Below are 40496 nucleotides of genomic sequence, written 5' to 3' on the forward strand. Positions count from 1 at the left end.
ACCGGTAATGAATATGGTCGTTCATGAACCCACTATTAAAAAACCTACAAATCCAGTTATGATTTGAAGTACAGGGACCAATCAAAGAAAACGCATTATGTAGAAGTCAAGGCTTCAAGAAATAGTGATGTAATTTTTTCTTTGACAAATAACGAGCTCGCTTTTGCAAATGCGCATGCTTCGAATTATGAAATAATCTTTGTTTTGTTAGATGATAAAGGAAAACCTATCGGCAATCCAAAAAATCTCGGGAATCTTTTTCATTTTAAAGACGGTGAGGACCTATTGAATAATGAAAAATTTTCTATAGAAAACAAGGAATTTACCATTTATGCAAAAATCGCAGATGAAAATAACTAGAATCCTTTTTTTTCATCTCGTGAATAACTTTTTCTAGGGAGTAGATTTCTTTTCGGGTTCTTAAGGGCAACGCCCTTAGGCCCCATCGGCAAGCTCTGGGCAACGGACGGGGGGGGGGTGAGCTACAGCGCTTGCGCTGTGCGAGCCAGGGGGAGGCTTCCCCCTTTACTTTTTCTTCATCCCCTTGATTTTTTCCTTGTGCATCGCCTTGAGTCTTGCTCGGTCTGCGTTGAGCGAGGCGATTTCCCGGGCGACGGCTTCGATTTCGGTCGGGTATAGTTTTGTGGGCAGAGCCCTGTAGTATTTCTTGAAGTCCTTGTCGCGAATAGTCCCTTCGGGAATTTTGTCGCCCATCTTCGCGTTGTTTCCGAAAATCACCAGGTCAATGAACTTGTCCTTCAGTTTCGGAAACTTTTCGCACAACGCTTGGATGTGCCCGTAGTTCTGGTGGTGCGGATTCTGTTTGCCGTGTGTTTCTCGCCGATGTGCCCGACCCCACGAAGTGGGGGAACGCCCGTTAGAACGGGAGGGCTTTGACAATCCAGCGACCGTCTCTTTTTGAACCGACTCGTTCAAGCGTTCCGTACTGCTGCAACTTCGCTAGATCACGTTCAATCGTCCTTGGGGTGACGGCAAACTTTTCTGCCAATTCCTTTTCGGTAAGGAAGTTGTTCTTTTTCAGCGCTGCGATAATCTTTTCTTGACGGGCGGTCAAGTGGATGGTTTCTGCAACTGGCGTCTCGACTTCAACATTCTGAACATCCTTTAGTGCTCCCAGAATCTTGTCCAGCATGAATTCGACAAAAATACTGCAGTCGCCGGCCGTGCTTGATGCGTTAATTGCGTTGTAGTATTCCTGTTGGTTGGCGTAGACCAGGTTCTCGACGGGCAGGTGCGCAAAGACAGGATTCCACTTGCCTAGAATAAGGGATTGCCACAGGCGGCCCATTCGTCCGTTGCCATCACGGAACGGGTGGATGAACTCGAATTCATAGTGAAAGATGCAGGACCGAATCAGCCAATGCATCTTGCTCCTCTTTAGCCAAGAAAAGAGGTTCTTCATCAGGATGGGCACCATTTTCGGTGGGGGAGCGAAATGGACGCACTTTTTCCCTTTAAATACGCCTTCATTGCAATTCCTGTATTTGCCCGCGTCGGGAATCATGCCCTGCATCATTACGCCATGGGCCTTGAGCAGGTCCTTTTCAGAAAACGCGTTCAGCGAAGGGTACAGTTCGTATGTCCGCAAGGCGTTCTTCACTTCCAGGATTTCGCGTGCAGGGGCCATAATCCGCTTGCCTTCGATGATGTCGGATACCTGATCTTCGGAAAGCATGTTGCCTTCTATCGCCAGGGAACTGTGGATGCTTTGAATCTGGTTGACCCTGCGCAGGCGCAGACTATCCGGCTGTTCCAAACGGATGGCAAACCGTTCGACCTTGGCCGCAATCTCTGCTGCAAGGTTGACTATCGCCGTGTTGAGCGTAAAGGGCGGCTCATATTTATCCGACATTTTCATGGACATCTTATCCGACATTAAACCGACATTATTCCGACATTTTAAATATATATTATGCGCCGTTGCCGGTCAAGTAGAATGCTTTATTTCTTCCTCAATTTCCCGCCAGCAAATACCACCAGGAGGGCGCCAGCGGCTACGCCGCCGACCTTCTTGAGGTCGCTCCAGAATTGCCGCCGTTTTGCCTTGCATTGTTCGCAAAGCTTCTCGGTGTCTTCGGGCTTGTCGCAGCCGCACTTCTTGCATTTGTTCCAGAGTTTTTGAGTCATCGCGAGATCTCCTTGGCGTCTGGATTCTAATATACTCAATTGCGTTAGATGAAGTCCTCTACTTTCGGGACATAATTCTCGGGGCATTCCTCTTTCTTGGTTTGCCGGAGCGCCTTGCGGAGCTTTGCGGCGAGTGTCTTGGATACGGGCTGCGAGGGCGGCAGCACGTCGACTGTGGGGGGTATGTCGGTTCTGATGCAGAAGACGTCTGCGTCTAAGGGGTTGAGGATGGCAACGACATAGCGGTCGTCGAGTATGTCCGGGTAGTTGTCCGGGAATTTTTCGCCGGTTGCTCCGCCGAGTGCATCCCAGATGGGTTTCATTTGCTCCTTGGTGGCGGGCGTCTGCCAGACGATTGCGAGTTCCACGAATTCATCGTTCGCAATTTCCACGATGTCGCCTTCCTTGAAGCGGATGGTTTCGGGATCCCTGCCGTAAAAGCCGGTGTCGCCCAGTTCCATGTTCTTCCCGTCGCAACGGCATACGCCCGAGGTGCTGCTTACTTGCCAGAGGGTGCCGTCTTTCAGGTAGCGCCTGGTGGATATGTCCCTCATGCCCGAGATAATGTGGCCGAGCGGCCGTTCGCTGACGACAAAGCCGTAGAGGTCCCAGTCGCCTTGGGCGGCAATCCGCTTGATGTGCTTCTCGGCTTCGGCGAGCGTCTCGAAGTAGCCGGCGTCTGTCCCGAATATGCAGAATCCGGGCTTGTTGCGGTAATCTTTGGGGCGCCCGTCTTCGTCGAGGCGGTACTTGGGCGTTGAAAGGCCGACGATTTCGTAAACCTGCAGTTTGTAGATCGTCCTGAAGTTTTCTCTGTCCACGTGGATGACTTTTATGCCCATGATGACCTCCTTATCTATATGAAATATAATCTCCAACTGCGACAAATAATGACATATAGGGAGGAAAATTTATTCCGACATTAATCGTTCAATGAAACAGAAATGTCCAATAAAATGTCCAATAAAGAATGATGGCGGTTGGGTGATGAGTTGGGCAATAAGTTGGGTGATAACGGTCTTATTTCCTTTTCCACTTCGCAATACGCGTCTCGCATTCAGCCTTAGGCAAACGCATGTTCAAAGTCATCAGGGCTTCAAGATTCTCCGCTGCTTCCAACGCAGACAATAATCCATATTCAACGAAATTGTCAAACAGGTAGAGAACGCCAGAAACCTTCACGTTGTCTTTTTCTGCGGCGGAGCGAAGTTTGCCGTCACCCGTCAAAAGTCGCCCATCGACCTTTTTAGCATAGTACCAAACTGAACAATCCGCAATGGATGTGTTGTTTTTGCTGTTAGACTGCAGAAGCAGAATTTCGCTAAACTCGTCGAAATCAAACGAGGCGACGCCCAACTTTTTTGCCTTGATAAACTTCTGAATAATTTTCTGTTGTTCCGGTCTCTCTATTTCACTGATTACGAAGTCGGTCGTAAAAATTTCGCAGGGTAGGGCAAAGAACGCTTCCAGCAATTGAACTGAAAGTAAGTCAATTATGACGTTTGCATCACTGATGACAATCCGTTCTTCAATCATACCAGTGCGAGATCCCTACGGACTTGTTCGATGTCCAGGTGCAACAGGTTTGCCGCCTTGGATATGGTGATGAGTTCCTTGCTCAGCGCCTTATAGACCAGGCTCACGAAACGGGTGGATTCTTCGTAGTGGTACAGCGACTTTTCGATAAGTGCCCTAAATTTCGTTGCCTTGTTTTTCTGGATGCAGAAGGTGCGGTAGCGCTGTTCCGAGATGATGCCGCATTCCTTCGCCTTGTACATGATTGCATCGCAAGAGATTCCGTAGCCGAGCTGGATGGCTCTCAGTTCCTGGTACGAGATGTCCTTGCGGGCCTTGCCGAGGATCCGCTTGAGTTCGGGTTCCGGGACCAGCATTTCGCTTGCGAACAAGTGGCAGAAAGATTCTTCCTGCTTTTTGTCGATGGGCTTGGGGAAGCGAAGCACGAGGTGCCCGAGTTCGTGAAGCGCGGTAAAGCGTTTGCGCTCGACAGAGAACGTCCTGTTCAAAATGACGACGTGGAATTTTTCGTTGACCAAACTACTCATGCCGTCAAAGGATTCCGGGGCGTCAATCTCGATGACTTTCACGCCGTGGTTTTCGAGCAGGTCGATTACATTCACGATGCCTGCCAGGCCGAGCTTCCATTCCTTGCGGACTACCGCTGCGGCCATTTTAACGTCTTCGGCGGAGTTGGCCTTGATTTGGGGAATGTGGTGTTTCGCGGCAGAGCTGCTGCAGATTTCCTCGATGTTGATGTAGCGTTCCATCAGGTCGGCGATGGTTTCGCGGAGGCTGTTTTCCTTTTTCTGCGGGAGCGAGCTTTTCTTGCGGAACCTCACGGAATCTACCTGCACCGTAAAGGGCCTGAAAAAGTAGTCAATGGGCAGGCCCAGCGCCTTGGATAGTGCGATAATAATGCCACTATTCGGTGCGAGCTGGCCGTTCTCGTACTTTGAAATCGCCATCTTTGAGACGACATTCCCCATGGCCGTACAAAGTTCGTCCATAGAGAGCCCTTTCATAATTCGGGCGTTTTTGAGTCTAGCTGAGAAAATGGAAAGGTCTGCCATAAAGTCTCCCGTTGTTTACAAATATATATCTTTTTATAGATTTTGTAAACCCGACTATATATCCGACTGCAAAGGCGACAATAACACTACAATAAATGCTACAAAAAAAACGCTACAATAAAACCTATGGATATAATGCAGGCGATACTTACTTGAGGACCATTTTGTTGGTGACAACCAAATGGTCTGCTTTGTAAAATTTTTTCCTAACCCTTGCCACATCTGTCGATTTTAGGTACATTAACGCCCGACGCATCTCGCTGTTTTAAGGCGAGGTGCGTTTTTGTTTTAACCGGCTTTTCGGTTTTGCAAGAACGCCTCTAACATCAACCGGTTGCAAATTGCGGCCACTTGGAGGCTATAATGGAAAAAATAAGTCCTTTTTATAACGATGCTGTTCAGCAGATAAAGTCTGCTATTCTCGAAAGCCAGTTGGAGACGGCTCGGGCGGCCAACAAGCAGATGCTATCGCTATACTATGCGATAGGCAAGTTCGTTTCCGAAAATTCCCGCAAGGGAACCTGGGGTACAGGGGCGATAGATACAATAAGTGCTCAACTTCGGCGGGAATTGCCTGGATTGCGAGGATTTTCGGCATCTAACATCAAAAAAATGAGGATATTCTTTGAGCGATGGCTCCCTGTTTTAAATCGCCAGCCAATGGCTGACGAATTAGAAAATGTCGAAAATAGCGAAAAATCGGCAAAAATACCGATTTTTGCGCTTCTTAATCTAAATCGTTCGCCATTGGCGAACGATTTGGACTTCACCGAATTTCTAGAGCTGAGTTTTACTCACCATATGGAAATCCTTCTGAAGACCTCCACTTTGGAAGAGCGTGCTTTCTACATTCATCAGGCACTCATAAACCATTGGGACAAGTACGCTCTGCGCGATTACCTCAAGGCGGATTTGTATCACCACCAAGGGCAACTCCCCAATAATTTCGCATTAACCTTGCCCAAAACGCTCCATGCGCAAAAGGCAATCTCGATGTTCAAGGACGAATACTTGCTTGACTTTGTCAATGTGGAAGAACTTGACGAGCGTAATCCCCAGGATATTGACGAGCGCGTTGTCGAAAATTCCATTGTCCAGAATGTCAAGAACTTTATTTTGACGTTTGGAAAGGATTTCACGTACGTCGGTCATCAAATCCATATCGAAAAACTTGATCACGATATGTGGGTTGATCTGCTCTTCTATAATCGCGAGTTGCAGAGTCTTGTCGTTGTGGAATTAAAGAAGGGGGAGTTCAAGCCTGCGTATCTCGGACAGCTCTCGGCATATATGCGTGTGCTGAACGACGACGAACGGAAGGCAAACGAAAATCCGGTCATCGGCATTATTCTGTGTAAGGGTGCGGACAAGTCATTTGTTGAGTATCTGTTGCAAGATTACAACCAGCCCATGGGTGTTGCGACCTATAAGGTTATGCCGGAAAAACTGAAAGCCGTCATGCCCGACGAAAAATTGCTCTTGGAAGTTATGTAAAACCCGAAATTAAGTTTAATCATAAAAACGAGGAAAAAATGAACTATACATTTACAGAACAAGAAGTTGAAATGATGTATTACTGGGGACAATATGCTGATGGTGAAAGCGGCTTTACTGAAGAAGAACAAAAATTATACGATAAAATAGAGCGAATTTTTACGCCGTTGCAAAAAGAAAAAGATGAATCTCGCAAGATTGTAGAATTCTTTGAAGAGATATGCAGTACATATAAGGGGGTGTCATATTCTTTGCGATTCCCCGGAGGAAATTGCATAAGATTCATTGACGTAGATAAAGACCTTTGCTTCGACACGAAAAAGTCAAAGTACACGGATGTGGTGTTGGAGGTATCTAAGATTATAAACAAATTGAAGTTGAAAAAAAGGGAGGGGTAGATTACCCAATTGTGAACTGAAGGAGATTATTATGTCAATGCCTATAGATGTCGAGACCCTGTTGAACAGGCAGCGTATCGAAAGTGAGCGGATAGAATTCAAGAGAGGGTGGAACCCTGCGGGGATGTTGTAGTTATGAAATCACCTGAAGTTTCGGATGAAACAGAAATGTGGCCTAAAAAATGGCCCAAAAAGTGGCCAAAAATTCCGTGTGGATGACACAATAAAGACACAATAAATGATACAATAAAAGGCCGAAATTTTGCGGTCGAAAAGTTCGTCCGCAAATGAAATGTGATTTCGGTTGGGTGATGGGTTAGGTAATAAGTTGGGTGATAGGATAAACGACAGGATAAATGATAGGATAAGTGATAGGATAAAACGGCCTTGACCCGAACAAGTGCCTGAACATGTATTGAACGACCGTCAAAAAGAAATAGTGTCGATTATAAAAGAAAAAAAACATACCTACGCGAAGTAGTTGAAGCGCTCTGTAAAATTTCGTTAGGCCTCTTGCCAGTTTTCTGAATATTAGGTACATTACATCCCAGCGCGTCATTCCCTAGAAAGGAATGATGCGCTTTTGCTTTATTTGGCTTTGCCGTAATGCGAGGGCGTTCCTAGTTGAAACAATAAATGCAGGAGGCCCTATGGCAAGTGAAATCTTACGACAAACAGTTTCAATGAAACTTAAAAACGTTCTTGCAATCGGAGAAACTGTCGCTGTAGAATTCAAGCGCGCTGGCGGTCGTGTTGGCGACGATGTTTATGAGTCTGTGTGTGCTTTCTTAAATCGTTTCGGTGGCGATATTTATCTCGGGGTCCTTGATAATGGTAAAGTTGAGGGCGTTCCAGAAAATGCGGCTATCGATATGATCAAGAACATCATCAATGTTGCGAATAATCCGACTCTATGGAAGACGATGTGTTTAGAATAACAGTATCGCTGAATGATTATGTGGGAGAGCCTCGAAATGAAGAGGTTAACAATAGGGTTAACAATGGGGTTAACAATAGGGTTAACAGTAAATTCAGTGAGATTCAGCAAAAAATTATTAATGTATTGCGTGAAAAACCAGCAATAACGCAAAGGGAAATGTCCAAGTGCATATCCATTTCTCTTGTACATATAAATAAGAATATGAGAGCTTTGCAAAAAATGGGGGCCGTTAGCCGTGTTGGCAATAATAAACAGGGATCATGGATAGTTAATGAAGAAAAGGAGAAGTCTTAGACCTGTTGAACCCAACAAGTTGAATGGGGAGTTGGAATAACCCCTACCTCCCGACTTTCACCCGTTTCCCGTTCTTGAGCTGGTGCGTGGTGGCGTCGGGGTGGGTGTTTTTGCGGCCGACGAGGGTGCCGTCAATTCTGTAGGTTTCAACAGGGACAATTGTGGCGCGGTTTTGTGTCTGCGCCCAAATTCGCTCAACGTCGCTGGTATCGCGGACGCTTGAGTCCGCAGTGGTCGCGCTTGCCGTCACGGCGATGGAATCGGTAGATACGGTGAAGTTGTCGTAGCGTATAAAGCAGTCGTGGGTGGGGGCCCATTCGGCGCTGCTTCCGCCGTGGAATGTGGAGAGGTAGAACTTGTCGACCTTCACGGTGTCGTAGTCGCGGAGCCTGAGGGTATCCACGTCCAATACGAGTTCGCCGTCAAGCCAGGTTTGTACGCGGCCGTTCTTGTCGCCGTTGCCGGGAGAGGCGATGGTATTCATACTTACTTTGTTTACAATGCGGTGCCAGGTGCCGGTGGTGAACACCTTTTGCGGGATGGTGCCGTTCAGATTCCACTTGAAATCGTCACCGTATACGGACTCTTGCCCCATAAAGTAGATGAGTTGTACGGCGTTGCCGTCTTTGCGCCACATGATGCGTGCGCTCCAGCCGTCGCCGGTTTCGGGCATGGCGTTGCCGGTGTAGCACTTGCCGCCGCATAGGCCGGGGAGCTTTCCGCCGAGCTGGAACTCGAATCCGTCTTCGAAGAATATGTCGTAGGCGCTCCACATGGTGTCGGCGGTCTTTACAAGGGGTTGGATGATTTGCGCGGCGCAGGCGGGCGTGTCGTTGTCATTCGGGCCTACGCAGCCCTTGGGGTACTTGAGCTGCAGTACGTTGCCGTGTTCCTCGCCGTCGTAAACGATCTTGGAGTTTTCGCCATTGTTCTTGTCCATGGCGTACCACCAACTTTTGTCGTAGTCGTTGCGCTTGAAGTCTTCCTTGGCCTCTGCATTGCCGTACACGCCGACATCGCGGTTCTCGAAGTTCACGAACGAGACGGTGTCGGACGCAGTCTGCGCGAAGGCGGACGCTTGCATAAGCGCGACAGCGAGTGCCGCGACGAAGGTGTGGTGGATTTTCATACTCATGCTTTTAAAATAATCTTTTTTGGCTGGTATTAAACTATCTTTTTAATGTATGGCCGATTCACTTGACGAAAAGCACAATGAAGTGGGCGCGACTCCCGTTGCCGCGGCACCTGCTGCCCGAACTTCAGCAGACCGCGCTGCCGAAGAACGCAAGGCCCGCATTCGCAAGATGCGCGGGTGGCTTTCGCCGCGTGATTCCGAGGTAGATGATTTCGGGCCCGAAGATGCCGCGCTTTATTACGGCGAAGGGCATAACGGCTGGAATAGGTAATGTTTAAATGAAAAAATCCCTCGGCAAGTGCCGGGGGATTTTGAATTTTGTGGCGCTTGCAGCCTGCTTGCGCGCGATACCGATTAATAACGGTAGTGATCAGCCTTGTACGGGCCTTCCACAGGTACGCCGATGTAGTCGGCCTGGGCCTTGGTGAGGGTCGTCAGGTGGACGCCGAGCTTTTCGAGGTGGAGGCGTGCGACCTTTTCGTCGAGGATCTTCGGGAGCGTATAGACGACGCCGCTTTCGTACTTGATGCCGGCGACGGTCTGCTTGCCCTGCGCGTTGAGCCAGAGGTCGATCTGTGCGATGGTCTGGTTCGTGAAGGAGGCACTCATCACGAAGCTCGGGTGACCAGTAGCGCAGCCGAGGTTCAGCAAGCGGCCTTCAGCGAGGATAAGGATGCTGTGGCCGTCGGCAAAAATCCATTCGTCGTACTGCGGCTTGATTTCGTTGCGCTTGATGCCCGGAATCTTCTTGAGGCCGGCCATGTCAATTTCGTTGTCGAAGTGACCGATGTTGCCCACGATAGCGCGGTTCTTCATCTTTTCCATCTGAGCGGCGCTAATGATGCCGGTGTTACCGGTGGTGGTCACGAAGATGTCGGCGTAGCTCACGACTTCGTCGAGGGTCTTGACTTCGTAGCCTTCCATAGCAGCCTGCAGAGCGCAAATCGGGTCGATTTCGGTGATGATCACGCGAGCGCCCTGACCACGCAGGGACTGGGCGCAGCCCTTACCCACGTCGCCGTAGCCGCAAACCACAGCAATCTTACCGGCCATCATCACGTCGGTGGCGCGGTTGATGCCGTCGATCAAGGAGTGGCGGCAGCCGTAGAGGTTGTCGAACTTGGACTTGGTCACGGAATCGTTCACGTTGATTGCCGGGAACTTCAGACGGCCAGCCTGGGCCATCTGGTAAAGGCGATGCACGCCGGTAGTCGTTTCTTCGGAAACGCCCTTCAAAGCTTCGCGGGCGCGGGTCCACTGCTTCGGATCCTTTTCGAAAATCTTCTTGCAGGTGGCGAGGAACACGCCCCATTCTTCGCTGTCGGTAGCCGGGTTGAATTCAGGCACCTTGCCGGCGTCTTCGAATTCGGCGCCGCAGGTCACGAGCATGGTAGCGTCGCCACCGTCGTCCACGATCAGGTCCGGGGTCTTGCCGTCGGGCCACACGAGGGCGCGGGCGGTGTTTTCCCAGTAGTCTTCCAAGGATTCACCCTTCCAGGCGAATACAGGCACGCCCTGCGGATTTTCCACGGTGCCCTTCTTGCCCACCACCACGGCGGCGGCAGCGTTGTCCTGCGTGCTGAAGATGTTGCAGCTGACCCAGCGCACGTCGGCACCGAGGTCCACCAGCGTTTCGATGAGGATGGCGGTCTGCACGGTCATGTGGAGGCTACCCATAATGCGGGCGCCAGCGAGCGGTTTCTTGCCTGCATATTCCTTGCGGAGAGCCATCAGGCCCGGCATTTCAGTTTCGGCCAAGTCGAGTTCCTTGCGGCCTTCGATCGCAAGGTTAATGTCCTTAATTTTGTATTCCATGTTATTATATCCTTTGGCACAAATTTTGCGCCCCATGTTTCTTTTATGCATAAATATAGTTATATGCATAAAAGGCGTCAACCCTACCCGGCAATAAAAAATCCCCGACCAGGGGTCGGGGGTAAGTCTTGCGCGCTTGAACGCCTCGAATAAGCTATTCGATAGTCAGGATGTCGCAGAAACCGGTCACTTCGAAAATTTCCTTGATTTCGGAGCTAGCGTTCTTTACGACCATGGTGCCCTGCTTGTTCATGACCTTCTGTGCCATCAGCAGAATGCGCAGGCCTGCAGAAGAGATGTAGTCAAGCTTCTTGAAGTCAAACACCAACGACTTCACGCCATCGAGCTTGCCTTGGATTTCGGCATCGAGCTGCGGGGCGGTCAGAGTATCCAAGCGACCTTCGAGTGCGACGGTCAATTTATCGTTTTCGATTGTCTTGTTAATCTGCATATTTTTCCCTCTTTCTCTTAAATTTATAAAAGTTTACAAGACTTTACAAGGTCTTGGTGATAGCCAGTTCGTTCTTGTCGCCGTTTCTGCGGTAACAAACGCTGTCCATGGTCTTTTTCACAATGAATATTCCAAGACCGCCGACTTCGCGTTCTTCGGCCGGCAACGTAATGTCGGGGTCGGCCTGCTTGATCGGGTCGTAAGGTTTACCATTGTCGATAAAGGTGAGTCTTGCCGAAAGCGTCGCCTTGCGGATTTCTACAATCAATGTCACTTCGGTTGCTCCCGAGAACTTCACGATATTGCTGTAGATTTCGTCGATCGCGATGTTGATTTGCATCTGCGACTTCATGGAACCTTCCATCGGGGCCAAGATACCTTCGACGAATGCCGTCAAGATGTCTTGGTTTTCAGGAATCACGTCCACAATTTTTTCATAACGCTCCCAAGCGTCTTGCATCTGCATCTTCTTTGCTCCATCCATTGGTGTAAGGATGTCTTCGACAAACGACTTGAGTGCGTGGCTCTTGCCGTTATCGGAAACATCGATAGTTTTTTCGTAGCGCTCCCACACCGGTTCGTCGATTCCGTTGAACCTGACGGCAAGCATGGTGATGTCGTCGAATTGCGGAACGTCTTGTACAAAGTTGTCGATTTCTTTCTTGACCAGGTCGCAGGTGTCGGCGGGGCTCAGTTCGCCACCTTTACGAATGACTGCGAGGAGCCTGTCGTCTCCGAACAGTTTGTTCTCGCTGTTGGTTGCTTCGGTGACGCCGTCGGTGTAAAGGAACAGCGTGTCGCCCGGCTTGAGGTCGTAAGTCTGCTGCTTGTAAACCGTATTTTCCATGGCGGCCATGACTACGCTCGACTTGCTCGGAATAAATTCGGTAGAGCCGTCTTTGTGTCGTACCACGGGCGGGTTGTGGCCAGCCGAGGCAAAGTCGATATGGCCCGTGCGCAGGTCGATAATGCCTGCCCACACGGTTACGAACATGTTCAGGCGGTTGCGCTTGGCAAGAGCGTAGTTGGTCTTGCTGAACGCATCGCAGACCGACTTCAGGTTCTTGGTCATGGTGCGCAAGATAATGCGTGCAACCATCATGAACAAGGCGGCGGCAACGCCCTTGCCGGACACGTCGCCGATCACTACACACAAATGATCGTTGTCGATCTTGAAGAAGTCGTAGAAGTCGCCACCCACTTCCTTGGCGGGCAGCAGGAACGGTGCGAGTTCGTGGCGGTCATCGTCAGAATTTTCGTCGCGTTCTTCGCCGGGCAGCATCGAAAGCTGAATGTTTCGGGCAAGGTCGAGTTCGCGCTCGATACGCTTCATGTCCTTCTGCTTTTCGATGTTTTCCTTGATTTCGGTGAGCATGTGCGAGAACGCCCACGCGAATTCGGCCACTTCGTCATGACCCGTGATTTTCGGAATCGCCACGTCGAAGTTTCCGCGCCCGAGCTTGCGGGCCGCAATGGTCAAGTCCTTGAGCGGCTTTGCCACGCGGAACGAAATCAGCAAGATAATTACGAGTATTACGCCGTATCCGCCGAGAGCCATCATCAAGAACAGCCTGCGCATGGCGCTCTGGTCTTCCAGGTATTTCTGGATCGGCCACACGACCATGAACGTCCAGTTGGTCGAATGGATCGTGGTGTAGTAAATGGCAGATTCTTCGCCGCCGGCAACCGTACCGATAAACAGGCCGCTACTGTCACGACCCTTGCGGTCAAAATTGGTTAAGCTGTTGCCTCGTTTTTCTTTGACAATAATGTCGCGGTTTCTTTTTCCTTGGGCAAGTTCCTTGGGGTACGCCACAGCCAAGTTCTTGGCGGTGGTAACCAAGGCGTATCCGGAGTTCGAAACAGGAATCGATCCGATTTCTTCTTTCAGGAATTCGATGGACATGTCAACGGCAAGCACGCCGACTAGCACGTCTTCGCCATTCTTGTCTTTTTTGAAAAGGGGAACGGTATAGACTGCAATCGGTTCCGGGACAAATTCACCGATGAACGGTTCCTGCCAGCGGGCGGTCTTGCCGTCTCTTACGCTGTAGTACCATTCCTTGTCCTGGTAGTTCGCACCAGATACAAGCTTGGTATCAACGTGGTCAAAGCGGGCGAGTCGCATGTATTCGCCTTCTGTGTTTTCGGGGCCCATTCCCGGTTCGTAGGCGACTACCACAGCGACCACTTGGGGCACCAGGTTGCGGGCGTTAAAGAGCGACTGCAGCAAAAAGTCGTCCATGTCGCTTTTGGTCATGGGGTGATCGGTCAGTTTGTGCGACAGGTCGTCGCCAATGACCTTGCCCGCGTTAAAGAGCTTGTCGATGTAGTTCACGTTCGCACGGCTGGTTTCTTCACCATTTTCGACAGTCATCTTGTTTAGCATGTTCTGAGTCTTGTAACTCATGATGCCAAAAATCAGGCCGAACACGACTGTAATAGCCGCGAGAATCATCAAGGACTGCTTAAAAGCGAGCCCGCGGAAATTAAATCCCATATATTCCTCTCTTCTTATTGTTTAAAATATATGTAATTTTCTGTCTTTTTTGCCTTTTTTTCTTGAAATTCCGCCTATTTTCATTTTTCGAAATCCGGAATATGAATACGGACTTATTATATTTATGTTCCCTAGACTTTACGCTGTGGAAATGCGGTACTTTCCGTAAGAGAAGCACGTGGGTTCGGAAGCGTCCATACTTTTGGAATGCTTCTTAGGGACGTCCAACAAGTTTTGCTTACTTTTAGGAGCTTTAATGGCAAATAAGTGCAAGCGCGGAATTTTGATTAGTAAGACCCCTTACGAAAAACGTATCGCCATCATGGAAGACGGCGAACTCGTTGAACTTGTCGTCGAGGGTGTTTCTTCTAACCGAGTTCTGGGCAATATTTATAAGGGCGTGGTCCAGAAGGTGCTTCCGGCACTCAAGGCTGCGTTCATTGATATTGGCCTTGAAAAGGCAGGCTTTTTGCATCAAGAAGACGCCATGGACAGAAACGAACTTCTCCGCCGCGAATATGGCGACGACGATGACGAGGGCGGTTCTTCCAAGGAAGTCTCGATTGATGAAATCCTGCAAGAAGGCCAGGAAATCATGGTTCAGGTGGTCAAGGAACCGATTAGCACCAAGGGTGCTCGTCTGACCACTCACCTGAGCTTTGCAGGTCGTTTCCTCGTGTGCATGCCGGGCACCAACTTCATTGGTGTCTCCAAGCGTGAACGCGACCCGGCCAAGCGCCGCGAATTCAAGAAGGTGGTCCGCCGCCTCAAGGGTCGCGACGTGGGCTATATCGTTCGTACCAACGGTCTGAACGAATCCGAATTCGAAATCAACAAGCAGATGCGCGAACTCGAAAGCAAGTGGGAACAGACGAAGTACAACTTCGAAAACCAGCCTGCCGAAACCTGCATCTACGAAGAATCCGATTCTATTGAACAGACCGTTCGCGAATACTTCAGCGATAACACCGACTATGTGTATATCGACAACCGCGACGAATACTTTGCCCTGCGCGAATACCTCAAGGTGCTCTCGCCGGACAAGCTCGACAAGGTGAAGCTCTGGAGTTCCAACGAAAGCCTGTTTGAATACTTCAAGATCGAAAACGACTACGCACGTTCCCTGCAGCGTCAGGTACCGCTTCCGCGTGGTGGCAACCTCGTGATTGAACAGACCGAAGCTTTGGTGTCTATCGACGTGAACACCGGACCGAAGGTGCACGGCAAGGACCAGGGTAAGATCATTCTCGAAACCAACATCGACGCCTGCTACGAAATTGCAAAGCAACTTCGTCTGCGCGACGTGGGTGGCCTGATCATTATCGACTTTATCGATATGGAATCCGAAGAAGACAACGAAAAGGTCTACCAGGAATTCCGCAAGGCAATCCGCCGCGACAAGGCCCCGATCAGCCCCGCTCCCATCAGCCAGTTTGGCCTTATGGAAGTCACCCGTAAGCGCGTCCGCGTGAACCTGATGACCGAAAAGACCGAACGCTGCCCGGTTTGCGACGGCGATGGTCGCATTGCAACGCTCGAATCCACGCTCGGCATGATCGACCGCTGGATGGCTCGCGCCAAGGCCAAGGGCAAGCTCCGCGAAGTGACCCTCGTGGTAAGCGCCCAGGTGATCGACGTGCTCTGCAAGGACCACAACCGCATGTTCAACTACTTGGAATACAAGCATGGCATGAGCATCAGCCTGGTCGAAGACGAACACGCCCACATCAACCAGTTCTGGTTCTACGACAAGAACAACGAAGATATTACCGACCTCTACAAGTTCGTGTAATTCTGCGTGTCGCGAAATTAAAACAGGGCCGCACCTTCAAGGTGCGACCCTATTTTGTATAAATTAATGAATTTGGACCGGAATTAAGATTACCGTGAGCAAAAAGCGACCCGGTGTTAACGGGTCGCGATTGCGAGAGTGAGGCGATATCACATTCTTGTAAATGCGATAGAGCCGAATGGTCTAATTAGCTTGGACAGCGGTCAAAGCGATCGTGTAAACGATATCTTCCACGAGGGCGCCGCGGCTCAAGTCGTTCACCGGCTTGGCCAAACCCTGAAGCATCGGGCCAATGGCGATGGTGCCGTGGGCACTGCGCTGCACGGCCTTGTAGCCGATGTTACCGGCAGAAAGGCTCGGGAACACGAACACGGTTGCCTTGCCGGCGACGGTGCTGCCTGGGGCCTTGAGGGAACCGACGCTCGGCACGGTCGCGGCGTCGTACTGCAGCGGGCCATCCACGAGCATTTCGGGGCGGGCTTCCTTCACGATCTTGGTCGCTTCGCGAACCAGGTCTGCATCCGGGCCCTTGCCGCTGTTCATGGTGCTGTAGCTGAGGAGGGCGACACGGCTCGGGAGGCCGAAGGCCTTCGCGGTGTCGTCGCACTGCTGAGCGATGCCGGCGAGTTCTTCGGCAGTCGGGTTCAGGTTAATAGCGCAGTCGCCGTAAATGTAAGTCTTGTCCGGCATGCACATGAAGAACACGGAGCTCACGGACTTCACACCCGGAGCGCACTTGATTACCTGCAATGCGGGGCGCAAGGTGTCGGCGGTAGAATGGATGGCGCCAGAAACAAGGCCATCGACTTCGCCCATCTTAAGCATCATGGTACCAAGCATTACGTTGTCGGCGAGTGCTGCGCGGGCCTGGTCTTCGGTCATGCCCTTGGATTTGCGGAGTTCCACGAGTGTCGGCACGTACTTTTCGGCAAGTTCTGCAGATGGTTCAATAATTTCGATATCAGCCGGGAGCGCGACACCCTGTTCCTTGGCGACGGCAAGGATCTCGTCCTTCTTGCCGATGAGCACGGGTACTGCGATGCCGCGGTCAATCACGAGCTTCGCGGCCTGCACGGTACGCGGTTCAGAACCTTCAGGGAGCACGATGCGCTTCTTGGCCTTGGATGCCTTCAGGAGGAGGCCTGCGCGGAACATGGCCTGGCTGGTCTTGCGTTCGGCCGGTTCGGCGGCAAGGTCTGCAGCGAGGCACTTGCAGCAGGCGAGCAGGCGCTTGGGGCAGAACAGGTCGGCGTCTTCGTTGTCGGAATAAATCTTTGCATCGAGGGCGGTAGCCAGAGAGTCGTTGTACTTCTGGGCCATCACGTCGCTCATACCCTGGGCACCTTCGACCACTACGGCATCCACGGAATCAAAGTCCTGCGAAAGAAAATCGGCTGCGATCTTTTCCATAAGCACGGCGGAATTGTGGGCCTTCAGTTCCTTGGCGGCTTCGGCACCGTTCACGCAGGGCTTGTAGGTGGCACCGATCAGGCCGGCACCTGCAACTGCATCCATGACTTCTTTGACCTTGGCTTCCATATTGGCGGAGGCAACCAGATACACTCGATTCATAAAAAACTCCTGTTGATTTGTAAATTCCTCCTAAAAATTAGGATTTTGATACCCCGCAGGCCTCCCATTTTGTATTTATTTAGGGGTTTTTATTGGAATTCTCTCCATAACTCTCCTTTTTGCTATAAAAGCCCTACATAGTAAAGTATTGTTTGCTTTAATATAGCGCAAAATAAACTATTATTTACTCCGGTTGTCTCTTGTGTGTGGGACATTTATGGAGAGAACGGATGAAGTGCAAAAACTTTTTCCGGGGTTTAGCATTGTGCTTGACCCTTTTAGTTGTTAACACATTTGCGCAGGACTGTGTAGCCATAGCCCATGTTATATACGATGGCAATAACCTTTTCTACGCTGATAACGAAGCCAATTTCAAGTATAAACAACTGAGCAAAGAAGACGACGGTACGTTTAAAGTCTGCTTCACTCAGGAGCGTCTTGAAGGTTCCGACCGACAGGGTAGAGAAGACGTGCGCCAGTTGCGCTTCGGCTCTTTCTGCGCCGAAGGCAAGGACTCCTGTGCCTCGTACCTGAACGAAGGCAATGAACCCTTCCTCGCCGAACTGTTCCCCGAGTACAAGAACGGCGTCGACAGCCAACAGGTTTTCCAGGTCTGGCTCCAGATTAACCCCGACGGTACGTTGACCAAGACAACAACCAAGCCGGTCATTGTGGAACCGGCCAAGAAGACGATCCGTTTCCTCGCCCCGTGGAGCAATACGGGTGTGGTCATTATGCTGAACGGCAAGGCCGACTATACCACTCCGGTGGGTAGCCCCTACTGCGGTTGGTTCGAATATCGCGCCGTACTGACCCCCAAAGACGCCTACGTGTCATTCAAGCAAACCATCGGTGACTTGCATATCGGTGCCGAAGGCGCCTCCAAGGAAGAAATTCCCGTGGAACAGGAAATCAAGCTGGATTCCCTGCTGCAAATTTCCGACACCGTCTGGATTGTGGGTTCCAAGTACAGCGAACCGGAACTCTATACGGAATTCCCTGGCGAACTCGGCGACTGCCCCATCAAGAAGCTTCCGGTCATGATGTTCGACTGGCTGCACGGTCCAGGCTCCGACGAAGAAAACACCAAGGCCCAGGCCGGCACCACGAGTCAGGACTTCGGTACGGGTGGCTGTAAGAACGATAACGGCCACCAGGTCATGAGGAACATGGTCGAACGAGAACTGGGCCCCAACGGCGTTCCTGTTCCTGCTTCGAATTTCCCGAGCAACTGTAAGACGACCGAACACCTCGGCAACTGGTTCTTGCCCGAAGTCGTAGCAACCGACGCCGCCGGCAATAGCTACACTAACGCCACCTGCCGCGACCTCGAACTCTCGCTCACTGACGACGGTTTCTGGTTTGGCCAGAAGAACAAGGAAAGCCCCGAAAAGGGTCTGTTCTTCCTGGATGACTTCCAGTTCCTCGACGAAGCTGGCACTGTCCCGAACCCCATGTACGACAGCATCCTGGGCGATTCGACTATCGGTCGCCACAACTACGGCTTTACCATGAAGATCCAGGCCACCTTCGAATACGTGCCTGGCCAGTACTTTGAATTCCTGGGTGACGACGACGTGTGGGTGTTCATCAACAACAAGCTGGTGGTGGACATCGGCGGTCAGCACACGCAGATCGAAGGCAAGGTCAAGCTCGATACCATCGGCAAGAACAATCCTGCAGACAAGTTAATTCCGGGCGAAACGTATTCCTTCCACATCTTCTACGCCGAACGTCACCGCAACGAATCGAATTTCAAGATGCGCACTTCCATGGACTTGAAGGCCGAAGCCAGCATGTTCCTCACCGACCTTTCGGACGACCCGAAGTTGATTATCAAGGAAGTGTGGCAGATCGTGCGCGAAACGGTTCTCGCTTGCGACTTCTCCACGAGCCCCGAAAAGCAGCACACCGAACGCGGTCCGTCTAACTTTACCCTTTACGGCAAGAGCCTCGACAAGAACGGTATCGCCCTCAAGACGCTTGATTCCGCCTACTACAGCGGCATCACGGTGAGCGATGACTTTACCAAGATTACCATCGATACCAAGGCTATCACCAAGGCCCAGGCCCTGCCGCCGGGAAACTATTACGTCCGCGTGCGCCTCAAGAGCAACCCGGATGACTACAAGGATATTCCGTTTACCATCGAACCTTACGAACTGCCGAACCTCGCGTTTGCAAGCGTCAAGGATTCCACCTACTTTATCGTAGACTTCGATACGCAAGATACGATTAATTTCACGGAATACTGGAGCGCCTTCGGTAACGAAGTCAGCCGCGACGTGTCGAGCGATTCCCTGCCCATCAACTTGGACAAGACCGAAAAGATGTGGGCTGGCCGCTCTTACCCCGTGCACATCATGTATGCCGAAGAATGGGCCTCCATCTATAGCGGCATCGCGGTGCAAGTCAAGGCCTCGACTCCGAACCTGACCATTTGCGATTCGACGGGCAAGCCCATTACCGAAATCGTGTTGATGGAAGGCCGCGCAAGCTTCTACGTGAAGGCCACCGACGAAGTGGTCGACGGCGTGCTTACCTTGACTACGGCCGGCGCCAAGAACAAGGAAATTCACTGGACCAAGATCAATATTGCAGTACCGCCGGTACCGCAGATCGAAGCCGCCTACATTTACGACCGCACCGGTGACGGACGCGCCGACAGCATTTGGATCAAGCTGAACAAGGCGATTGACAACCGCACGGTCATCGACTCGGTCAAGTATATCTTCCAGGAAGAAAACGAAGACTACAAGAAGACCAAGGTTGCCTACAAGATCAGCAATTACAAGGTCGGCGATATTTCCATTTCGCTTTCCGCTGAAGGCTCTAGCTTCGAACCGTCTATCTTTACTGGCCGCAGGACGAACAATAGCGACTTGTTCAGCCTGGTCAACATCTGGTACACCTATACCGGCGACGACGGCAAGCCCGCCATATTCCCGGTAGACGGCTCGCTCACCGACAAGGTTGGCCCTGTCATTGTCGCTGCCGAAGTCAAGTACCTGAAGGACGGCAACACCCAGCTTGCTCTTGAATTCAGCGAAGGCATTAACGGCACCGACGCGAACACCGAATTCTTCCGCTTCCACTGCTGGAAAAACAACGTGCAAGACAGCGCCGTCAAGAGCGCAAGCGATATCTTGACCACTCCCGAAAACGAATGGAAGCTGATTTTCCCGAAGGGCCTCGATACCGACGTGGTGCCTGCCGTGGGCGACTCCGTGCGCTTTATGCCGCCGTCCCAGCTCGGTATGGCGCTTGACCTCGTAGACGTTGGCCCGCATGAACTGAACCCCTGGATTCGCATTACCGGCGAACAGAAGGTGACCGTGACCAGCCCGAAGGTGGTAAGCCTCTCGACGGAATCCGAAACCTTCGACAGCGCCCGCGCCATTATCCGGAGCGAAGAAGCGACCGTGCCCAAGCTGGTGGGTGGCGAAACTGTGCTGACCGCCGAACAGGTGGCCGCCGAATACGGCACGCAGGGCCATTACCTGGGGGACCTCGACATGGCTGAACTCGTGGAAAACGAAATCGCCGAAATCGTGAAGGCCGTCCAGAATCCGGACAACGGCAAGCTCGTCAACAAGGACGAAGCCAAGGCCGCCGAAAAGGAAGGTGTCATCCCGCGCACCTACACCATCGAAGAAGTCATTGCCAAGGTGGAATCCGGCGAAATGTCGATCAAGGATGCCCAGAAGAAGTTCGACCTGAACCCGGTCATCGTAGATGCTTACGAAAACGGCCTGTTGAACAAGGAAAACTTGAAGAACTACCAGAGCGGCACTCCGGCCGATGTCCAGAAGATCGTAAGCTCTGTTGCCGACAAGACCGAACTGCGCTACGAATCGATCTACTATTCGAGCCTGGGTCACTACGTGAACAGCCATTCGGGCACCATTACCTGCAACGACGACATCTTCAAGGCCAACGGTTCCAAGAACTGCCTCGAAAACAACGGCAGACTCTTCTTGGCCTGGAATATGCGTTCGGATAGCGGTCGCCTGGCGGCAACGGGTGTCTACATCGCCCGCCTCAAGTTCCGTATCAAGGTGAACACCAAGGTCATTACCGACCGCACCCAGGACTTCCTGTGGGGTGTGCGCCGCGGCCAGGTGAACGCCATCGACCTCGGAATTTAGGCTAAAATCGCAAATTTTTTGGAAAACGCCCGAAAGGGCGTTTTTTTGTTCTCAAAAAAAATCGCCGTCTTTTTCGGGAATTTTACCCCCAAAATATGCCGTTTACACGATTGTTAATCAGAATTAACCCTTTTCTGTTCTCGTCCAGTTGATTTTTTTGAAAAAAAAATTTATTTCTACAATACAATATTGTAAAAAGTACGTACAGTTAGGCCTATGGCCCTAGGAGATGTGGATGAGGTGTAATATGTTCAAGAGAGCAACTCAGTTGCTCGCTTTGCTTGTCCCCGCGACTTTCGCGGCGACGTATACGCTTACAACTACTTTTGAAGGCGACCTTTACTACGCTATTTACGACAATTCCGATGGTACGTGGGCTAAAGAATGTGCTAGGCTCTCTAGAGACCTGAGATTCAACATTAATAGCCGCAGGGATTTGCCGAACTACGAACTCAACGTCTATACCGACGAAGCCTGCCAGACCCACCTGATTCAAGACGGCGTGTCGTTTAGCGACTTGTTTCCGACTTCCCAGCAGGCAAGAATCACCGTTTCGAACGATGGGACTTGGTCGTTCACCAGTGGCCGTACTCCCACTGGCCCCGGCGTTAATCCGGGCGTTCCGGGCGGCGATAATCCGGGCAACCCGGGAGAAGACAATCCGGGTGGCAATCCCGGTGGCGATGTCACCGTTGGCGAAGGCATGAAGGTTATCGCCTTCTTTACGCCTTGGACCAACACCAACGCGCAGGTGTATGTAGACGGCGCCCCCACGGCCATGATTCCGCTGGACAACTATTGCGGATGGTTCATTGCGGCTGTCAAGGTCCCCGCCGAAAACTTTGGAGTTTACTTTAAGCAGACCATCGGCGGCAACTTTGTCGGTGCGAATGGTCTTACGGCTACTGAACCCACCATTGCAACCGAAATCAAGCTCGACTCCGTGGCCGCCCTCAGCGATACCGTTTGGGTCAAGGGCAACCAGGAAGGCGAACCCGGTGTTTACGCAGAACACCCCGCCGGCATTTTGGGCGACTGCCCGGTCAAGAAACTCCCGGTCATGATGTTCGACTGGCTGCACGGCAGCAAGGGCGATACCGACAGGGAAGGACGTAACGGAGACCCTGCTAACGGAATCAGTGCGGACTTCGGTTCTGGCGGATGTAGCGCTAGCCCCATGCGTGGCATGGTGGACACCCAGCTCGGTGCAAACGGCGTCCCGGTTCCGGCAACTCCGTTCCCCGAAAACTGCAAGATTACCGATCATTTGGCCTACTGGTTTGTGCCGGAATCCTTGGCAGTCGATGCCCAGGGCAACAAGCTCACCAACATGACTTGCCGCGACCTCTACATCTCTATGGATAAAGAGGGCTTCTGGCTGGCCGAAATTTCGAAGGATGCAATTTCCAAGGGTAACGAAGCCAACAGGGGCGGCATGTTCCTGCTCGACGATTTCCAGTACCTCGACGAAGCCGGTACCATTCCGAACCCCTATTTCGACCAGTTGACTGGCGGTAGCGACAACAAGCGTCACAACTTCGGCTTTACCATGAAGGTACACGCCACGTTCGAATACATTCCGGGCCAGTACTTCGACTTCCTGGGCGATGATGACGTGTGGGTGTTCATTAACAACAAGCTGGTGGTGGACATTGGCGGTCAGCACGCTCAGGTGGCAGGCGCCGTAGATTTGGATACTCTCGGCCTTACTCCGGGTGAAACCTATCCCTTCCATATTTTCTACGCTGAACGCCATACCAGTTCTTCGAACTTCCGTATGCACACTTCGATCGACCTCAAGACCGAAGCTAGCATCATGCTCAAGAACCCGACCAACGACCCGTCCGTGATCGACAGGGAAGTCTGGCAGAAGATCCGCAAGAACAAGCTCGCCTGCGACTTTACCGAAGGCGAAAAGGAACTCACGCTGGAACGCGGTTCCTCCATCTTTACGCTGTTCGGCGGCAACCTGCCCTCTAACGGTGTAGAACTCGATACGGCCGGCATGTGGTTCGGCGGTATTACCGTGAACAAGGAATTCGATACCTTTAGAATCGACAAGGAATCTATCAAGGATAACCGCGGACTTGCTCCGGGCACGTACTACCTGCGCGTAACGCTCCGCTCCGACAACACCCAGTACAAGGACGTGTACTTTGTGGTGGGCGCCTACGCATTGCCGAACATCGTGTACACCGACTCCACTGGCAAGGTCCTCGGTTCTACCGTTCGTAGCGATTCCCTGCCGCTCAACATGAACAAGAATGTTGTGATGTGGGTGGGCCAGTCTTACAAGGTCTACGTGCAGTACGCCGAAGACTGGGCCAACGACGATGTCGTTTATCCGACCACCAACGATGCCGCCTTGATTCCTTGCGACTCGCTGGGTAACCCGATTACCGAAGTCAAGCTCGTAAACGGCAAGGGTTCGTTCTACGTGAAGGCCGTGGGTGAACTTTGGGGCGGCGCCCTGTATGTGAAGGGCCAGGCTTCGGGTAACACCGCAATCTGGAACAGCATCAACTTCCAGTTGCCGCCGGTACCGCAGATCGAGCTTGCGCAAATCTTTGACCGCGACGGCGATGGCCGCGGCGACAGTATCTGGATGAAGTTTGATGGCACGCTCGGTGGCAAGAATGCGCTGGACTCCGTCAAGTTCATCTTCAACTCCGCCAAGAACGCAAGATTCAGCAACGCCTACAAGGCTAATTACAGGGACGGTTCCACCGAAGCTTCTATCGTTGCCAATGGCACCGGCTTCAACAGCGCCATCTTTACGGGTGACTCCACCGGTAAGGTGTACACCGGCCTTGTGAAGGTCTGGTACACCTATACCGATAACGGCAAGCGCTCCGTGTTCCCGGCAGATGGCGCACTGCAAGACCAGATCGGACCTATCGTCACCAAGGCTGAAGTTTCTTACATGAAGGATGGTAACACGCAGCTTGAACTCAGCTTCAGCGAAGCCATTCAGAATAAGGAAAAGACTTCTGACATCTTTAATTTCCACGTATGGAATAACGGAATCATGAGCACTGCCGTCAAGTCTGCAAGTGATATCTCTGCGACTGCTCCGAACCAGTGGACGCTCATCTTCCCGAAGGGGAACGATAACGACTTTATTCCGGCCGTGGGCGACTCCGTGCGTTTCGCTCCGACAATGAGCGCCGCTTTCGCTCTGGACATGGTGAATGTAGGTCCGCACGCAAACAACCCGTGGGTACGCATTACCGGCGAACAGAAGGTGAATGTGACCAGCCCGGGTGTCGTGAAGGTTGACCCTGGTTCAGCCTCTTACGACAGTGCAAAGACGATTATCACGAGCGAATCTGCAACCGTGCCGAAGGTGATTCAGGATCCCTCGATTCTCAACGCAGAACAGGCCGCAGCCGCTTACGGCACGCAGGGTCACTTCTTGGGTGACTTGAACATGGCCGAACTGGTTGAAAACGAAATCGAAGGCATCAAGAACGCCGTCCAGAATTTCGAAGACAAGGTGATTGTCGTTGACCAGGCAACCGGCGCTACGCAGTCTTACTCGATCGAACAGATTATTGCCGCCGTCGATGCAGGCCAGATGTCGATTGACGACGCCAAGAAGAAATTCGACCTTGACCCGGTCATTGTTGACGCCTACAAGAATCACATGATCGATTCCAAGAATGTCAGCAAGTACAACAGCGGAAGCGAAAGGGACATTCAGGAAATCGTGGAAGCGGTCGCCCAGAGTACGGAACTTCGCTACGAAGCTACCTACTACTCTAGCCTCGGCGAATTCGTGAACAGCTACTCTAACGTGATTACTTGCAACGACGACGTGTTCAAGGACCACGGCCAGGGAACCTGCCTCGAAAACAACGGCAAGCTGTTCCTCGCTTGGAACATGCGCGCCAAGAACGGCAGACTGGTTTCGACCGGCGTGTACATTGCAAGACTTGCATACCGCATCAAGGTCGGCAGCAAGACCGTGGTAGACCGCACGCAGGACTTCCTGTGGGGTGTGCGCCGCGGCAAGGCAAACGCACTTGACCTCGGGTTCTAAACCCGGTCTAGGGAACTCTCTCGGCAAAAAAAGAAGACCGCGCCTTTGGGGGTGCGGCCTTCTTGTTTAATGGCGTTTTTTTTGATTATTTCTTGTCGAGCTTGGCGTTGATTTGTTTCTGGAGCTCTTTCAAGTGCCAGCGGCCGCGCTTGTCTTCAAGGAAGAAATTGGTGCGCACGCCGCGGGAAAGGCCGCGGTCAATGATGTTCAACGCATCGGCATAGCGCTTCTGGTCAAAGCGCAGTTCTGCCAAAAAGTAATAGTTGTAAAGGTCGCGCGGGTTCTTTTCGAGCGCAAGGCTCAAGTACTTGTCGGCAAGCTTCTTGTCGGGCCACGAAAGTACCAGCGGAACGTAGGGCAGCACAAAGTGGGCGCGTCCCAGCACCTGGTAGTCTTCGGCCATAATGGCGACGTCGCGCACGGTGGTGGCCACGCCTTCTTTAACCGAGGTGAGGGCGCCGCGCTCGTTGCCCCACATCGAAAGGGCGCTCGCGTACACGTGGGCGATTTCCCTGTTTTTGGGGAACTTCTGGTAGGCAGATTCGCTGACGGTCTTCAGGCTGTCGAGCTTTGCCTTGCGCTGGTGCTTTTCGAAGTGTACAAAGCGGAACGCGAAAAACAAGCTCTTCACGTAGCCTTCGGTGGCCTTTTCCTCGACAGACGCATCGTTCATGGCTTTGCGGTAGCTGTCGATCATGAGTCTTGCATTCTTGGGGTTCGCCTTGTCGCCAATGGCTTTTTCGGCTCTGGCGGCGTAGCAAGAATCGGCAATGCGCAGGTCTTCGTTTGCAAAGCATACAACGCTTGCAGCAGACATCAGCAATGTGACCAGGATTTTTTTCATTTTCCCCTTAACAGAAACTACACTCGCCAATTTTGCAGTACTTTATTCAATTGGGCAATGCGCGACTTTTCGTCGTCGGTGCCGTGGTAAGTCTTGAATAAAAGATAGCGATATTCCATGAGTGCAGTGCGAATGAGCACCTTGTCTTCTTGCTTTAGCATTGCTTTTTGTTTCCTCTTTTTTTATTTAGGATTACTTCCCCTTCCCCTTACCGGAGAAGTAGTCCTGCTGGCGCGTGATGCCGAGAACGGCGTGCCACAGCGCACCATTCGGGTTGATCTTCTTGCGTTCGCTGACAGCGTATTCGATAGGAACGTGCGAGAATGCATTGTTCATGCTGCCGACGACCATGTCGGTCTTGCCGGCCATGCCGGCGTGTACGGCAGCTTCGGCGAGCTGGAAGCAGAAAATGGCGTCGGTACCTTGGGCCGGAATGCTACGGACCATGTAGCTCGGGTCAAAGTACTTGATATTCACTTCCTTGCCGACCTTGTCGAAATGTTCCTTGATCTTTCTTGTCAGGAATTCACCAATATCGTTTTTCAAGATGTTTCCGCTGGCGTCCTTGCGTTCGGGCTGGTCCTTGAAGAGTTCCTGGCCAGCGCCTTCAGCGACAACGATCACGGCATGCGTCTTGCCGCTGCTGTAGCGGCTTTCGAGAGCCTTGAAGAGTCCGTCGAGCGTAAAGGGTACCTCGGGTACCAAGCAAATGTTCACGACCGTCGTAGCGAGCGCTGCGTAAGCGGCAATAAAACCGGAGTCGCGGCCCATGAGCTTCACGAGTCCAAGGCCGTTAAAGGCACCGTTGGCTTCGTTGTGGGCGCTGGTAATCACGTCGGTAGCGCTGAGCACTGCGGTTTCGAAACCGAAGGTGCGGTCGATCAAATTCAAGTCGTTGTCGATAGTCTTCGGAATGCCGATCACCGAAATGGGCTGGTGGCGCTTCTTGACTTCTTCGGCAATGTCGTGGGCGCCGCGGAGCGTACCGTCACCGCCAATGCAGAACAGCACGTTAATGTTCAGGCGCATCAGGGTATCGACCATCACCTTGGCGTCCTGGTTTCCGCGGGAGCTTCCGAGAATGGTGCCGCCGTCTTCCTGGATGGCGTCCACCACGTCGGGATTCAGGATCATCGGGGAATAACCGTAGGCCGGGTTCAAACCGCGGTAGCCGTACGGAATACCGAAAATGTTGCGCACGCCGTAGTCGAACCACAGCACCTGAACAAGACCCTTGATCACGTTGTTAAGACCGGGGCAGAGTCCGCCACAGGTCACGATGCCTGCGCGTGTCCAGGCGGGGTCGTGGAAAATCGTTTCGCGAGGGCCGGCCGCTTCGAGCGACGGAATCGCCTTTCCGCTTTCGCAGAATTTCTGGATTCGGCCAATGTCAGCCGTAAGGCTTACTCGGTCAGATTCCGAAACAAACGGAACACCCTTCATGGGCGATTTCAAAGTCCCCTTGCCAACGGTTTCGATGGAAAGGTCGTACTTTTCCGGATTGTTTAGAATGTCTTCTTGAGTCATGACATGCTCCTCGGTTTGCCATAAGAATGTATTTTGGCGTCCTAAAAAATACTAAAAAATGCATCACCGCGATGAAATATTTTCTTTAGATATTTGTTACTTAAAACGCCCCGGACTTAAATCCGGGGCGAATTTTCAAATTCCGTAATGATTAAATGTCGAGCGGCGGGAAGTGAATCTTGGTTCTGAGACCAGGACCCGCATTTTCGATTTCGATCTTCATGTTGGTGAGCGTACAAAGTTTCTTCACCATCGAAAGACCGATACCCGTTCCGCTTGTAGAACGCGTCATTTCGTTTTCCACGCGGTAGAATTCCTGGAACACCTTCTTCATTTCAGAAGCCGGAATGCCCGGGCCGTAGTCGCGTACGGCAAGGTACATGTCGCCGTTGTTCACGCGCAGCTCGATGCTGATCATCTTGTAGCTTGCGTTCTTCGAGAACTTCAGCGAGTTGTCCACCAGGTTCATCAGAATCTGCATCACGGCGTCGCGGTCAATCAGGAGTGCCACGTTGTCGGCATCCGTATCGGTCGAAACCGTAAGCTCGAACCCTTGCTTTTCGATGTTCTTGCTGTAGGTCGCCACAAAGTCGTCAAGCACGGCCTTCGGGCGTTCCTTGCGCAGTTGCACGTTCCAGCGGTTGCCATCGAGTTTAGACAAATTAAGCACATTCTGAATCAGGCGCGAAAGTCTGTCGGCTTCGCTTGCGATCTGGCCGTAATAGCGTTGCTTCTTTTCTTCGCTTGCTACCCAGGAATTCTGCAACAGTTCGGCATACATCTTGATAGCGGTCAGCGGAGTCTTGAGTTCGTGCGTAATGGCCGACACAAAGTCCTGACGCTTGGCGGCAAGCGCCACCTTGCTTTGCGTAAAGCGGTAAATGGTAATCAGGCACACCGCAATCACGATCAAAAGAATCAGTCCGCTAAACAGAATGGTCAAGTCTGCAGATCCGCTGATTTCGCTGGAGTACATCTTGAACAGAATCTTGTCGTAGGGCGGCGGCAGCGGGCGCTTGGTCCTCAGTTCGTATTCGGCGTTCTTCTTGCCGATGGTCAAGAGCACGTTGTCTTCGTAAACAAGCTCGATGGCGTAAGGCAACTTGGCATACGCAATCTGTTCTTCCTGAGTCATGTAGTTCAGGTAGATGTTCTTGTCGACGACAAAGCCCTGCACAATCGGGAGCATGCCGATGTAAATCGTACGGAAGAACACGATGTAGTCCGACGTCATGCGGATCTTCAAGTCGCTAATGTTGACGTTCGTGTTGCTACCGGTAAATACGGGAATGTCCGGCGTGAGGGTCGTATCGTTCTTGGCGGTTTCGGCCATGTAAGTCAGGGCTTCTTCTTCGGAGGTGAGTTCCACGCGGGTGGGAATCTGCAAGTCCGGAATCTCGTCGTAAAGTTGGTCGATGGCTTCGGTGGAGTCAACCGTCTGCACGGTGCGCTTCGGGAGCCCGTTTCGAATGTCGAGCTTTATGAGCAAGTACTGGATCAGGTCGCGCGTCTTCTTACGTTGTTCCTGGTCGTCGAAGGAGAAGTTGTCCCACATGGACTTGCCGATACCGGTGCTGGTGTCGGGGTAGAAGGGCGTCAGGAGTTCACCGCTATGCGAAATCTGGAAATGCCCGAGCAAACCCTTGCGGCACTGGCGGTACAGGGAGTCGAAGTCGCAGTACGGGCCACTGGAATCCGGGAACGAGAAGAATTCCGAGAAGAGTCGGCTGTTGCCGCCAATCACGGTAATCGAGTTCAGGATGCCGTAGTCCTTGTAGGAACGGCTGTTTTCCAGGTTGAAGTCCGAGGACAGTCTGAGTCTAAGGCTCTCGTAGGCAGAGTCAATGCGTTCCTCGACTTTCTTTTCTTCGAGCGCCGTGGACTGCTCGTAAGTCTTGACGAACAAGATGGTCAGAGGAATTGCGATGACCAAGAAAATGGAAATAAACACCAGGCGTTCCATGATGATTGCCTGGTGTTTCTTGAGATACGTTAGAGCCGCAGCTACTTTAGCTTTTACTTGTCGCATTCAGGTGCAGAACGCATCTGGTAGCCTTCTCCACGGAAGGTGACCAAGAGTTTCGGATGCGAAGGATCGTCTTCGATTTTCTTGCGGAGCTTGGTAATGTGGATATCCACGGTGCGGGTGTCCACAGAATCAGCGTTTTCGTAACCCCAGACCTTGCGGAGCAGTTCGGAACGCGGAACGGCGTGGTCACGGTTGCGCCACAGGTATTCGAGGATTTCGATTTCCTTACGGGTGAAGGCGAGTTCTTCGGTACCGCGGGTGCCGGTGTATTCGCGGAAGTTCACGCGCAGGCTGCCGGCGACGAGCTTGCCTTCGTTTTCCATGGTCTGACGGCTGCGACGGAGCACGGCGTCAATACGGGCCAAAAGCATCGGAACGGAGAACGGCTTCGGAATGTAGTCGTCTGCACCGTACTTGAGGCCGTTGATGATATCGTCATCGGCATTCTTTGCAGAAAGGATGATAATCGGGAGGCTCTTGTCCTGTTCGCGGATTTTGTCACAGACGGTAAAGCCGTCCATGCCAGGGAGCATCAAGTCCAGGAGAACCAGGTTGTACTGCTTGGTGAGGGCTTCGGCAAGGCCGCTTTCGCCGTCGGCGCAATGCTTAACGTTGTAGCCATTCAGCTTGCAAAGGTCGATCAGGCCTTCGGCAATGGCGATTTCGTCTTCGATGATAAGAATCTTGGTCGTGCTTGTGTTTTCAGTCGTCATTTATTTTACCTGGGATTATGATTAAATTGCGAGTCCGACACCCAATTCAACGGTCATGTTACCGGGATCCACTTCACTCGGATAGTCACCGCCGATGTAGTACTTGAAGTTGCCGTAAGCGGCAATCGGGATAATCGGGAGCTTGGCACGGAGGCCCACCAAGATGTGGCCACCGATGCTGGTGTTCAGGCCTTCGTCAAGAGCCTTGTCCTGGATTTGGGCTTTCATTTCCTGACCCTTGGCCTGGAGAGCCTGGGACTTGGCGTCGTTGTCCATAGTCTGGTCAAGCACAATTGCTGCGACTTCGTCGAAGGTGCTCGGCTGAATAAAGCTAGAAGCGAACTTCTGGTTCAAGACAAAGCTGTTCAGGTGGTAAGAAAGACCGCCACCGATGTAGGGGCGAATGATAGGCAAAGTCGTAATGGGGTAGGTGATGGAGAGGTCACCGGTCATGGCGACAAACTTCGGGTTTGCCTTGCCGAACGGGGTGCCGCCCAGTTCAATTTCGAGAGGGATTTCGTTGACGGTTCCGTCTGCCGGATTATCGACCCAAAGAGATGCGTCGTAGGAGCCGAACTGGATATTCAAGGTAGCTTCGATGTCGATCACCGGGAGGAGGTCAATCCATGCCTTGAAGCCGAAGCCCTGCATCATGCCGTCGAAGCCGTCGTGGCTCAGATTAATGTTGTTGGCAATGGGAGCCGGTTCAGCGGCTTTCATCTTGGTGCCAAAACCCGGGGCGTAGTGGAAGCCGACGCCCACAATGGCGAAGGACTGGGTGGCGAGCAAAGCGCCAGCAGCGACTAAAGCTTTTAAGTTCATATTTGCTCCTTAAACTTTGCCTTTGAAACTACATTATTATTTCAAAAAGCGGATGTTATTTTTTCATAAAATACTAAAATCAGTCAATCGAGGGAACGACGACAATTTTTTTCTGCCCTTTACCGACCTTAATTTTGCCCAACTTGTAGTCCCCGATGACTCTTCCCTGACCGTCCAGAGCAGAAATGGTCACGTCGTGGTCCCCGGCATCGACCGGAATGCGGGTCACGTTGATGGTGTTGGGCATGAATAGACCGATACGTAGGTCTGCCTGTTCCAACTGGCTCTGGCCCACGTCTACGGCGATGTTTTTCACGAGGTCGAAGATCCCGTTGCCCGTGTTGGTCGCCTTCTTGGCCTTTTGGGCGGCGATTGTGCGGAGCACTACGCGGGTAATGGTACGGACCGCGGTGGTCGCGTTCTCGTCTTTCATGTTCTGCTCGAGTTCGGAATCAATATTGGCCACTTTTTCGGGCGAGACGCGCATGGTTCCGTCCAGATTTACGCTGAACATGCTTGTGCGCTGGGGCAATTCCTTCTTTTCGGGAAGGGCGAACCCGACATGGAATGTATTGCTGCCGGCACCTGCAACAGGGGGTGCGAAAACGGTAAACGTATTGATTTTTCCGGTCTTGCCGTCTTTGTAGGTGAGGTTCATGGCGGTGCCGCTCACGTAGGTGCCTGACAGGTACATTTCGCCAAGGATTGGGCTGTGGCCAGCGTAACCCACCACGATGATTTCTTGGCCCTTGGTGCGGGCGGCCGTTGCCTTGGGCGTGCTCGTGAGTGCTTCGGTCTTGAGACTCTTCAGGTCGTCTGCGCGGTCCATCTTGGTGAGGCTTTCGTTGATGTATTCCCAGACTTCCTTGGGCATCTTCACGTTGCCCTCTTCGAACGCCTTGGCTGCCTTCAGGTAGGCGATGGCGGCATCGTCTTCTTCGCCGGCCATATCGTAAACGATGGCGCTCAGGTAACGTAGCCAGCCGTTGTCGTTCACCTTTTCCTTGTCTTTCTGGTAAAGGGCTTCGGAGGCGATTTGCGCCCTGCGGACTTCGACTAAGGCTCCGTCTAAATCACCGATGGCGAGGTAGTTCAAAATCTGGTACTGGTACATCATCAGTACTTCGAAGGGGCGGGCCCTGTAGGGGCGAATATTGTCGTTGGTCACGAGGGCTGCGGCTTCGTTAGTAACCGACTTGGTGTACAGGTCTTCGTAAATCTGTTCGGCCTGTGCAAAGTGCTTGATGCTTTCCTGGTTCTTGCCGGCGTAATGGTAAAGCATGCCTTCGTCGAAGTGGTAAAGGAAGGCGCTCTTTTCGCCGTAAAGGTCGTCTTTCTTCTTTTCGATTTTTTCGATAGTGCCCTCGAAACCTTCCTTCTTGAGTACGGGGGCCAGCGTTTCATAACGAGTCATGGACTTGTTTGCGCAAGAACACAGAAGCAGTGCAGATACTGCGAGCAATAAAAGGCGTTTCATGAAAACTCCGGTAATGAATCTGCAATTAAATATAAATAAAATAGCCTCCGACTTCGAGTCGGAGGCTTGATGGCATAAACCACTGAGAGAGAAATTACTTCTTCTTCTTGCCGGAAGCGTCAAGGGTCACTTCGACAGTTTCTTCACCCTTCACGGTCACGAGAGCTTCGGCAGACTTGCGGTTGGAGCATTCGGCGCGAATCACGTGGTCACCGGCATCGAGGTTGTTGATGGTGAGTGCGGCACCGTCGGTCTTGTCGGCATTGTCGCCGTCGATGTAGATGAGGCACTTGCCCGGAATGGTGGTCACCTTGATAGCACCCTTAGGAATCTTGGTGCCGAAGTCGAACACGTTACGCTTGTCGTTACCCGGCCAAATGTTCACGCGCTGGTTCACCAGTTCGTAACCCTGGTCGATCACCACGAGGGTCTGGCGGCCAGACTTGACGCTGGCGTTTTCGATCGGGCTCTTGCCGAGAGGTTCGCCACCGAGGAACACGTCGCTGTTAGGCGGGTTGGTGATGATGGTGATGGTAGCGGCCTTACCGCGCGGAGGTGGATCGTCGTCAGCGACGGCGGCGGTAAAGAGGAATGCGACCAAAAGCGCAAAAATGTAAAGCTTTTTCATGGATTTCTCCTGTTTGTTTGTTCTAAAAATATAAAGTTTTTAGGGAATTTAATTTTTTTTTGTGCAAAAGTTTAGAAACGCGTGCTAAAAAAGCGCCCCTAAAAAACTACTTTTCACTACATGAAAGCCCTTTACCAGAAAATTCGCACTTTAAATGGCAAAAATTACGGTCTCTACAAGTCCTTGGCAGACAAACCATGGGATTTTGGCGACTTCGCGCTGGAATTCCTGCATGTGCAGGGCGATCCGTATGCGCCGGCCTCTAGAGTCGTGATCAAGGCGAATCTTTCGATGCTCGGTTATGCGGGCGAATGGGGCGGCTCTTTTGAGCGTCGCTTGGCGCTGAGCGATTTCTTGCACCGCAAGCTTTCGCGACTGGTTAAGGAAAAGTACCCTGATAAGGACGCCGCCATCGTATTCGATACGGCTGGACCCGAGATGCTGGTGCGAAATTCCCTGTGGATTGATAACGGCGAGCTCCGGGCCTGCCTGCAGGTAAGGCTCCCGGGCGAAGGCCGCAAGATTCAGGCCGAAGTCGCTGCCGAAATTTTGACGATGGTATTGCCCGACTTGGTGTCGGCAGGCCTTTATTACAGCAAGTCCGACGAGGCCGCCTTGCAAGATTATTATCGTGTGCTCGCTGAACGCAAGGAGATTTTGACCCAGCTCGAAAGCCGCGGGCTGTGTGCATTCGTGCCCGATGGCGCTGTGCTTCCGCGAGCATCGGGCTTGAGCGAATTGCCGCTCGAGGGCGCGGTGCCGTTTACCGCTCCCGAACAGATGGCGGTGACCTTGAATGTGTGCGGTCGCGAAATTCGTGGCATGGGAATCCCGAAGGGAATCACCGTGATTACGGGCGGTGCCTTTCATGGAAAGTCGACCTTGTTGCAGGCCTTGACCCGCGCGGTCTACCCGCATATTCCGGGCGACGGCCGCGAAGGAATCGTGATTGACGAATCGGCACTCCGCGTGGGCGTCGAAGACGGCCGCAGCGTGCGCGGCACAGACTTGTCGCAGTTCGTGCGCGATTTGCCGGGCGGCGTTTCGACCAAGAATTTCAATACACTTTCGGCGTCGGGCTCTACAAGCGAAGCCGCGAACTTGCTCGAAGCTATGGAAGCGGGGGCTGGCACTTTCTTGATCGACGAAGATTCCTCGGCGGTGAACTTCTTGATTCGCGACGTGCGTGTGCGCAAGCTCTTGGGCGATGACCGCGAACCTTTGATTCCCTTGACTGACCGCATCCGCGAAATTTCGGCACAGGGCTACAGCTTTATTCTGGTGGCAGGTGCCTGCGGCGACTACCTCGACCTTGCCGATAACATCGTGGTCATGGCGAATTACAAGGCCGAATGCGCAAAGTCTTCGGCATCGCCGGAATCGCAACAATCCACAGCCGCGGCTTCAAGCGCGCGCCCGTTTGTAGGCTACATGCAACCCTTGCAAAAATCAGTGCGCCCCACCTCTGCGGTCGAGCGTCAGGTTAAGGTAAAACTTTCGGGCGATACTTTGTTGCAAATCGGGTTCCTGGTGTCAGACACTTCGCGCCTCAATACGCTTGTCGACAAGCAGCAGCGCCTGGGTGCGGGCTTTGTGCTTTTGAACCTGTTACAGAACGCCGCCAGCAATTCGGAATCGGATGCTAGCGCCGGCGATTCTGTCGCCGCGACTATCCAGAAGCTTCACGAAAAAATTCAGAACGTGGGCTTCCGCAACTTGCCGCAGGGCATGAGCCGCGAAATGAGCCTCCCGCGTGTCGTCGACATCGCCTGCGTGGCGTTCAGACTGAGGGAAGGCTCTAGGTAGTTAAAAGATTTTTTGCTTTAAAAGCTTTTGTAATCATTATCGCACAGGCTTTGCTGTTCGCTGACAATCGTCTCGAAAGGAAAGCCTGTAAAATTCTTTACCGCGCATGCTACGGCTACTTTACCGTCGTTGGGGTAGTAGTCATAGAAAGATCCGTTAGTCGCTTCGCATTCTTCCTTGAATAGGCTCTTGGCTGGTCCTACTGAAGAATAGACTTCGCCATAGGCCAAGTAAGCGATAGAATTGTTTGGGGTAAGAAGAATCGTTGCTTGAAGCGTTCCACGTGAATTGGGAGTGAATGAACGAATCAATCCTGATTCTTCTTGATACACATCAACTATGCAGAAATACGGATTGTCTTCTTCGGGGATAGTGTATCGTTCTTTTTGTGTCGTAAAATGATACTGCGCGTCGTAATTGATGAAACGCGTCATTCCATCAATTTGGTCTGTCGTAGATTTTTGCGGAAAAGCTTTTGCAAGGCTGTCCAAGATTGCTCGCTCTTCATCGGAGACCTCTAGGTTTTCGGTGTTGGGCGCAATGATGAATTTTCTGCCTGTGTTGATTGTGGAGTCGTTGCTAGTGGAACTGCTGTAAATGGCTAAATCAGTTCGGTACCATTCGCCGTAAGGCTTGACATTGTCAGGGAAATTTCCCTTTTCGTCGCAATTCCATGATTCGCTACGGAGTTCTTTGCCGGTTATAATTATGTTTTTATTTATGGCGGTATTTTCGGTGTCGGCGACCAGGTACATGACAATGGGACCGGTTGCGTTAAGGAAACAGTTGTTCCCGGGATACACCACATAGATGTTGATTTCTTCGCCTGTAAATTTGTTCAAAACCAGAACCTGCGGAGATTCTCCCATACTGGTGATTACGGCGTAAAATTTTGTCTTTCCGTCTTCAGTCAGATGGTTCTCTTCTAGAACCGGTGCTGTTTTGGGGAAACATTCGGCAATGGCTTCGCCGGAGATGGGTTTCACGGGAATAATCATTTCATTTTCGTCGTATGAAACCATGATGTTTTCGCAACTGGGAGAAAGAGCCGTATTATATGCGATTACGTGACTGTCGAATTGGAGAACCTTTTCGTTGTTGGCTGTAAAAGGAGCGAGGAGGTTCTGAAATACGGGAACGTCTGCTGCCACGGGTAAAGTGGGAAGGGAATCTTCGATTACCTCTAGGCTGCTGTCGGAATTCGATGCCTGCGGGTTGTATGTGGCAGTGTCAAAGCCATCTGCAATGCTCTCGCATATTGCGCCGGCTTGTCTTGAGAATTCATCAACGATATCGTTGAAGTTGAGTGTAGAGTCTGCTTCTGCAGTGGCGCAGTTATCATCGGAACCATTGCATATTCTTACGGAATTGGTCTTGGAGGCGTTACAGAATATTTTTAGGTCCCCTCTTTGATTACATTCTGCATCGGGGGCTGCATATGCCACGCCTGAAGAGCAGGACTCTTTGAATGATTTCAGGAGATCCTTACAGGTATCACCGAAGTTTCGCAGAGAGAGTGTGCTCTCCATGGCGTTCCCGTTAATGATGCTAATTTTTGCTGTGTATGATTTTGTTTTGGCATTTTTGCCGATAGAACATGATGCTTGTGCACCGTTTTCCAAACCATAGATGGTGATTTCTCCTTGGGGGATAGCCTTTTTTGCGGTTGCTGTTGTTGTGAAAACGATGTCTTGCCCATTGATGATTGCATCAGACGAACTTGAGGATGTGACGTTCGAAGAACTGCTGACTTCGGCGGTCGCATTCGGAATAGTCGTGGAGCCCGCAGTGGTAGGGCTGTCAGAGGAACAGGCGGCCAGCGCAATAAGGGCAATTGCTCCCGCCATGTAGAAATTTTGTTTAATGTTAAGCATGGCTTTCTCCTTCAATCTTATTTGTGAAAGGGAAAAGTTGAAGATTCAGTCCGTAGACTTGGTTTAAGTTATCGCTTTCATTTGCAATGGCGGCAATCTTCTTGGCGCAAATGTTGATTTCGTCAACAATTCGTGAATAGGTTTCTTCGTTAACACCGATCGTCATTCCAGTAAAGTAGCGCTCGCTTGCGTTGTATCGGTCTACTGCACGCACGGCCATGCTGCCCATTTCCTTGTGCATTTCGCGAATGGCGATCGGGAGGGCTTCTGGCGAACCGACGACGGCTTTTTCAGTTTGCGAATAGACTTTATCGCCGTCTTTCTTGAGGAATCCTGCTTTCACTAAGAAAGCGAGAATGTCGCGGACCTCTTCAGCCGAAACATACTCTTTGCATTCGTCGGCGATTTTTCGTGGCTGAGTGTTGGGCATCATGGGGGCAAGTTCACGAATGACGGGGTATTTCCAGGATTCGTAGTACTGGAATGCATCGCTATCGATAACGCGAACCTTGTGCTCTTGGGCAATCCTTGACATTTCCAAGAAAGCTGTTTTTTTGACGCTATCCTTTATGGCATTTCCGAAAATAACGAGTTGCTCAAAGTATTCGGCTTCGTGACCAATCAACCCCATGGCTTTGGCAACTTGGGCTGTTTTGACCTTGCTCAGTTTGCTTTTGCCCATGCAAACCAGTTTCAGGTAGTTTGAAGACGAAAAACCGGCATTCTTGCTGAATTCACGCCACGAAAATGCTCCGCTTTTTTTGCGGGAATCGTAGTAATCCTGCATAAATGCGTGGTAATCTCTGTATTCGAGGACCGACTTCATATCTATAAAACTAGATTCTGCAGTTGCAAAAGTCAATGTTTTTATAACACAAAAATCGCTGAATTTTACGAAAATCACTGATTTTTAGTCGGTTAATTCAAGTTTTTGATTCTAAATAACACACTTTGTGTTATAGAGAAAAATAGCGATGAAATCAGAAAATTTTTATATCTTGTAAATCAAGAACTTAAAAGGAGCAAACAATGCGTAAAGATCTCGGTGTTAAAGCTTACTTGTACCCGCAGCCTACATTGGTGATTGCGACGTATAACGAAGACGGTTCTACGAATGCCATGGTAGCCGCATGGGGCTCCATTAGCGATACAAACCAGGTGGCTATTTACGTGGCGCATAGTCATAAGACCATGCCGAATATTTTGGCCCGCAAGGCCTTTACGGTAAGCATGGCCACGGCAAAGAACATCAAGGCGATTGATTACCTGGGTGTTACTTTGGGCAACAAGGTGGCCGACAAGTTTGCTCATTCGGGCCTGACCTCTGTCAAGAGCGCACATGTGGATGCCCCGCTGATTGCAGAACTCCCGCTTGCGTTGGAATGCAAGCTCGTCAGCTACGACGAAGATTCGGAACTTTTGCTCGGCGAAATCGTGAATGTGTCTGTCGACGATTCCGTACTCGATGAATCCGGCAAGCTCTCAGTTGAAAAGCTCGCGCCGGTGTGCTACGATTCTGCAGGCCATGGCTACTACGTGATGGAACGCCGCGTAGGCAACGCCTTCAGTGACGGAAAGTTATTGGGTTAGTTTGAGGGGGAGTATGAAGAGTCTTCATTATGTTTTGTGTGTTGCGGTGGTTGCCTTGCTGGGCGCTTGCGGTGGTACCTCTAGCACATCGCACGAACCTGTAGAATCCAGCAGCTCTGTAGAAATAGTGGAATCCAGCAGCTCCGAAGCGGTTGCTCCGGAGTCAAGTTCAGCCATTGAGTCTACGGCCACTGAACCCGCTGCCGACACGGTATGGAACAAGGCGAACCTTACGTGGTATATTTCTTGGCCTGACCCAGGCAGCGAAGAATGCGTGGTGTACAACGGCTGCGAATGGGCGGGCTACTTTGCTGGCCTACCGGACCAGCAGACCGAAGAGTGGGTCAGCGAACATAACATCATCTCCATCCACGAAAAGGATTGGGGCAAGTACAAACTGAAAACTTTCAGGCTGCGTCAGAATGGCCGCACCATAGATGCCACCGTTTACGACAAGTGCGCTGATAGCGATTGCGACGGGTGCTGCACTCAGAACGCAGGCGAACTCGGGTTCCTGATCGACATCGAAAGCTATACCTGCGAACGCCTTTCCGGTACCAAGGACGGCTGCGATGGCGTAATCGAATGGACTTGCCTCGACTGCGAATAATCCGGCTTTTGCAATATGAAGATTCAGGTCCTTATCGATAACATCGCTAGTTGCTGTGGCCCCCGCAAGCTCTTTGGCGAATGGGGCTTGTCGGTGTACGTGGAATTCGAAGGCAAGCGTTATCTGCTCGATACGGGAGCGTCGCACCTGTTCGCGAAAAACGCGGGCGTGATGGGTGTGGACCTTTCGAAGATCGACATGGGCATTTTGAGTCACGCGCATTTTGACCATAGCGATGGCATGGCCAGGTTCTTTGCGCTGAACAAGATTGCTCCTTTTTACTTGCGCAAGGGTGCGGGCGAAAACTGCTACCATGCACACAAATTGCTGGGGCGATTTACTTACCACGAATACATTGGAATCCACAAGGGCTTTTTAAAGCGTTTCGCAGACCGCATCCGCTTTGCTGAAGGCGATATGCAGATTGCACCGAATGTGTACTTGGTGCCGCACAAGACACCGGGCCTCTCTGCGATTGGCGAGCGTGCCCATCTTTCGGTCAAGGAAAACGGCAAGTACCGCTACGATAGTTTTGATCACGAACAAAGTCTCGTGTTCGATACGCCTAAGGGCCTGTTTGTTATGAATAGTTGCAGCCATGGCGGCGCAGATAATATCGTAAAAGAGATTGAGGCTACGTTCCCCGGCAAAAAGATTTATGCGATTCTCGGCGGATTCCATTTGTTCCGCTATAAAGATGAAGTGGTGCGCGCCTTTGCCGAGCGCCTGCGCGAACTGGATGTCCAGAAGATTTATACCGGGCACTGCACCGGAAATCGCGCATTTGAAATCCTGCACGAGGTCCTGGGCGACCGCGCCGAACAAATGCGCTGCGGTTTAACTATAGAGCTATAGGGGCTTTAGGCCTTTTGTGCCGGGCAAAACGGGTTTTTGCTTGGGGCGTTTCCATAAATATGTTTATAGTGTGTTGATAGATTGTGTCGCGCATGGGCGGAATACCGTTATTTCAAAAAAATCGAAAAAAAAGTGAAATTTTTTGCCCTAACCCCTTGACGGACACAGCGTAAAGTTCTATAATTGGCCTCACCCGCGAACGAGAGGGTTCAAGCCCAAACGAACGCGAGACGGAGGCCCGCGAGGCCGCCGGGAAGATTGAAGGAATCGGAGATGTGCTTAGTGACGGGTCCAAGAGATTTCTTGGAATAGTCAATTATACGAACGTGATTAACGGGACCAAGACTTTAAAAATTAATGAAGAGTTTGATCCTGGCTCAGAACGAACGCTGGTGGCGTGTCTT

At 51.6% G+C, this 40496-nt stretch carries 33 protein-coding genes and 1 pseudogene; 13 read left to right on the forward strand and 21 right to left on the reverse strand.

Going from position 1 to position 40496, the window contains the following annotated elements:
* Positions 1-60 precede the first annotated feature (60 nt).
* A pseudogene (locus tag B7989_RS13520) lies at positions 61-360 on the forward strand (protein NO VEIN domain-containing protein); the annotation flags it as partial.
* Positions 361-525: 165 nt separating this feature from the next.
* Here B7989_RS13520 and B7989_RS13525 read toward each other — a convergent pair.
* The 6 genes from B7989_RS13525 to B7989_RS13550 form a co-directional block, all read right to left on the reverse strand.
* A complete protein-coding gene (locus tag B7989_RS13525; RefSeq protein ID WP_088628997.1) occupies positions 526-783 on the reverse strand; it encodes a hypothetical protein in 258 nt (85 codons plus the stop codon).
* A gap of 94 nt (positions 784-877) precedes the next feature.
* A complete protein-coding gene (locus tag B7989_RS13530; protein ID WP_198959565.1) occupies positions 878-1897 on the reverse strand; it encodes a Fic family protein in 1020 nt (339 codons plus the stop codon).
* Positions 1898-1962: 65 nt separating this feature from the next.
* A complete protein-coding gene (locus B7989_RS13535; RefSeq protein WP_088628998.1) occupies positions 1963-2148 on the reverse strand; it encodes a hypothetical protein in 186 nt (61 codons plus the stop codon).
* A gap of 44 nt (positions 2149-2192) precedes the next feature.
* Positions 2193-2990: a hypothetical protein gene (locus B7989_RS13540; protein ID WP_088628999.1), complete on the reverse strand. Its 798-nt coding sequence runs from the start codon at positions 2988-2990 to the stop codon at positions 2193-2195.
* A gap of 178 nt (positions 2991-3168) precedes the next feature.
* Positions 3169-3684 (reverse strand): hypothetical protein, encoded by a 516-nt coding sequence (locus B7989_RS13545; protein ID WP_088629000.1) that lies wholly within the window; start codon positions 3682-3684, stop codon positions 3169-3171.
* Positions 3681-4736, reverse strand: a complete 1056-nt coding sequence (locus B7989_RS13550; protein ID WP_088629001.1) for an ImmA/IrrE family metallo-endopeptidase — start codon at positions 4734-4736, stop codon at positions 3681-3683. Before B7989_RS13550 ends, B7989_RS13545 begins: the two co-directional genes overlap by 4 nt.
* A gap of 363 nt (positions 4737-5099) precedes the next feature.
* On the opposite strand from B7989_RS13550, the gene B7989_RS13555 reads away from it, so the two are divergent.
* The 4 genes from B7989_RS13555 (at position 5100) to B7989_RS13570 (ending at position 7862) form a co-directional block, all read left to right on the forward strand.
* Entirely contained in the window at positions 5100-6230 is a 1131-nt protein-coding gene (locus B7989_RS13555; protein ID WP_088629002.1) for a YhcG family protein, read from the forward strand.
* 38 nt (positions 6231-6268) lie between these two features.
* Positions 6269-6628, forward strand: coding sequence for a hypothetical protein (locus B7989_RS13560; protein WP_088629003.1), 360 nt, complete (start codon positions 6269-6271; stop codon positions 6626-6628).
* Between the two features lie 650 nt (positions 6629-7278).
* Positions 7279-7566, forward strand: coding sequence for a helix-turn-helix domain-containing protein (locus B7989_RS13565; RefSeq protein ID WP_198959566.1), 288 nt, complete (start codon positions 7279-7281; stop codon positions 7564-7566).
* Positions 7542-7862 carry a winged helix-turn-helix transcriptional regulator gene (locus B7989_RS13570; protein ID WP_088629004.1) on the forward strand — a complete coding sequence of 107 codons (321 nt, stop codon included), beginning with the start codon at positions 7542-7544 and terminating at the stop codon, positions 7860-7862. The genes B7989_RS13565 and B7989_RS13570 overlap by 25 nt, the downstream gene beginning before the upstream one ends.
* A 43-nt stretch (positions 7863-7905) precedes the next feature.
* Here the strand turns inward: B7989_RS13570 and B7989_RS13575 are convergent, their stop codons facing one another.
* Positions 7906-8997, reverse strand: a complete 1092-nt coding sequence (locus tag B7989_RS13575; protein ID WP_233144435.1) for a polysaccharide lyase — start codon at positions 8995-8997, stop codon at positions 7906-7908.
* A 49-nt stretch (positions 8998-9046) separates the two neighbouring features.
* Here B7989_RS13575 and B7989_RS13580 point away from each other — a divergent pair, with 49 nt between their 5' ends.
* Positions 9047-9268, forward strand: coding sequence for a hypothetical protein (locus B7989_RS13580; protein ID WP_088629005.1), 222 nt, complete (start codon positions 9047-9049; stop codon positions 9266-9268).
* 83 nt (positions 9269-9351) lie between these two features.
* On the opposite strand, the gene ahcY is transcribed toward B7989_RS13580, so the two are convergent.
* The 3 genes from ahcY to B7989_RS13595 form a co-directional block, all read right to left on the reverse strand.
* Positions 9352-10812, reverse strand: coding sequence for an adenosylhomocysteinase (gene ahcY / locus B7989_RS13585; RefSeq protein ID WP_088629006.1), 1461 nt, complete (start codon positions 10810-10812; stop codon positions 9352-9354).
* A 154-nt stretch (positions 10813-10966) separates the two neighbouring features.
* Positions 10967-11263, reverse strand: a complete 297-nt coding sequence (locus B7989_RS13590; protein ID WP_088629007.1) for an STAS domain-containing protein — start codon at positions 11261-11263, stop codon at positions 10967-10969.
* A gap of 43 nt (positions 11264-11306) precedes the next feature.
* Positions 11307-13763 (reverse strand): SpoIIE family protein phosphatase, encoded by a 2457-nt coding sequence (locus B7989_RS13595; protein ID WP_088629008.1) that lies wholly within the window; start codon positions 13761-13763, stop codon positions 11307-11309.
* A 256-nt stretch (positions 13764-14019) separates the two neighbouring features.
* On the opposite strand from B7989_RS13595, the gene B7989_RS13600 reads away from it, so the two are divergent.
* Positions 14020-15555, forward strand: coding sequence for an Rne/Rng family ribonuclease (locus tag B7989_RS13600; RefSeq protein WP_088629009.1), 1536 nt, complete (start codon positions 14020-14022; stop codon positions 15553-15555).
* A 183-nt stretch (positions 15556-15738) separates the two neighbouring features.
* Here the strand turns inward: B7989_RS13600 and pta are convergent, their stop codons facing one another.
* Positions 15739-17127 carry a phosphate acetyltransferase gene (gene pta / locus B7989_RS13605; RefSeq protein WP_088629010.1) on the reverse strand — a complete coding sequence of 463 codons (1389 nt, stop codon included), beginning with the start codon at positions 17125-17127 and terminating at the stop codon, positions 15739-15741.
* 269 nt (positions 17128-17396) lie between these two features.
* Here pta and B7989_RS13610 point away from each other — a divergent pair, with 269 nt between their 5' ends.
* Both B7989_RS13610 and B7989_RS13615 read left to right on the forward strand, forming a co-directional pair.
* Positions 17397-21275, forward strand: coding sequence for a fibro-slime domain-containing protein (locus B7989_RS13610; RefSeq protein WP_158212932.1), 3879 nt, complete (start codon positions 17397-17399; stop codon positions 21273-21275).
* Between the two features lie 247 nt (positions 21276-21522).
* Positions 21523-25317, forward strand: a complete 3795-nt coding sequence (locus B7989_RS13615; protein WP_233144436.1) for a fibro-slime domain-containing protein — start codon at positions 21523-21525, stop codon at positions 25315-25317.
* An 85-nt stretch (positions 25318-25402) separates the two neighbouring features.
* Here the strand turns inward: B7989_RS13615 and B7989_RS13620 are convergent, their stop codons facing one another.
* The 8 genes from B7989_RS13620 to B7989_RS13650 all read right to left on the reverse strand — a co-directional run bounded on the left by B7989_RS13620 (position 25403) and on the right by B7989_RS13650 (position 33357).
* Positions 25403-26161: a hypothetical protein gene (locus B7989_RS13620; protein ID WP_088629012.1), complete on the reverse strand. Its 759-nt coding sequence runs from the start codon at positions 26159-26161 to the stop codon at positions 25403-25405.
* A gap of 17 nt (positions 26162-26178) precedes the next feature.
* Positions 26179-26322 (reverse strand): hypothetical protein, encoded by a 144-nt coding sequence (locus tag B7989_RS14045; RefSeq protein ID WP_158212933.1) that lies wholly within the window; start codon positions 26320-26322, stop codon positions 26179-26181.
* Between the two features lie 31 nt (positions 26323-26353).
* Complete coding sequence (locus tag B7989_RS13625; RefSeq protein WP_088629013.1) at positions 26354-27688, reverse strand: ATP-dependent 6-phosphofructokinase; 1335 nt, start codon at positions 27686-27688, stop codon at positions 26354-26356.
* Positions 27689-27839: 151 nt separating this feature from the next.
* Positions 27840-29717: a sensor histidine kinase KdpD gene (locus B7989_RS13630; protein WP_088629014.1), complete on the reverse strand. Its 1878-nt coding sequence runs from the start codon at positions 29715-29717 to the stop codon at positions 27840-27842.
* On the reverse strand, positions 29705-30430 hold the full coding sequence (locus B7989_RS13635) for a response regulator transcription factor (protein ID WP_088629015.1): 726 nt from the start codon (positions 30428-30430) through the stop codon (positions 29705-29707). Before B7989_RS13635 ends, B7989_RS13630 begins: the two co-directional genes overlap by 13 nt.
* 21 nt (positions 30431-30451) lie before the next feature.
* A complete protein-coding gene (locus tag B7989_RS13640) occupies positions 30452-31252 on the reverse strand; it encodes a hypothetical protein (protein ID WP_088629016.1) in 801 nt (266 codons plus the stop codon).
* A 79-nt stretch (positions 31253-31331) separates the two neighbouring features.
* Entirely contained in the window at positions 31332-32729 is a 1398-nt protein-coding gene (locus tag B7989_RS13645) for a hypothetical protein (protein ID WP_088629017.1), read from the reverse strand.
* 94 nt (positions 32730-32823) lie between these two features.
* Positions 32824-33357, reverse strand: coding sequence for a PEGA domain-containing protein (locus tag B7989_RS13650; protein ID WP_088629018.1), 534 nt, complete (start codon positions 33355-33357; stop codon positions 32824-32826).
* 120 nt (positions 33358-33477) lie between these two features.
* Here B7989_RS13650 and B7989_RS13655 point away from each other — a divergent pair, with 120 nt between their 5' ends.
* Positions 33478-35163, forward strand: a complete 1686-nt coding sequence (locus B7989_RS13655; RefSeq protein WP_088629019.1) for an ABC-ATPase domain-containing protein — start codon at positions 33478-33480, stop codon at positions 35161-35163.
* A gap of 17 nt (positions 35164-35180) precedes the next feature.
* Here B7989_RS13655 and B7989_RS13660 read toward each other — a convergent pair whose 3' ends face one another.
* Together B7989_RS13660 and B7989_RS13665 are read right to left on the reverse strand one after the other, a co-directional pair.
* Complete coding sequence (locus B7989_RS13660; RefSeq protein WP_088629020.1) at positions 35181-37037, reverse strand: hypothetical protein; 1857 nt, start codon at positions 37035-37037, stop codon at positions 35181-35183.
* Positions 37030-37863 (reverse strand): TIGR02147 family protein, encoded by an 834-nt coding sequence (locus B7989_RS13665; protein ID WP_088629021.1) that lies wholly within the window; start codon positions 37861-37863, stop codon positions 37030-37032. The genes B7989_RS13660 and B7989_RS13665 overlap by 8 nt, the downstream gene beginning before the upstream one ends.
* A gap of 203 nt (positions 37864-38066) precedes the next feature.
* Here B7989_RS13665 and B7989_RS13670 point away from each other — a divergent pair, with 203 nt between their 5' ends.
* The 3 genes from B7989_RS13670 to B7989_RS13680 are packed head-to-tail and all read left to right on the forward strand — an operon-like array spanning position 38067 to position 40092.
* Positions 38067-38627, forward strand: coding sequence for a flavin reductase family protein (locus B7989_RS13670; RefSeq protein ID WP_088629022.1), 561 nt, complete (start codon positions 38067-38069; stop codon positions 38625-38627).
* A gap of 13 nt (positions 38628-38640) precedes the next feature.
* Positions 38641-39237: a hypothetical protein gene (locus B7989_RS13675; protein ID WP_233144437.1), complete on the forward strand. Its 597-nt coding sequence runs from the start codon at positions 38641-38643 to the stop codon at positions 39235-39237.
* A gap of 15 nt (positions 39238-39252) precedes the next feature.
* Positions 39253-40092, forward strand: a complete 840-nt coding sequence (locus B7989_RS13680; protein WP_088629023.1) for an MBL fold metallo-hydrolase — start codon at positions 39253-39255, stop codon at positions 40090-40092.
* Positions 40093-40496: the final 404 nt, after the last annotated feature.

Origin of the sequence: Fibrobacter sp. UWB5 (assembly GCF_002210295.1) — a bacterium.
GTDB lineage: Bacteria > Fibrobacterota > Fibrobacteria > Fibrobacterales > Fibrobacteraceae > Fibrobacter.

Excerpts from the sequence above, each read along its gene's own strand:
- B7989_RS13530 (WP_198959565.1), bottom strand. The coding sequence starts at position 1,897 with ATGTCGGATAAGATGTCCATGAAAATGTCGGATAAATATGAGCCGCCC.
- B7989_RS13535 (WP_088628998.1), bottom strand. The coding sequence starts at position 2,148 with ATGACTCAAAAACTCTGGAACAAATGCAAGAAGTGCGGCTGCGACAAG.
- B7989_RS13540 (WP_088628999.1), bottom strand. The coding sequence starts at position 2,990 with ATGGGCATAAAAGTCATCCACGTGGACAGAGAAAACTTCAGGACGATC.
- B7989_RS13545 (WP_088629000.1), bottom strand. The coding sequence starts at position 3,684 with ATGATTGAAGAACGGATTGTCATCAGTGATGCAAACGTCATAATTGAC.
- B7989_RS13550 (WP_088629001.1), bottom strand. The coding sequence starts at position 4,736 with ATGGCAGACCTTTCCATTTTCTCAGCTAGACTCAAAAACGCCCGAATT.
- B7989_RS13555 (WP_088629002.1), top strand. The coding sequence starts at position 5,100 with ATGGAAAAAATAAGTCCTTTTTATAACGATGCTGTTCAGCAGATAAAG.
- B7989_RS13560 (WP_088629003.1), top strand. The coding sequence starts at position 6,269 with ATGAACTATACATTTACAGAACAAGAAGTTGAAATGATGTATTACTGG.
- B7989_RS13565 (WP_198959566.1), top strand. The coding sequence starts at position 7,279 with ATGGCAAGTGAAATCTTACGACAAACAGTTTCAATGAAACTTAAAAAC.
- B7989_RS13570 (WP_088629004.1), top strand. The coding sequence starts at position 7,542 with ATGGAAGACGATGTGTTTAGAATAACAGTATCGCTGAATGATTATGTG.
- B7989_RS13575 (WP_233144435.1), bottom strand. The coding sequence starts at position 8,997 with ATGAGTATGAAAATCCACCACACCTTCGTCGCGGCACTCGCTGTCGCG.
- B7989_RS13580 (WP_088629005.1), top strand. The coding sequence starts at position 9,047 with ATGGCCGATTCACTTGACGAAAAGCACAATGAAGTGGGCGCGACTCCC.
- ahcY (WP_088629006.1), bottom strand. The coding sequence starts at position 10,812 with ATGGAATACAAAATTAAGGACATTAACCTTGCGATCGAAGGCCGCAAG.
- B7989_RS13590 (WP_088629007.1), bottom strand. The coding sequence starts at position 11,263 with ATGCAGATTAACAAGACAATCGAAAACGATAAATTGACCGTCGCACTC.
- B7989_RS13595 (WP_088629008.1), bottom strand. The coding sequence starts at position 13,763 with ATGGGATTTAATTTCCGCGGGCTCGCTTTTAAGCAGTCCTTGATGATT.
- B7989_RS13600 (WP_088629009.1), top strand. The coding sequence starts at position 14,020 with ATGGCAAATAAGTGCAAGCGCGGAATTTTGATTAGTAAGACCCCTTAC.
- pta (WP_088629010.1), bottom strand. The coding sequence starts at position 17,127 with ATGAATCGAGTGTATCTGGTTGCCTCCGCCAATATGGAAGCCAAGGTC.
- B7989_RS13615 (WP_233144436.1), top strand. The coding sequence starts at position 21,523 with ATGTTCAAGAGAGCAACTCAGTTGCTCGCTTTGCTTGTCCCCGCGACT.
- B7989_RS13620 (WP_088629012.1), bottom strand. The coding sequence starts at position 26,161 with ATGAAAAAAATCCTGGTCACATTGCTGATGTCTGCTGCAAGCGTTGTA.
- B7989_RS14045 (WP_158212933.1), bottom strand. The coding sequence starts at position 26,322 with ATGCTAAAGCAAGAAGACAAGGTGCTCATTCGCACTGCACTCATGGAA.
- B7989_RS13625 (WP_088629013.1), bottom strand. The coding sequence starts at position 27,688 with ATGACTCAAGAAGACATTCTAAACAATCCGGAAAAGTACGACCTTTCC.
- B7989_RS13630 (WP_088629014.1), bottom strand. The coding sequence starts at position 29,717 with ATGCGACAAGTAAAAGCTAAAGTAGCTGCGGCTCTAACGTATCTCAAG.
- B7989_RS13635 (WP_088629015.1), bottom strand. The coding sequence starts at position 30,430 with ATGACGACTGAAAACACAAGCACGACCAAGATTCTTATCATCGAAGAC.
- B7989_RS13640 (WP_088629016.1), bottom strand. The coding sequence starts at position 31,252 with ATGAACTTAAAAGCTTTAGTCGCTGCTGGCGCTTTGCTCGCCACCCAG.
- B7989_RS13645 (WP_088629017.1), bottom strand. The coding sequence starts at position 32,729 with ATGAAACGCCTTTTATTGCTCGCAGTATCTGCACTGCTTCTGTGTTCT.
- B7989_RS13650 (WP_088629018.1), bottom strand. The coding sequence starts at position 33,357 with ATGAAAAAGCTTTACATTTTTGCGCTTTTGGTCGCATTCCTCTTTACC.
- B7989_RS13655 (WP_088629019.1), top strand. The coding sequence starts at position 33,478 with ATGAAAGCCCTTTACCAGAAAATTCGCACTTTAAATGGCAAAAATTAC.
- B7989_RS13660 (WP_088629020.1), bottom strand. The coding sequence starts at position 37,037 with ATGCTTAACATTAAACAAAATTTCTACATGGCGGGAGCAATTGCCCTT.
- B7989_RS13665 (WP_088629021.1), bottom strand. The coding sequence starts at position 37,863 with ATGAAGTCGGTCCTCGAATACAGAGATTACCACGCATTTATGCAGGAT.
- B7989_RS13670 (WP_088629022.1), top strand. The coding sequence starts at position 38,067 with ATGCGTAAAGATCTCGGTGTTAAAGCTTACTTGTACCCGCAGCCTACA.
- B7989_RS13675 (WP_233144437.1), top strand. The coding sequence starts at position 38,641 with ATGAAGAGTCTTCATTATGTTTTGTGTGTTGCGGTGGTTGCCTTGCTG.
- B7989_RS13680 (WP_088629023.1), top strand. The coding sequence starts at position 39,253 with ATGAAGATTCAGGTCCTTATCGATAACATCGCTAGTTGCTGTGGCCCC.